52 protein-coding genes, 1 tRNA gene, 1 rRNA gene and 2 riboswitches (1 of these 56 running past the window's edge) are annotated in these 57,671 nt (G+C 44.7%); of the genes, 50 read left to right on the plus strand and 4 right to left on the minus strand.

The genetic code is table 11. The annotated features are described in order from the left end of the window. The 6 genes from rrf to tsaD all read left to right on the plus strand — a co-directional run. Positions 1 to 97: ribosomal RNA gene (gene rrf / locus QOZ98_RS17815) — 5S ribosomal RNA — on the plus strand; the annotation flags it as partial. 15 nt (positions 98 to 112) lie between these two features. Then, positions 113 to 185 (plus strand) — tRNA-Asp (locus tag QOZ98_RS17820). A gap of 154 nt (positions 186 to 339) precedes the next feature. Then, positions 340 to 792: a tRNA (adenosine(37)-N6)-threonylcarbamoyltransferase complex ATPase subunit type 1 TsaE gene (gene tsaE, locus QOZ98_RS17825; RefSeq protein ID WP_308788625.1), complete on the plus strand. Its 453-nt coding sequence runs from the start codon at positions 340 to 342 to the stop codon at positions 790 to 792. After that, the gene (gene tsaB / locus QOZ98_RS17830; protein WP_308788626.1) at positions 789 to 1,484 is read left to right on the plus strand and encodes a tRNA (adenosine(37)-N6)-threonylcarbamoyltransferase complex dimerization subunit type 1 TsaB; all 696 of its coding nucleotides are present in this window, start codon (positions 789 to 791) and stop codon (positions 1,482 to 1,484) included. Before tsaE ends, tsaB begins: the two co-directional genes overlap by 4 nt. After that, positions 1,481 to 1,936 (plus strand): ribosomal protein S18-alanine N-acetyltransferase, encoded by a 456-nt coding sequence (gene rimI, locus QOZ98_RS17835; RefSeq protein WP_308788627.1) that lies wholly within the window; start codon positions 1,481 to 1,483, stop codon positions 1,934 to 1,936. The genes tsaB and rimI overlap by 4 nt, the downstream gene beginning before the upstream one ends. Continuing rightward, complete coding sequence (tsaD, locus tag QOZ98_RS17840) at positions 1,929 to 2,948, plus strand: tRNA (adenosine(37)-N6)-threonylcarbamoyltransferase complex transferase subunit TsaD (RefSeq protein ID WP_308788628.1); 1,020 nt, start codon at positions 1,929 to 1,931, stop codon at positions 2,946 to 2,948. Before rimI ends, tsaD begins: the two co-directional genes overlap by 8 nt. Positions 2,949 to 3,325: 377 nt before the next feature. Here the strand turns inward: tsaD and QOZ98_RS17845 are convergent, their stop codons facing one another. Further along, complete coding sequence (locus QOZ98_RS17845; RefSeq protein ID WP_308788629.1) at positions 3,326 to 5,260, minus strand: ABC-F family ATP-binding cassette domain-containing protein; 1,935 nt, start codon at positions 5,258 to 5,260, stop codon at positions 3,326 to 3,328. A 132-nt stretch (positions 5,261 to 5,392) separates the two neighbouring features. On the opposite strand from QOZ98_RS17845, the gene QOZ98_RS17850 reads away from it, so the two are divergent. From QOZ98_RS17850 to tatC, 3 genes are all read left to right on the plus strand, one after another. Then, on the plus strand, positions 5,393 to 6,025 hold the full coding sequence (locus QOZ98_RS17850) for a redox-sensing transcriptional repressor Rex (protein WP_308788630.1): 633 nt from the start codon (positions 5,393 to 5,395) through the stop codon (positions 6,023 to 6,025). Positions 6,026 to 6,115: 90 nt separating this feature from the next. After that, positions 6,116 to 6,316, plus strand: coding sequence for a twin-arginine translocase TatA/TatE family subunit (locus QOZ98_RS17855; protein WP_142829004.1), 201 nt, complete (start codon positions 6,116 to 6,118; stop codon positions 6,314 to 6,316). 12 nt (positions 6,317 to 6,328) lie between these two features. Beyond that, on the plus strand, positions 6,329 to 7,093 hold the full coding sequence (gene tatC / locus QOZ98_RS17860; protein WP_308788631.1) for a twin-arginine translocase subunit TatC: 765 nt from the start codon (positions 6,329 to 6,331) through the stop codon (positions 7,091 to 7,093). 166 nt (positions 7,094 to 7,259) lie between these two features. Here tatC and QOZ98_RS17865 read toward each other — a convergent pair whose 3' ends face one another. Next, positions 7,260 to 8,075 (minus strand): CPBP family intramembrane glutamic endopeptidase, encoded by an 816-nt coding sequence (locus tag QOZ98_RS17865; RefSeq protein WP_308788632.1) that lies wholly within the window; start codon positions 8,073 to 8,075, stop codon positions 7,260 to 7,262. A gap of 336 nt (positions 8,076 to 8,411) precedes the next feature. Here QOZ98_RS17865 and groES point away from each other — a divergent pair, with 336 nt between their 5' ends. The 21 genes from groES (at position 8,412) to QOZ98_RS17970 (ending at position 31,929) form a co-directional block, all read left to right on the plus strand. Further along, the gene (gene groES, locus QOZ98_RS17870) at positions 8,412 to 8,696 is read left to right on the plus strand and encodes a co-chaperone GroES (protein ID WP_006831533.1); all 285 of its coding nucleotides are present in this window, start codon (positions 8,412 to 8,414) and stop codon (positions 8,694 to 8,696) included. A 31-nt stretch (positions 8,697 to 8,727) separates the two neighbouring features. Beyond that, complete coding sequence (gene groL, locus QOZ98_RS17875) at positions 8,728 to 10,359, plus strand: chaperonin GroEL (RefSeq protein ID WP_308788633.1); 1,632 nt, start codon at positions 8,728 to 8,730, stop codon at positions 10,357 to 10,359. Between the two features lie 531 nt (positions 10,360 to 10,890). Then, positions 10,891 to 11,874: a LacI family DNA-binding transcriptional regulator gene (locus QOZ98_RS17880; RefSeq protein ID WP_308788634.1), complete on the plus strand. Its 984-nt coding sequence runs from the start codon at positions 10,891 to 10,893 to the stop codon at positions 11,872 to 11,874. A 232-nt stretch (positions 11,875 to 12,106) separates the two neighbouring features. Then, positions 12,107 to 13,054, plus strand: a complete 948-nt coding sequence (locus tag QOZ98_RS17885) for an ABC transporter permease (RefSeq protein ID WP_308788635.1) — start codon at positions 12,107 to 12,109, stop codon at positions 13,052 to 13,054. Positions 13,055 to 13,069: 15 nt separating this feature from the next. Then, positions 13,070 to 13,966 (plus strand): carbohydrate ABC transporter permease, encoded by an 897-nt coding sequence (locus QOZ98_RS17890; RefSeq protein WP_142829069.1) that lies wholly within the window; start codon positions 13,070 to 13,072, stop codon positions 13,964 to 13,966. An 18-nt stretch (positions 13,967 to 13,984) separates the two neighbouring features. Then, positions 13,985 to 15,586 (plus strand): extracellular solute-binding protein, encoded by a 1,602-nt coding sequence (locus tag QOZ98_RS17895; protein ID WP_308788636.1) that lies wholly within the window; start codon positions 13,985 to 13,987, stop codon positions 15,584 to 15,586. Between the two features lie 14 nt (positions 15,587 to 15,600). Continuing rightward, a complete protein-coding gene (locus QOZ98_RS17900) occupies positions 15,601 to 17,064 on the plus strand; it encodes a glycoside hydrolase family 32 protein (protein ID WP_308788637.1) in 1,464 nt (487 codons plus the stop codon). 101 nt (positions 17,065 to 17,165) lie between these two features. Then, the gene (locus tag QOZ98_RS17905; protein ID WP_308788638.1) at positions 17,166 to 18,122 is read left to right on the plus strand and encodes a carbohydrate kinase family protein; all 957 of its coding nucleotides are present in this window, start codon (positions 17,166 to 17,168) and stop codon (positions 18,120 to 18,122) included. Positions 18,123 to 18,196: 74 nt separating this feature from the next. Continuing rightward, a complete protein-coding gene (locus QOZ98_RS17910) occupies positions 18,197 to 18,802 on the plus strand; it encodes a YesL family protein (RefSeq protein WP_308788639.1) in 606 nt (201 codons plus the stop codon). A gap of 521 nt (positions 18,803 to 19,323) precedes the next feature. Continuing rightward, a complete protein-coding gene (locus QOZ98_RS17915) occupies positions 19,324 to 20,169 on the plus strand; it encodes a DegV family protein (RefSeq protein WP_308788640.1) in 846 nt (281 codons plus the stop codon). 226 nt (positions 20,170 to 20,395) lie between these two features. Beyond that, positions 20,396 to 21,337, plus strand: coding sequence for a sensor domain-containing diguanylate cyclase (locus QOZ98_RS17920; protein ID WP_308788641.1), 942 nt, complete (start codon positions 20,396 to 20,398; stop codon positions 21,335 to 21,337). 91 nt (positions 21,338 to 21,428) lie between these two features. Continuing rightward, entirely contained in the window at positions 21,429 to 22,529 is a 1,101-nt protein-coding gene (locus tag QOZ98_RS17925) for a threonine aldolase family protein (RefSeq protein WP_308788642.1), read from the plus strand. Positions 22,530 to 22,855: 326 nt separating this feature from the next. Next, entirely contained in the window at positions 22,856 to 23,857 is a 1,002-nt protein-coding gene (locus tag QOZ98_RS17930; protein ID WP_308788643.1) for a tRNA dihydrouridine synthase, read from the plus strand. 304 nt (positions 23,858 to 24,161) lie between these two features. Beyond that, positions 24,162 to 25,304, plus strand: coding sequence for a sensor histidine kinase (locus QOZ98_RS17935; protein ID WP_308788644.1), 1,143 nt, complete (start codon positions 24,162 to 24,164; stop codon positions 25,302 to 25,304). After that, a complete protein-coding gene (locus QOZ98_RS17940; RefSeq protein ID WP_308788645.1) occupies positions 25,301 to 25,933 on the plus strand; it encodes a response regulator transcription factor in 633 nt (210 codons plus the stop codon). The genes QOZ98_RS17935 and QOZ98_RS17940 overlap by 4 nt, the downstream gene beginning before the upstream one ends. A gap of 118 nt (positions 25,934 to 26,051) precedes the next feature. Next, positions 26,052 to 26,984: an ABC transporter ATP-binding protein gene (locus tag QOZ98_RS17945; protein WP_308788646.1), complete on the plus strand. Its 933-nt coding sequence runs from the start codon at positions 26,052 to 26,054 to the stop codon at positions 26,982 to 26,984. Between the two features lie 12 nt (positions 26,985 to 26,996). Next, positions 26,997 to 28,268, plus strand: a complete 1,272-nt coding sequence (locus tag QOZ98_RS17950; protein WP_308788647.1) for an ABC transporter permease — start codon at positions 26,997 to 26,999, stop codon at positions 28,266 to 28,268. Between the two features lie 2 nt (positions 28,269 to 28,270). Further along, positions 28,271 to 29,374 (plus strand): ABC transporter permease, encoded by a 1,104-nt coding sequence (locus QOZ98_RS17955; RefSeq protein ID WP_308788648.1) that lies wholly within the window; start codon positions 28,271 to 28,273, stop codon positions 29,372 to 29,374. 386 nt (positions 29,375 to 29,760) lie between these two features. Next, positions 29,761 to 30,210, plus strand: coding sequence for a PTS sugar transporter subunit IIA (locus tag QOZ98_RS17960; RefSeq protein ID WP_308788649.1), 450 nt, complete (start codon positions 29,761 to 29,763; stop codon positions 30,208 to 30,210). Between the two features lie 70 nt (positions 30,211 to 30,280). Continuing rightward, positions 30,281 to 31,645: a PTS galactitol transporter subunit IIC gene (locus QOZ98_RS17965; protein WP_308788650.1), complete on the plus strand. Its 1,365-nt coding sequence runs from the start codon at positions 30,281 to 30,283 to the stop codon at positions 31,643 to 31,645. After that, positions 31,642 to 31,929: a PTS sugar transporter subunit IIB gene (locus QOZ98_RS17970; protein WP_308788651.1), complete on the plus strand. Its 288-nt coding sequence runs from the start codon at positions 31,642 to 31,644 to the stop codon at positions 31,927 to 31,929. The genes QOZ98_RS17965 and QOZ98_RS17970 overlap by 4 nt, the downstream gene beginning before the upstream one ends. Before the next feature lie 76 nt (positions 31,930 to 32,005). On the opposite strand, the gene QOZ98_RS17975 is transcribed toward QOZ98_RS17970, so the two are convergent. Next, positions 32,006 to 33,436, minus strand: a complete 1,431-nt coding sequence (locus QOZ98_RS17975; protein ID WP_308788652.1) for a GH1 family beta-glucosidase — start codon at positions 33,434 to 33,436, stop codon at positions 32,006 to 32,008. Positions 33,437 to 33,694: 258 nt separating this feature from the next. Here QOZ98_RS17975 and QOZ98_RS17980 point away from each other — a divergent pair, with 258 nt between their 5' ends. From QOZ98_RS17980 to xylF, 9 genes are all read left to right on the plus strand, one after another. Further along, on the plus strand, positions 33,695 to 33,907 hold the full coding sequence (locus tag QOZ98_RS17980; protein ID WP_308788653.1) for a hypothetical protein: 213 nt from the start codon (positions 33,695 to 33,697) through the stop codon (positions 33,905 to 33,907). A 117-nt stretch (positions 33,908 to 34,024) separates the two neighbouring features. Next, positions 34,025 to 34,543, plus strand: coding sequence for a YehS family protein (locus tag QOZ98_RS17985; RefSeq protein WP_308788654.1), 519 nt, complete (start codon positions 34,025 to 34,027; stop codon positions 34,541 to 34,543). A 183-nt stretch (positions 34,544 to 34,726) separates the two neighbouring features. After that, positions 34,727 to 35,848: a sugar ABC transporter substrate-binding protein gene (locus tag QOZ98_RS17990; RefSeq protein WP_308788655.1), complete on the plus strand. Its 1,122-nt coding sequence runs from the start codon at positions 34,727 to 34,729 to the stop codon at positions 35,846 to 35,848. 85 nt (positions 35,849 to 35,933) lie between these two features. Further along, positions 35,934 to 37,454, plus strand: a complete 1,521-nt coding sequence (locus tag QOZ98_RS17995) for an ATP-binding cassette domain-containing protein (protein ID WP_308788656.1) — start codon at positions 35,934 to 35,936, stop codon at positions 37,452 to 37,454. Positions 37,455 to 37,466: 12 nt separating this feature from the next. Beyond that, on the plus strand, positions 37,467 to 38,642 hold the full coding sequence (locus QOZ98_RS18000; protein ID WP_308788657.1) for a sugar ABC transporter permease: 1,176 nt from the start codon (positions 37,467 to 37,469) through the stop codon (positions 38,640 to 38,642). 137 nt (positions 38,643 to 38,779) lie between these two features. Then, entirely contained in the window at positions 38,780 to 39,760 is a 981-nt protein-coding gene (locus QOZ98_RS18005; RefSeq protein WP_308788658.1) for a sugar ABC transporter substrate-binding protein, read from the plus strand. Further along, the gene (locus QOZ98_RS18010) at positions 39,757 to 41,223 is read left to right on the plus strand and encodes a sensor histidine kinase (protein WP_308788659.1); all 1,467 of its coding nucleotides are present in this window, start codon (positions 39,757 to 39,759) and stop codon (positions 41,221 to 41,223) included. The genes QOZ98_RS18005 and QOZ98_RS18010 overlap by 4 nt, the downstream gene beginning before the upstream one ends. Further along, the gene (locus QOZ98_RS18015) at positions 41,198 to 42,751 is read left to right on the plus strand and encodes a response regulator (RefSeq protein ID WP_308788660.1); all 1,554 of its coding nucleotides are present in this window, start codon (positions 41,198 to 41,200) and stop codon (positions 42,749 to 42,751) included. Before QOZ98_RS18010 ends, QOZ98_RS18015 begins: the two co-directional genes overlap by 26 nt. Beyond that, positions 42,744 to 43,802, plus strand: a complete 1,059-nt coding sequence (xylF, locus tag QOZ98_RS18020) for a D-xylose ABC transporter substrate-binding protein (protein ID WP_308788661.1) — start codon at positions 42,744 to 42,746, stop codon at positions 43,800 to 43,802. Before QOZ98_RS18015 ends, xylF begins: the two co-directional genes overlap by 8 nt. A 73-nt stretch (positions 43,803 to 43,875) precedes the next feature. On the opposite strand, the gene QOZ98_RS18025 is transcribed toward xylF, so the two are convergent. Beyond that, positions 43,876 to 44,520, minus strand: a complete 645-nt coding sequence (locus QOZ98_RS18025; RefSeq protein WP_308788662.1) for an NAD(P)-binding protein — start codon at positions 44,518 to 44,520, stop codon at positions 43,876 to 43,878. Between the two features lie 230 nt (positions 44,521 to 44,750). Continuing rightward, a riboswitch (SAM riboswitch) is annotated at positions 44,751 to 44,857 on the plus strand. Between the two features lie 136 nt (positions 44,858 to 44,993). Here QOZ98_RS18025 and sat point away from each other — a divergent pair. The 11 genes from sat to QOZ98_RS18080 all read left to right on the plus strand — a co-directional run. Continuing rightward, the gene (sat, locus tag QOZ98_RS18030; protein ID WP_308788663.1) at positions 44,994 to 46,157 is read left to right on the plus strand and encodes a sulfate adenylyltransferase; all 1,164 of its coding nucleotides are present in this window, start codon (positions 44,994 to 44,996) and stop codon (positions 46,155 to 46,157) included. 17 nt (positions 46,158 to 46,174) lie between these two features. Continuing rightward, the gene (locus QOZ98_RS18035) at positions 46,175 to 47,953 is read left to right on the plus strand and encodes an SLC13 family permease (protein WP_308788664.1); all 1,779 of its coding nucleotides are present in this window, start codon (positions 46,175 to 46,177) and stop codon (positions 47,951 to 47,953) included. Positions 47,954 to 47,964: 11 nt separating this feature from the next. Further along, positions 47,965 to 48,567, plus strand: a complete 603-nt coding sequence (cysC, locus tag QOZ98_RS18040; protein WP_308788665.1) for an adenylyl-sulfate kinase — start codon at positions 47,965 to 47,967, stop codon at positions 48,565 to 48,567. Further along, positions 48,567 to 49,379 (plus strand): 3'(2'),5'-bisphosphate nucleotidase CysQ, encoded by an 813-nt coding sequence (gene cysQ, locus QOZ98_RS18045; protein ID WP_308788666.1) that lies wholly within the window; start codon positions 48,567 to 48,569, stop codon positions 49,377 to 49,379. Before cysC ends, cysQ begins: the two co-directional genes overlap by 1 nt. A gap of 137 nt (positions 49,380 to 49,516) precedes the next feature. After that, positions 49,517 to 49,633, plus strand: a riboswitch (SAM riboswitch). A 167-nt stretch (positions 49,634 to 49,800) separates the two neighbouring features. After that, positions 49,801 to 50,514 carry a phosphoadenylyl-sulfate reductase gene (locus QOZ98_RS18050; protein ID WP_308788667.1) on the plus strand — a complete coding sequence of 238 codons (714 nt, stop codon included), beginning with the start codon at positions 49,801 to 49,803 and terminating at the stop codon, positions 50,512 to 50,514. 84 nt (positions 50,515 to 50,598) lie between these two features. Continuing rightward, positions 50,599 to 51,375: a uroporphyrinogen-III C-methyltransferase gene (cobA, locus tag QOZ98_RS18055; protein WP_308788668.1), complete on the plus strand. Its 777-nt coding sequence runs from the start codon at positions 50,599 to 50,601 to the stop codon at positions 51,373 to 51,375. Between the two features lie 12 nt (positions 51,376 to 51,387). Then, positions 51,388 to 52,140, plus strand: a complete 753-nt coding sequence (locus QOZ98_RS18060; protein WP_308788669.1) for a sirohydrochlorin chelatase — start codon at positions 51,388 to 51,390, stop codon at positions 52,138 to 52,140. A 22-nt stretch (positions 52,141 to 52,162) separates the two neighbouring features. Continuing rightward, entirely contained in the window at positions 52,163 to 52,972 is an 810-nt protein-coding gene (locus tag QOZ98_RS18065; RefSeq protein ID WP_308788670.1) for a uroporphyrinogen-III synthase, read from the plus strand. A gap of 149 nt (positions 52,973 to 53,121) precedes the next feature. Then, positions 53,122 to 54,960 (plus strand): assimilatory sulfite reductase (NADPH) flavoprotein subunit, encoded by a 1,839-nt coding sequence (locus QOZ98_RS18070; protein ID WP_308788671.1) that lies wholly within the window; start codon positions 53,122 to 53,124, stop codon positions 54,958 to 54,960. 205 nt (positions 54,961 to 55,165) lie between these two features. Further along, entirely contained in the window at positions 55,166 to 56,881 is a 1,716-nt protein-coding gene (cysI, locus tag QOZ98_RS18075; RefSeq protein ID WP_308788672.1) for an assimilatory sulfite reductase (NADPH) hemoprotein subunit, read from the plus strand. An 82-nt stretch (positions 56,882 to 56,963) separates the two neighbouring features. Beyond that, positions 56,964 to 57,671: the 5' portion of a threonine synthase gene (locus QOZ98_RS18080; RefSeq protein ID WP_308788673.1), read on the plus strand. 522 nt of this gene lie beyond the right edge of the window; only the first 708 of its 1,230 coding nucleotides appear in the window; it begins with the start codon at positions 56,964 to 56,966; its stop codon lies off the right edge, out of view.

A 57,671-nucleotide genomic window follows, 5' to 3' on the forward strand; every position in this document is an offset into this window, starting at 1 on the left:
AGGCCACACCCGTTCCCATCCCGAACACGGCAGTTAAGCTCTTTTGCGCTGATGGTAGTTGGGGGTCTCCCCCTGTGAGAGTAAGACGTCGCTGGTCTATTTTTTTTTTTTTGGTCCCGTGGTGTAGCGGTTAACATGCCTGCCTGTCACGCAGGAGATCGCCGGTTCGATCCCGGTCGGGACCGTAATTTTGATGATGAACACAGCGACCTTGCTGTGTTTATTTTTTTTGTTCTTCATTAAAAATAAAACCAACTGGACGAACGAAAACGATATATTTTGATTTACCACAGCAATTTCGCTAAACTATGTAAAGACTCAATCGAGGTGACGTGAAAAATGACTTATACAATTACGCTGAACTCGCCAGAGGAAACCGAATCTTTTGCGGCCGAACTGGCAGAATTATTGGAACCGCGGGATCTGATAACATTGGAAGGCGACTTGGGTGCCGGCAAAACAACCTTTACCAAAGGCATAGCAAAAGGACTGGGAATTCAACGGATGGTCAACAGTCCGACTTTCACCATCTTAAAGCAATATTCCGGCCGCCTGGAATTGAATCATTTCGATGTCTATCGTCTAGAGAACAGTGATGAAGATATCGGGTTTGACGAGTTTTTCAGCAGTGAAGCGGTATCTGTGATTGAATGGGCAACATTTATAGAAGAGTACCTGCCAAAAGAGCGCTTAAATATCACAATTAATCGGCAGTCTGAAGAAGCGCGCAAAATCACACTGCATCCAATTGGCAGACGCTATGAAAAACTTTGCAGGGAGCTAAACTTATGATCTATCTTGGAATCGATACCTCAAATTCTCCATTGGCAATTGCGCTAATAGAGGATGGTGTGGTCTTAATAGAAGAAACATCCAATCTAAAAATCAATCACTCACTGACGGCTATGCCGGCAATAGAGGAAATGATGAAAAAAGCCAAAGTACTGCCTGCCGATTTGACGCATATTGCAGTAGCGGAAGGCCCGGGTTCTTATACGGGCGTACGCATTGGCCTGACGATCGCCAAAACTTTGGCGTGGTCGCTGAAAATTCCGCTGCATCCTGTTTCCAGCTTAAAAGTTCTGGCTGCAAATGGACAGGGATTTGATGGGCTTGTTTGCCCCATTATGGACGCTCGCCGTGGTACAGCCTTTATTGGTTTGTACGAGGGAGTCAGTCTGGAGCCAGTGACTGCCGATCAGCATAGTGATGTGAAGAGCTTCCTATTGAAAGCCAAAGAACTCGGGCTGCCTATATTATTTACCGGAGTTGATGTGGCGCTGCATGAAGCTTTAATTATTGAAATACTGGGTGAGGCTGCTCATTTCAGTGGAGTCCAAAACCGGCTGCCACGCGCATCAAATCTGATTTTGCTGGCACAAGATACTCTGGAAAGTGATGTTCACCATGCTGTTCCTGAGTATCGACGCATTACAGAAGCAGAAGCTAATTACAATAAAGCGCAAGAAGGCCAAACCTTATGAATGAAACAGTCAGGTATAGAAAGATGACGATCGCGGACATCGAAGTGGTCTACGAAATAGAGAGTTTGTCGTTTAGCCTGCCTTGGACGAAAGACGCTTTTTACTATGAAATGATCAGCAATGAGCATGCCTATTACGTGATAGCCGAAACAGATGAGGGCATCGTGGGATACTGTGGCATGTGGCTGGTGATAGACGAAGCGCATGTCACGAACATCGCCATCCATCCGGAACAGCGAGGCAAAAAACTCGGTGAAGGCTTGATGCAGGCGGCAATTGATGCAGCAAAAGCGCACGGCGCTGTATTGATGACCCTGGAAGCTCGTGTCAGCAATGTCGTAGCGCAAAATCTTTATCGGAAGTTAGGTTTTAAAAATGGTGGCATCCGTAAGCGGTATTATACGGATAATTACGAAGATGCCATAGTGATGTGGGTGAATTTTGATGAATAAGGACATTTATATATTGGGAATTGAAACAAGCTGTGATGAAACGGCCGCTTCCATTGTGAAAAATGGCAAGGAAATCGTTTCAAATGTGGTGGCTTCACAAATCGAAAGCCATAAACGTTTTGGCGGCGTGGTCCCAGAGATTGCTTCTAGGCACCATGTGGAACAAATCACTTTGGTCATTGAAGAAGCGCTGCAGCTGGCGGAAATGGAACCGCACCAATTGGATGCAGTAGCAGTAACGGAAGGACCAGGTCTAGTTGGCGCTTTGCTGATTGGCGTCAACGCAGCAAAAGCTTTTGCCTTTGCGCACCAACTGCCTTTGGTTGGCGTCCACCATATCGCTGGGCATATTTACGCAAACCGGTTGGAACAGGAAATGGAATTTCCGCTTCTTGCCCTGGTGATTTCCGGTGGTCACACTGAGTTGATCCATATGAAAGAACACGGAGATTTTACCGTAATCGGTGAAACACGTGATGACGCGGCGGGAGAAGCTTATGATAAAGTTGCCCGTACGCTGAATTTGCCTTATCCCGGCGGTCCGCATATCGATCGGTTGGCACATGCCAGTAACGATGCTGTAGTGTTTCCGCGGATTTGGCTGGAGGAAGGATCTTATGATTTCAGCTTCAGTGGATTGAAATCCTCGGTTTTGAACTATATGCACAATGCCGCACAGCGCGGGGAACACGTAGCTCCTGAAAGTGTGGCAGCCGGGTTCCAGAACAGTGTAGTGGAAGTGGTCACTGGGAAAACGATGCGTGCAGCCGAAGAATATGGAGTTCGTCAAGTGATTGCCGCAGGGGGAGTCGCAGCGAACAAAGGATTGCGGCACTCGTTGGAAATAGCATTCAAAGAAAAAGAGATTCCATTTTATATTCCTCCGTTGCCTTTATGTACAGACAATGCGGCAATGATTGCTGCAGCAGGAACTGTCATGTACCAAAAAGGACTCTACGGCAATATGGCCATGAATGGACGACCAGGTATGCCTTTAACATCATGGATTTAATAGAAGCAAGTATTTTCACTATTTCAGGACCTCTGAAGTGTGTGAAATTACTTGCTTTTTTTTACATAAAATTCAGACTTTAAAAGGATAACCATAATTGTTCTGTCAATAGAGAACATTTGTACTTATGCACAATTTGTGAATAAACTGTTTACAACTAGGGGGTAAATGAGGAGAATTCTATATATTGTGTACTTATAAGTGGAAAACTATGTGGATAACATTTAAGTTATCTGTGGATAGTGTGCATAAGCCTGTTGACAGTTGATTAGACAAGCGAAGTATTGTGGAGAAATCTGTGGAAATAATTATTTTACAAATTCCTATTGACCTATATATAGAAATAGAAAAACCGGCTGTCAAACAGCCGGTTCCAATTAAATATTTTCAATTTTTTCCTGCAGTTCAAGCCATTGGGTCATTGTTAGTTCGTGATCGGATTTCAAACTTTCCAGTTGATTTTGAAGCGGCAGGACACGTTCGTGGTCCTGGAAAATTTCCGGTTCACATAATTGGTCTTCGATTTCGGCAATCTGCAGATCCAGTTTCTCCATCGCCTGTTCAACTTCTTCGGATTGGCGGACCAGCTGGCGTTCCAGCTTTTTTGCTTCTTTATCAATCTGAGAAGTAGAGGGGGAAGCAGCAGCTTTCACTTCAGCAATCGAACCGGCTTCATCAAGAGCTTTCAGTTCAGCGATTTCCAACTTTTTCTCTACGTAATAATCATAGTCCCCCAAATATTCGGTCGTCCCATCTTGTGTGAGTTCAATGACTTTTGTTGCGATCCGGTTCATAAAATAGCGGTCATGGGAAACAAAAAGCAAAGTGCCCGGGTAGTCCAATAATGCATTCTCCAGCACTTCTTTGCTGTCGAGATCCAAATGGTTGGTCGGCTCATCGAGCAGCAGGACGTTGGCTTTTTGCATCATCAGTTTTGCCAGGGCAACACGGGCCTTCTCGCCGCCTGATAATGTGGAGACAGGCTTTAGCACATCATCTCCGGTAAACAGGAAACGTCCCAGGATGCCGCGTATGTCTTTTTCGTTGATAAGGGGGTAATCATCCCATAGTTCGTTCAACACCAGCTTATTGCCTTTTAAATTAGCTTGTTCCTGGTCGTAATAGCCAAACTGGATGCCGGTGCCGTAATGGATATCACCTGCGAGCGGTTCCAACTCTTTCATAATGGTTTTCAGCAAAGTCGATTTGCCGACGCCGTTGGGACCGACCAGCGCCAGGCTTTCCTGCCGGTACAATTTGAGTGCAATATTTTCGGAAACCGGTTTGCTGGTATAACCGATTTCCAGCGACTGGACGTTCAAGACATCGTTGCCGCTTTGTTTGCCGATAGTGAAGCCGAAGCGGGCAGATTTTTCATTGCCGTCGGGGGCATCCATCCAATCGGTTTTCTGCAGGGTTTTTCTGCGGCTTTGTGCCATTTTGGTCGTTGAAGCCCGCGCTAAGTTTCGCTGGACATAATCTTCGAGCTTGGCTTTCTCGCCTTGCTGTTTTTCGAATTGCTTTTGGTCGAGTTCGTATTGCTTCGCTTTTTCATCCAAGTAGCGGCTGTAGTTGCCGGTATACTTTTTGACGCGGTGGCGGGACACTTCGTAAACCAGCGTCACGACCTGGTCGAGAAAATAGCGGTCATGGGAAACAATCAGCAAAGCACCCGGGTAATTTTTCAAGTAGTTTTCCAGCCAGCTCAGCGTCTCAATGTCCAAATGGTTGGTCGGCTCATCGAGAATCAGCAGCTGGGGCTTGCTGAGCAGATGCTTCGCCAGCATCAAGCGCGTTTTCTGCCCGCCTGATAACGACACCACTTTTTTGTCGAAGTCGTCCGGATAAAATTTCATGCCGTGCAGGATAGCCCGTGTATCCGATTCATACTGATAGCCGCCTGCATCTTTGAACTCATGCTGCAACAGGTCGTATTCTTTCATGACCTTGTCATTTTCTGCAGGATTATTGTATATGTCAGGTTCAGCCATCTGCGCTTCCAGGCGCCGAAGAGTCGCTTCCTGTTCGCGGAACTGATGGAAAATTGTCATCATTTCATCCCAGACGGTAGCATCCGATTCGAGATTTGTTTGCTGTTCCAAATAGCCGATCGTCAAATCTTTCGGCATGCTGATGTCGCCGCTGTCGTAGGACATTTCACCGGCAATGATTTTCAGTAAGGTCGATTTTCCAGCGCCGTTGCGGCCTACCAATGCGACTCGGTCACGGTGCTGGACTTCCAATTTGACGCCCGAAAGAATTTCTTCCGCGCCAAATGATTTATGGACTTGGTTTACTTGCAGTACAATCATGTAGGTCACCTCTATTCTCTTTAAGTGTAGCTGATGGGACGGTTGTTCGCAATTGCACAAGCCTTTACATATCAAGGCTCCTAATGTAAGATGAAAGCGATTTGACAACACCTCAGGAGGATGCGAAAGCGTATGTTACACGAGACATCTAAAATTCCGCAAGCCACGACCAAAAGGCTGCCGCTGTATTACCGTTTTCTTCAAAACTTCGCGAATGCCGGACAGAAACGGATTTCTTCGCAGGAATTGAGTGAAGCGATGAAAATTGATTCTGCTACCATCCGCCGTGATTTTTCACATTTGGGCGCACTCGGAAAAAAAGGCTATGGCTATGACGTTCAGGAGCTGCTGCTGTTTTTTCGGAAGACCTTGGATCAGGATGAAGCTACCAACGTCGCCCTGATCGGTGTCGGGGGACTCGGCAGTGCATTTCTAAAGTATAATTTCCACCGCAACCACAACACGAAGATTATTGTGGCGTTCGACTCCAACAGTCCGCTGGATGGCGAAAAGATCAGTGATATCGATACGTACCACCCGGATAAGATTGAAGAGAAAATTAAAGAGTATGGTGTGGAGCTGGTCATTTTAACCGTGCCGTCGCGATCGGCCCAGGAAGTGACAGACCGCTTGGCGAAGACCGATATCAAAGGGATTTTAAATTTTACACCGGTGCGCATTTCGGTGCCCGACCATATCCGTGTCCAGACCATCGATCTGTCGGTTGAACTGCAGAGTTTGATTTATCAGATTAAGCAGCATTGACTTAAAACCTTCACATTTGCAAGCCCGTTCCAAATAGCCAAACCGGCTCGAATGATGTAAAATAGAGCCATAATACAGGAGGTGCCACATATGCCAGGTCCAATGAGTATCATCGTTATTGGTGTTGTTGCCTTACTCGTTTTCGGTCCCAAAAAGTTGCCGGAACTTGGAAAAGCATTCGGCTCGTCTCTGCGTGAGTTCAAAAACGCCACAAAAGGACTTGTAGACGACGATGACGACGATAAAAAAGTAGAACTGAAGAAGAAAGACGAGCAAAAGGAAATACGTTAGGATGTTTGTCCGATGACAGAAAAAGATATGACTTTAGTTGAACATATAGTTGAATTGAGAAAACGGCTGACCATTGTAGTCGTTTTCTTTATATTGGCGCTTATTGTCAGCTTTTTTATTGCCCAGCCTTTGATTCAATACTTGCAATACACGGAAGAAGCAAGAGATCTTACCTTGAACGCATTTAAAATTACAGATCCGCTGAAAATTTTCATGCAGGTCACCATGATTTTAGCGCTGATTATCACATCCCCGCTCATCATGTATCAGTTCTGGGCGTTTATCAGTCCTGGCCTTCTCGACAAGGAGCGGAGAGCGACACTCAGCTATATTCCGTTTTCCCTGCTATTGTTTTTGGGAGGCATCGCGTTTTCATATTTGATCCTGTTTCCTTATGTCATCGGATTTATGCTGAGTATCTCCGACAACATGGATATTCAGGAAACGATCGGCATCAACGAATATTTCCAGTTTCTGTTCCAAATCACCTTGCCGTTCGGATTGATTTTCCAGCTGCCGGTAGTGATGTTGTTTCTAACCAGGCTCGGCATTATTACACCGATGCTGATGACGAAATACCGCAAGTATTCGTATCTTGGATTGGTGATTATCGCGGCGTTCATTACACCGCCGGACATCGTCTCACACATGATTGTGACGCTTCCGTTGATAATCCTTTACGAATTCAGTGTCATCATCGCCAAGATCGGCTACCGCAAGTTCCTGAAAGCGGAGCAGCAGCAAATCATTGAAGAGCAGCAACAGCCAATAGAATAATGAAAAAGCCTTCTGCCGATTGGATTCGGTGGAAGGCTTTTTCTTATTGTCTAGACTCCAACGGCCAAATTCTCGGAACGTAAGCCAAACCAGCTATGTGGCAAAGAACGCCACTTCGCTGATTCGCCTTAAACCTGTCGAATCTGAGCGGCCGTTTTCGCTTTTCCTATTGCAGATTTTCCATTTGCTTTTGGAATTCCAAAATCGTATCCATATTGAGCTGGATGAGCATTACATAGCCATTCAAACAGATATGGGCAATGATCGGCGTGATGATGCGCTTAGTTTTCTGGTAGAGAAATGCCAAAATCAACCCGGTAGTGAAATACAGCAGCAAGTGCGTAAAGTCGAAATGGATCAACGCGAACACCAAGGCACTGATGGCTGTCGCGAAAAAGAAATTGGTCGTTTGGTTGAGCGAGCCGAACAGTACGCGGCGGAAAACCAACTCTTCGAGAATCGGGCCGAATAAGACAATAGCCACGATGGCGAGCGGCACTGCTTCAGCAATTGTGACCAGCGACGCTGTGTTTTCAGACCCAGGATCGATGCCAATCGCCATTTCAATCATGGCGGCAAGTGATTGCCCAATTAACAGCAGCAAGAAGCCAAGCAAGCCCCAGACGACAGACATGAAGACTGACGATTTCGTACCTTTCCAAATATCAAAAAAGCGTTTGTCCCGGAAGATGACGAAGAGGGTAATGAGGAGGCCGATGCCCATCGTCAGGAAAATCAGCCAGCCTGAAGTTGCAGAACCGGCTGTCGCACGGTCCATGCCCTGCCCCTGAAAGTAACTCAAAAAGGGAGCAATAAACAAGATCGGTGAAAGCTGTGCGGCAATGAAAATCAATAATACATACAACGGCGTTTTTTTGCCTTTGGATTTCGGGCGGTAGCCGCTGTCTGTTTTAGCTTTTGGTTTGGACGAGCTGCCATTTTTTAAAAAGTTGTCTATAAATTTCTTTTGGTTGGTAGGCATGATGTAATTCCTTTCATTACTATAGCTGAATTAGCTATTTAAGATTTGCTAAATACTTTGCGCAGTCGCGTCTATGGACTAGACGAAGCTATGAGACGGATGGTTTTACTGGTGCAGCGCATGAGCCACACCAACAGCGTTGAGGAAGAATCAAACTGGTAAATCTGCACTCCTTCTATTGTAGAGCTTTCAAAGGACAACCGCAAAGAAATCAAAATCATGATGGTTCATGCTTGCAAAAGACAGAAGATTTTATTAAACTTGATATTGGGTTAGCACTCAGAGGTTGAGAGTGCTAAGCGAGAACATTTAGATAATTTGAGGAGGGTGTTTCAATTGTTAAGACCACTAGGAGATCGTGTAATTATTGAGCTCATCGAAGCGGAAGAAAAAACGTCAAGCGGTATCGTCTTGCCGGGATCAGCACAGGAAAAACCGCAGGAGGGCCATGTGATCGCTGTAGGAAATGGACTTATCCGTGAAAACGGGCAGCGCACAGAATTGGACGTGCAAGCTGGCGACCGCGTCATCTTCTCGAAATACGCAGGATCTGAATTAAAATACGAAGGCAAAGAATATTTGATTTTACGTGAAAACGATATATTAGCAGTTTTAGGCTAAAATAAACCAACGACACAGGAGGAAGCTAAACATGGCAAAAGATATTCGATTCAGTGAAGATGCACGCAGTTTAATGCTGAAAGGCGTAGATAAATTAGCAGATGCAGTAAAAGTGACGCTTGGGCCAAAAGGGCGCAACGTCGTACTTGAGAAAAAATTCGGTTCGCCGTTGATCACCAATGATGGTGTGACAATCGCGAAAGAAATCGAACTGGAAAATGCTTTTGAAAACATGGGAGCGAAACTTGTTGCGGAAGTGGCTTCTAAAACAAACGACATCGCCGGTGACGGTACAACGACAGCTACGGTTCTTGCACAGGCAATGATCCGTGAAGGTTTGAAAAACGTTACAGCTGGCGCGAATCCGGTCGGCATCCGCCGCGGAATCGAATTGGCCGTTGAAAATGCGCTTGCGGAACTGAAAGCTATTTCCAAGCCGATCGAAGGCAAAGAATCGATTGCACAAGTCGCAGCGATTTCATCCGGCGACGAAGAAGTCGGCAAACTGATTGCTGAAGCAATGGAGCGCGTTGGCAACGACGGCGTCATCACATTGGAAGAGTCACGCGGCTTCACAACAGAACTTGACGTTGTAGAAGGTATGCAGTTTGATCGTGGATACCAGTCTCCGTACATGGTGACGGATTCAGATAAAATGGAAGCAGTTCTTGAGAACCCGTTTATCTTGGTTACAGACAAGAAAATCGGCAACATCCAGGAAATCCTGCCAATCCTTGAGCAAGTTGTTCAGCAAAGCAAGCCATTGTTGATCGTCGCTGAAGACGTTGAAGGCGAAGCATTGGCAACACTGGTTGTCAACAAATTGCGCGGAACGTTCAATGCTGTAGCTGTTAAGGCTCCAGGATTCGGTGACCGCCGCAAAGCAATGCTTGAAGATATCGCTGCACTTACGGGCGCAGAAGTGATTACAGAAGACCTTGGTCTTGAATTGAAAACAACAAACATTGCTCAGCTTGGGCGCGCGTCAAAAGTGGTTGTTTCGAAAGAAAACACAACCATCGTGGAAGGTGCCGGCGACCAGAAAAACATCGTCGCTCGCGTAACACAGATCCGTACGCAGCTTGAAGAAACAACTTCTGAATTCGACAAAGAGAAATTGCAGGAGCGCTTAGCGAAATTGGCTGGCGGCGTTGCAGTCATCAAAGTCGGAGCAGCTACGGAAACTGAGTTGAAAGAACGCAAACTTCGCATTGAAGATGCATTAAACTCAACTCGTGCAGCAGTAGAAGAAGGAATTGTTGCCGGCGGTGGTACAGCTCTAGTCAACGTCTACAACAAAGTAGCTGAACTTCTTGAAACGCAAGAAGGCGACGTAGCAACAGGCGTCAACATCGTGCTTCGTGCACTTGAAGAGCCAGTTCGCCAAATCGCAACAAACGCAGGCCTTGAAGGGTCGATCATCGTTCACCGTCTTAAGTCCGAAGAAGTTGGCATCGGCTACAACGCTGCTAACGGACAATGGGTCAACATGGTGGAAGAAGGAATCGTCGATCCAACCAAAGTTACGCGTTCAGCACTTCAAAACGCAGCATCTGTTGCAGCCATGTTCTTGACGACTGAAGCAGTTGTCGCAGACATTCCAGAACCAGCAGCACCAATGGGCGGAATGCCTGATATGGGCGGCATGGGCGGCATGATGTAAGCTCAATTAAATAATATTAATAATATGGGGTTTGCCTAATGGCAGACCTCGTTTTTAAATGAAAAAGTAACGGAAAGGCAACATTTATATATCAGAAGATAGTTTTGTGAATATATCTTCATTCATTTAAATGAAATTATCCTTCGATTTAAGTGTAAGCCGAAAGTTAGTTGTATTTAAGGAATAATTCTATTTATAAAAAGTTGCACCGTTACATTTCTTTGGATATTATGTTTAAAGAAATATTTTTATGGCTATTATTACATGTTATCATGTAAGTATTTCAACCTGTCATTGTTTTGTGAGCTTTGAATAAGAAGGTAAGGTCTATTTAAGGAGTGCTTATCAAAGGATATAAAAATGATGAAATGAATACGTTCACATGAATAATGAGCGAAACTTATTCTTGCAATGCCACTTGAATCGCAAAATATTTTTCCAAGTATTATAGCACCGGGATTGGCTTATCTAATTTATTTCAAATAGGTTAATAAAGTTGAATTAGCAAAGAGATAGTAAAGGTGATGAATAGTGAAAAATACAAACGAAAATGTAAATCAAAAAGTAAAATTAGATGATGTTGCTAACGAAGCTGGTGTTTCGAAGACAACTGTCTCAAGAGTGTTGAATAATCGGGGGTACATAAGCGAAAAGACAAGAAAAAAAGTAAATGAAGCTATGGAATTGTTAAATTATCATCCAAATGAAATAGCTAGGTCACTCTTTATTAATAAGACCTTTATCATTGGCCTTATTTTTCCAACTACAAATAATCCCTTTTATGGACAACTGATTTTCCATTTAGAGAATATCAGTGAAGCCTTAGGCTACAAAGTATTATTATGCAACAGTGAAGGTCGTGAAGATAAGGAGAAGAGTTACCTGGAAATGCTGCAAAGACACCAGGTGGATGGAATTATAGCAGGATCTCATAACAGAGGGATTCTAGAATATGACAACCCGCAACTCCCATTGGTTGGTATTGATCGATATTTATCTGAAAATACTCCGGTTGTCTCCAGTGATAATTATGATGGCGGGAAAAAGGCTACTCAATTATTAATTGATAAAGGTTGTAAAAAAATTATTCATATTAACGGTTCTCCTTCTTTGGAAACTCCTGCAAATTTAAGAAGAGAAGCTTATGAAGACGTAATGAAAGAAAATGAATATTATCCCCAGAGTTATGTAATAGGTGAAAATGTTATAGAAACTATTTTTAATGAGAACCCAAATATTGATGGTATTTTTGCAAGTGATGACCTTATAGCATCAAGTGTGATGAAAGAAGCAAAAAGAAGGAACATAAATATACCTGCTGATTTGAAAGTGATCGGCTATGATGGCTCAGAAATAACCAGAATGCTGTTGCCGGAACTAAGTACGATTCAGCAGCCAGTAAAGGAAATTGCAGATTTAGCAGTTCAACTGTTACTGAAACAAATTAATGGTGAGACGGAATCAAAAATTGAATGGAAGCTACCAGTAAAGTTAATCGAAAGTGAAACAACATAAAAAGCATGATTAGTCAATATTTTAAATTTTTTGTTTTTTCATGTCAACCGGTTGACATGAAAAGGGAATTTAACTATAATCAGATTTATAAGACAACATGTCAACCGGTTGACATGTTTATAAAAATAGACGTTTTGTATCTTTACACTCCTATGAAAGCGTTAACTTAATAGTGGTTAATGGAATCATAGAATGCGTTTTATTAATGGAGCCTAAGGAGGGGGAGGATATCATGGCTAGAATAGTATCAGAGAAAACCATTCAAGCAACAAAAAATAAAGAGAGCCGAAAAAACTACATTAAAAAAAATTTCGTCTTATATTTGTTTTTAGTACCAGCTGTTGTCTTAGTATTTATATTTAATTACATACCAATGTATGGGGTTACAATTGCATTTAAAGATTTCAGTCCTATTAAAGGGATTATGGGAAGTGAATGGATTGGTTTCGATCATTTCATTAATTTTTTGCAATCTCCCAACTTTCAGCAAATATTCATGAATACGATAAAATTAAGTGCCTTCGAACTTCTTATCGGGTTTCCAATTCCTATTATTTTGGCGCTGATGTTAAATCAGCTGAGAAGGGCTAAAGTTAAAAAAAATGTTCAATTAATTATTTATGCGCCGTATTTTCTTTCAACAGTAGTCATATCGGGGATGCTCTTTATCTTTTTATCACCAGCAGGACCGATTAATGAATTTTTGACTTTATTTATGGATGAGCCCGTTGCCTTTATGACAGATCCGGCTTATTTCAGAAGTGTATTCATTGCATCCAGTGTCTGGCAGGTTGCAGGTTTTTCATCAATTATCTATGTTGCTGCACTTTCGAATGTTGATCCGCAGCTTCATGATGCAGCAACGATTGATGGTGCTTCACTTTTACAAAGAATCATTCATATTGATCTTCAAGTTCTTAAACCGACTATAGCCGTCCTATTTATTTTGGCAATTGGCGGAATTATGGGAGTTGGTTTTGAAAAAGCGTATTTACTTCAAACTGACATGAACTTGCCTGCTTCAGAGATTATTGATACCTATGTATACAAAAGAGGACTTCAGGCAGGAGATTGGTCATTTGGAGCTGCTGTAGGATTGTTTAATTCTGTTATTAGTTTGCTTCTACTGGTAATTGCTAATACTGTTGTCAAAAAGTTAAATGGTGAAACACTTTACTAGAAAGGAGCACAATCAATGAAATCTAAAATTGACCTTGTAAATAATTCGAAAACAGATAGAATGCTCCTCTTAATTAACAAAATCATTTTAATTTTAATTGTGCTCATTATTACTGCTCCACTTTTGTATGTTTTGTTTGGCTCCTTTCTGAGTCCGAATGTCTTGCTGACAAAAGGTATATCACTTAATCCTGATGACTGGACGCTTGATGGTTATATAAGAATATTCGAGGATGGTTCTATCGTTAGAGGCTTTCTTAACTCTATTATGTACGCAGGAGGATTCTCTATAGTCTCTGTTTTGTTTTCCATCCTTGCTGGGTACGCTTTATCCGTTGACAATTTAGCTGGAAAAAAGTTATTTATGCTTTTCTTTATTGTAACCATGTTTTTCAATGGCGGGATGATCCCTACATATTTACTGATTAAAGAGTTGGGTATGATCAATACACCGTGGGCAATCATACTACCAGGGGCCGTCAGTGTGTGGAATATAATACTTTCCAGAACATATTTTAAAGGATTGCCAAATGAACTGAAGGAAGCAGCAAGAATTGATGGTGCTTCAGATCTCAAAATATTTTTGAAGATTATCTTGCCACTGTCCAAACCGATTATTTTTGTACTGGCTTTATATGCTTTTATAGGCCAGTGGAATTCTTATTTCAACGCAATGATTTATCTCGAAGATCAATCACTCTATCCATTACAGCTGGTATTGCGTGAAATTCTTATCCAGAATGAAGTGCAGCCTGGCATGATTGCAGATCAGCTTGCAAGAGCTGAGATTCAAAAAATTGCAGAAATGATAAAGTATTCTTCTATTGTAGTTTCAAGTTTACCATTATTGATTATGTATCCTTTTTTCCAAAAGTATTTCGAAAAAGGTGTAATGGTAGGCTCATTAAAATAAAGAAAGTGGGGAATTATTATGAAAAAGGTTTTGAAAGCAGCTTCATTGCTGCTGATTATCGGAACAGTAATTTCGGGATGTAGCGGCAATGATAAGAATACTTGGTCAGAGGATTATGGACTTTCTGACATTGCATTTCCTTTAGAAGAAAAAGTGACACTGAAGGTTATGACACAAAGTTCGCCTCTAGCACCTGAAGATCCAAATGAAAAGTTGATTAATCAGCGATCGGAAGAGAATACAAATGTTCAAATTGAATGGAGAAACTTTACAGGTGAAACATTTGCTGAGAAAAGGAATCTGGCAATGACTAGTGGGGATATGCCAGATGCAATTAGCAATGCTGGTTATAGTGATTATGAATTATTAAATTTGGCAGACGATGGTGCTATTATTCCACTGAACGAATTAATAGAAAATCACATGCCTAATCTGCAAGCAGTTCTGGAAAAAGCTCCAGAGTATAAGGAAATGATGACTGCACCGGACGGAAATATCTATGCATTCCCTTGGATAGAGGAACTAGGACAAGGAAAAGAAAGTATTCACTCAGTAGATAATTTCCCATGGATAAACGTAACATGGCTGGAAGAATTGGGACTGGAAATGCCTAAAACAACTCAGGAATTAAAAGAAGTGCTAATCGCCTTTAAAGAGAATGATCTTGCTGGTGGCGGACAAACAATTCCTATGTCATTTATTATAAATGACGGTGGACAGGACCCGGGATTCTTATTTGGCTCGTTTGGTCTGGGTGATAATTGGGATCACACAGTTGTAACTAATGATGGAGAAGTTAAATTGACATCCAGCGATGAAGGATACAAAGAAGCTATCAACTTCATGAATGAACTGCATAAGGAAGAATTAATTGATATCGAAGCCTTTGAACAGGACTGGTCTACTTATGTAGCTAAAGGCCAAGAAGGCCGCTACGGTATGTATTTTACCTGGGATAAAGCAAATATTTCAGGATCGAATGACGATTATGCGCTTATGCCGCCTTTAGAAGGTCCGGATGGGCAAAAAAATGTTGCCAGAACAAATGGGATGGGTTTTGATCGTTCGAAAATGGTTGTTACAGGTGCCAACCAAAATCTTGAATTAACGGCAAAATGGGTTGATGAATTCTATGATCCTCATCAATCTGTACAAAACAACTGGGGTACTTATGGAGATGAAGACATGCAAAATATCTTTGAATTTGATGAAGAGCAAAATATGTTAAAACATCTTAGTCTAGAAGGAACTGCACCTGTTGAATTAAGAGAGAGAACTTCCGTTGGAGGACCATTGGCAATACTGGACAGTTATTATGGGGAAATCACGACAAAGCCAGATGATGCTGCCGAGAGATTGGATTTAATGAAAGAAGTCATGGTTCCGCATATGAAAGCGGAAAATATATATCCGAAAGTATTTTTCAGCTTAGAAGAATTAGAGCGTCTTTCTACAATAGAAGCAGACTTATTGCCATATATTCAGCGGAAAAAAGCCGAATGGATTGGAAAGGGAACTGTAGAGGAAGAATGGGACCAATACCTGGAGGAGCTGGATCGTCTTGGTTTACAGGAATGGCTGGAAATTAAACAAAAAGGTTATGACCGTACTGCTAAGTAATGGAGGAGAACTAATTGACAAAACAGGAAATACTACAATACAGACCTAGTTTGCACTTTACAACGAAAAAAAATTGGTTAAACGATCCAAATGGATTAGTATATTTTAAAGGTGAATATCATTTGTTTTACCAACACAATCCCAATGAAAATATTTGGGGCCCAATGCACTGGGGACATGCTGTCAGCAAGGACTTGATTGCCTGGGAAGAGCTTGAAATAGCATTATATCCGGATGAGCACGGAACTATTTTTTCTGGAAGTACCGTGGTGGATTGGAATAATACGACAGGATTCTTTCCGGATGAGCCAGGTTTAGTAGCTATTTTTACGCACCATCAGGAAGCTAGTGCTGAAATCGTACAAAAACAAACGCAAAGTCTGGCGTATAGTAAAGACAATGGACGAACTTGGGTTAAATATGAGGGTAATCCTGTACTTTCTCATGCGTCAAAAAGTGATTTCCGAGATCCCAAGGTCTTTTATGATGAGAAAACAGAGAAATGGATTATGTCATTAGCTACTAGCCAAACTATTTCTTTTTATTCTTCATTAAATTTAATAGATTGGGAGTTTGAAAGTGAGTTTGGTGATAATGTAGGTTCCCATGATGGGGTTTGGGAATGTCCTGATCTATTTAAATTAAAAGCAGAAGATACAGAAGAAGAAAAGTGGATTTTGATCGTCAGTATCGGTGATAATGGAATATCAAACATGGGCTCGCGCACACAGTATTTTGTTGGTGCTTTTAATGGGTCTGTCTTCACATCAGAACATGATGACATCAGGTGGCTAGACTATGGGAGAGACAATTATGCTGGTGTAAGCTTTTCAGATATCCCGGAGGAGGATGGGCGTCGGATTTATCTGGGATGGATGAGCAACTGGAGATATGCCAATGTGGTGCCTACGGATGGATGGAGAAATCAGATGACGATTCCAAGAGAGCTCCGTCTTCGGAACATAGAAGGGAAATATAAAGTCATTCAATACCCTGTGGAAGAACTAACTTCTTATTTTGAAAGAACTGTAGATATTCAAAACTATGAAGTAGAACCTTCTAACCCTAAGAGAATTGAAGTGAATGAGCGATATGTAGACTTATTCCTGGATATAAAGAATGATGCGGATCAATTTGGTGTTACATTGAATCATACGACAGCACACACCACCACTATCGAGTATGATGCACTAAATCACGTTATATTATTGAATAGAAGAAATTCTGGAAATGTGGAATTTTCCGATATGTTTTCAACGGATCAAGAACTTAAAATGAGCGAGAGAAATCATGTTCAACTACGGGTGATTATTGATAAATGTTCGATAGAAATCTTTATCGATGATGGCGCTTATGCTATAACGAGTTTAGTATATCCTGACGAAACCTGTGAAAGCATAACACTTTATAGTAAGGGTGGAAATATGACCGTTAAGAATGGTTATGTTGCAATTCCTGCAAAAAATGCAACATTATAAAATGTGAAGTTTAATATTGTTTAGTTACTTAGAAAAGAGGAAGCATTTGATTGTTTCCTCTTTTTTATAATATTTCACATGTTAACGAGGGGAGTAAAAGTATGAGTGAACATACGTCTGTAGTTTGTATTGGAGAGTTGTTAATCGATTTTTATTGTAAAGATGCGGGAGATAATTTAGTGGAAGGAAATATCTTTGAAAAACAGGCTGGCGGAGCACCTGCTAATGTATGTGCCACTATAGTGAAATTGGGTGGAACTGCATTGTTCTGTGGAAAAGTTGGAAACGATCCATTCGGAAAATTCCTGAAAAATACTTTGGAAGAAATAAATGTTAATACTTCCATGCTTGTAGTCGATAATGTTAATCCGACTACACTAGCCTTTGTTTCTTTAATGGAGAATGGAGAAAGGGATTTTGTTTTTAACAGAGGTGCCGATGCATTTTTGAAGGAAGAAGAGTTGGATAAAGAGAAATTAAAAGAAGCTGCCATTCTCCATTTTGGATCTGCAACCGCTTTACTGGAAGGACCGTTCCAATCTACATACCTAAATACAATGAAGTTGGCAAAAGAAAATGGGCAATTTGTTTCTTTTGATCCTAATTACAGATCAGATCTCTGGAAAGGGAAGAAAACTCATTTTATAGAGTTAACGAAACAAGGAGTTGCACTAGCTGACTTTGTAAAAGTCAGTCAAGAAGAATTAGAGATTATTACTGGCACAGAGGATCTTAGGAGCGGAATTCAGCTTCTCCACCAAATGGGAACGAGTTTAATTGCACTTACACTAGGTAAAGAGGGAACTTTGATTTCTAATTACCATAAGCAAGAAATAGTTCCAAGTATTAAGATAGATTCCGTAGATTCGACTGGTGCGGGGGATGCATTTGTTGGCGCAATGCTGTACCAGCTTGCCAGAGAGAAGGATGCAAAAAAAGTTCTGGAGGACTTTGAGAAGATAAAAAAAATAACTTATTTAAGCAATAAAGTGGGTGCGATTGTTTGTACAAGAGTAGGTGCAATTTCTGCTATTCCAACTTTAGATGAAGTCATATAATATATAGGATAAAGAAGTTAATGCCATCAGCTGAAGAATCGATTTTGCCAGCTTAAATGGGGGTCCATGAAATTATGTATGGCACACAATGGTATATGCGAATAGGAAATCTTGGATTTAATTTAGTATTGTTAAACTTGTTGTGGTTATTGTTTTCCTTTTTCGGTTTATTTATATTAGGGATTTTTCCTGCGACTGCGGCGTTATTTGCGGTAATGAGGCTTATTATCATGGAATCAGACAATGGTTCCATTATAAAGCTGTTTTGGGATAAATTTAAATCGGAGTTCATAGCATCCAATGTTGTTGGTTATATTATGCTGTTTATTGGATTAGTATTATATACAGATTTTAAAGTACTACACTATATAAATCAGGATACGCTTTATATAATCTTGATGAGTGTGACTGTGGTTGTTGTATTCGTATACCTTCTCAGTTTATTATATATCTTCTCTGTATTTGTTCACTATGATTTAAAGCTTTGGCAGTACCCAAAGCACGCATTCATCCTTGTCATTGCCCGACCCTTGCATACTTTGGTAATGGCGATTAGTATAGTCACCATCTTATTTTTATATTTACAATTACCAGTATTAATATTGCTATTTGGAATAAGCTTAATTAGTTTTGTGTTGATGAAAATCGCCTATTTATCTTTTTCAAAGAAAGAAGTTTAGTTGAATAATCTTAATCGAAAAGGATTTAATTTTATAAAAATCAATTTTTAATTGATCGTTTTCATAGAATCGCTCCTTAGATTGTAATTTGCTAACTTATTTTTGAGTTTTGGTGAATCTCTATAAGTTAGTTAGTTCCGAAACCTTTGAGAGCGCTAAGTTTTTACATCCTATGAAAAGGCAAAATATGCACCCTAAATATGGGCGGCATGATGTAACAAATTCTTATAGTTTTCGATTTTTCAAAGACTAAAGAATGCTTCACCAAACCATATTCAATCTAAATCCTGAAAGCCTCTCACCAATTTATTGAATTGGTAAGAGGCTTTTTTCTTAGAACTCCTTTCTTCATCTCCCTACAAATGAAAGGAAAAACCCTAGATATGTTCAAAACAAGTCGACTGAATTAAAACTTTTCCCGTATGTGACGACTGTCACTAGCGCACCATTCAGCTGTCCTGTAAGTTAGCTGTAGACCGCATACTTTGATAGTAAATTTGCATTTAGAGGAGAAGTTTTGAATGAAGAAAATCGCTTGGATTACAGATACTGCTGCGCAACTAGATGAGGCTTTTATCCAAAAACACAATGTACACATTCTGCCCCTTAGTGTTGTTTTTGCTGATGGGTCTTTTCGGGAATCAATCGATCTTACACAAGAAGAGTTTTACGATAAATTACGTTTAGCGAAAGCCTCACCGAAAACTTCGCAGCCTGCAATTGGCGAAATGATTTCTTTATATGAAAAGCTTCAAGAAGAAGGATATGATTTTGCCATTGCGCTGCACTTATCAAGTGGGCTTTCAGGAACGTTTGAAAGCGCGCAGGCAGCAGCAAAAATGTCCGATTTCAAAGTCTATCCAATCGATTCCAAGATTGGTTCCTTCCCCATGGTGAAAATGATTGAAACTGGTGAGGAGCTGTTGGCAAATGGCAAAAGTATAGATGAAGTAGTTGCAGCTATTACTGAAATGACGCTTAAATCGAAGTTGTCTTTTATTCCTTCGAGTTTAAAGCAATTGCATAAAAGCGGACGTGTTTCGGGAACACAGGCATTTGTCAGCAACTTGCTGAACATTAAAGTGGTCATCAGTTTTGAGGACGGCAAACCGGTCATGAAAGAAAAAGTCCGTTTAAATAAGCGAGCTAAAGAAAAGGTAGTGCTGTCGCTTCGCGCGGATATGGACCGGGGCACTGTACCGGAAGTTGCTGTGATTCACTGCAATAACGCACCGGATGCAGAAATCTGGAAGAGTGAGCTGTTGCAGGAGTTTCCAGATTTAAAAGTGCCGGTTGTTTCATTGAGTGTTTGTGTGGCAGTTCACGCCGGTGAAGGAACTACGGGGTTAAGCTGGGTTGCTTATTGATTTGACGCAGCGAAATTTAAAAAGTGTAGGAAGTAAGAGGCGAAGCCATAGTGGCTTTGTCTCTTATTTCTTTTTGCTATATTCTTCTTTTTATATGTTAAACTTTAAGAAATACAGTAAGATATGGAACTTTCTAAAAATGGCGAAACAGATTTAAGTCTGTTGCCTTTTACCTGACATCTGATCGACTGATAAAAGTGAAATATGACAACAAGTGGGGTGCTTTATGGTAACAACATTTCAGGAATTGCAAATGTATAAGAATTTTGATGAGTTGAGTAGCGATGTACTTGATTTGGCAAAAGAAATATTGCCGGACCAATTACTTTATTTAAGTTCCTTCAGCGATACGCAGCAAATGATTCTAAAGCTATCAAATAATGATACTAATATTCTTATTACCGAAGGACTGGTTGTAAATCTGAACGAAACGATTTGCAATCGAGTCGATTTTGATAACAAACAACCATTGATTTATGAGGATACTAGGAAAGAAAGCAGTTTGGATGATTTAAGAAATGCACTTGAAGAAGCTAACGTTCGATCTTATTTGGGAATTCCTATTTCTCTGATGAATGGCGAAAGGTTTGGAACATTATGTGCGGTACATGACCAGGAAAGTCAGTTTGACAAAAAGAGTGTCGAATTGTTGCAAAGAATCGTTAGGATGTTCTCGTATTATTTGTATTTAGAACGCTTTGCCTATAGAGATTCGTTGACTGAACTATACAACAGACATTATCTTACAAAGTTTTTTGAAGATGGCTCTAAGTCAGCAGGAGTGCTATTCTTTTTGGATTTGGATGGCTTTAAAAAAGTAAATGATATCCATGGCCACGATACGGGGGATTTGGTGTTGAAGGAAGTCGCTTCGAGGCTTCAACAGTATGTGGCTGAACATCCTAAAGCTTTTGCAGTCAGATTAGGGGGAGATGAATTCCTCATTCATTTATCCGGCCTATCCAGCCAAGAAGAAATGGGCAAGCAGGCAGAATATGTGCTTAAAAGCTTAAGTACATGGGATGCCGACTATCAACTTTCTGCAAGCATCGGAATTGTCACGTACCCGGTCAATGGCAGGGATGATTTACAGACGCTTTTGAAAAATGCTGACCAGGCATTGTATCGTGCAAAAACTTCAGGGAAAAACACATATAACTTTTTCTAAGCAGTTCTTCCAACACGTACACGGGTTCAAAAAAACTAAAATTTATAAGTTATGCTTGGTAAGGCAGCAGAACTCGAGGGGAGCTTACAAGATGGGAGAACTAAGTCAACTGCAAAGCGTATACAACCAATCCACTTACAAGTTGACGGGCCACGGTGCGCGGAATGTTCAAGTGTTGAAAGAAGCTTTTCACCGTGTAGATGACGAGTTGCTGAGTGATTTGTATGGAAAAGGCAAAGTGATTGAAGATTTTCAAGAGAAAATGGCTGCCTTATTAGGGAAAGAGAGCGCTGTCTTTTTCCCGAGCGGCACAATGGCCCAGCAAATTGCCTTGCGCATCTGGTGTGATGAAAAAGGGCTACAGAAAGTAGCTTACCATCCGCTTAGCCATCTAGAAATTCATGAAGAAGATGGGTTAAAAAAATTGCATAACATTGAATCGGTTTTTCTAACTGATCGTGACCGCGTAATCGATTTGGATGATGTACTGAAAATGGAAGACGGGGTAGGGGCTGTGCTGCTGGAATTGCCGCAACGCGAAATCGGCGGGCAATTGCCGAGCTTCGAAACACTCGAAAAAATTTCACAGTATTGCCGCGACAAGCGAATCAGGCTGCATCTAGATGGAGCCCGGTTGCTTGAAGTTCTGCCTTATTACCAAAAGACTGCGGCTGAAGTTTGTGCGCTGTTTGATAGTGTCTATTTATCTTTATACAAAGGGATAGGCGGAATTGCTGGTGCCATATTAGCGGGGAATCGAGATTTTACGGAGCAGTCAAAAGTTTGGAAAAGACGGCATGGCGGTGATTTAATCAGTTTGTACCCTTACATTATCGCAGCCGATTTTTATTTTGATCAGCGTGTAGACAAAATGGAGCAGTATTTCGAAGAATCGAAGGAACTTGCTGGATGGTTTAATTCTTGTTATGGCATTTCCACATTGCCCGCTGTCCCTGTTTCAAATATGTTCCATGTCCACTTCCAGCAAGCTAAAGAGCAAATAGAACCAATGTTGTTAGAGTTGGAACAAGAAATGGGTGTAGGGATAACCACTCATTTAAAAGCGAACGGAGAACAGTCGTGTTCGTTTGAAGTGAGCATGGGAGATCAGTATTCACAGGTACCTAAAGAACTTGTAAAAAAGGTATTTGAGCAGCTTGATAAAAGCATGAAACATCATTTCAAAGACTAGAAGCTGATGTCGAACAACTGCCAATAGTATAAAACCTCTCCACAATTCTGGGAATTGCGGAGAGGTTTTTTATTGCCGTTTTGGTATTCTTATTTACTAAATTGTCCCCGGGAAATAAACAAGTACCAATTATACATATGAACCGATGTTTAAAGCCCGCCGCTTTCCACAAACGCACGATTCGTGTAAACTGTATAAGGTTAAGAAAAAATGAGATGGCATTATAGATATAGATAATGATTATTGATTTTCACGATAAAACTAAGAAGAATTTTCGGATGAAAGCCTGGCCTTCCATCCCGTAACGAAAGGATTGAAAATGGAATATGAAAGAGAATTTTTGGCGTGATTTGCCGAAGCCGTTTTTTGTGTTGGCGCCAATGGAAGATGTCACGAATGTCGTGTTTCGCCATGTAGTGGCTGAAGCAGCAAGACCGGATGTATTTTTTACCGAGTTTACGAATACAGAAAGCTATTGCCACCCGGAAGCAGTTTTTAGCGTGCGTGGACGTTTGACGTTTACTGAAGACGAACAGCCGATGGTGGCTCACATATGGGGCAACAAACCAGAGCATTTCCGTGAAATGAGCATCGGAATGGCCAAACAGGGCTTTAAAGGTGTCGACATTAACATGGGGTGCCCTGTGCCGAATGTCGCAGCCAAAGGAAAAGGCAGCGGGCTGATCAATTACCCGGATAACGCCGCTGAGATCATCCAAGCGGCAAAAGCGGGCGGATTGCCTGTCAGTGTCAAGACACGCCTCGGCTATACCGACGTGGACGAGTGGAAAGGCTGGCTGACTCATGTATTGGAGCAGGACATTGCCAATCTATCGATCCATTTGCGCACAAAAAAAGAAATGAGTGCTGTCCCTGCACACTGGGAACTCATTCCGGAAATCAAGAAACTCCGGGACGAAATAGCGCCGGATACACTGCTAACGATCAATGGAGATATTCCGGATCGCCAGGCGGGGCAAGAACTTGCCGATAAATACGGCATCGATGGCGTCATGATCGGACGCGGGATTTTCCACAATCCGTTCGCTTTTGAGACAGAACCAAAAGAGCATAGCAGCAAAGAGTTGTTTGATCTGTTAAGGCTGCACCTGGATCTTCACGACAAATATTCTACAGACATCGAACCGATTTCATTCAAACCGCTTCGCCGTTTCTTTAAAATTTATGTCCGCGGAGTCCGCGGGGTTGGAGAATTGAGAAATCAATTGATGTATACAGAAACGACAGATGAAGTGCGTGCCTTGCTCAATGACTTCGAGGCTTCGCTGGAAGAAGAGAATTTGGTGCAAGCTGCAGAACACAGCTGAGCTTTGAATAGCAGCATCGAAACTACTGACAAAGCCATCTATACAATAAAAGCCCGCCTGTGTATTCCGAAAAATGGAATATCCAGGCGGGCTTTTTGTATAGGCCGCCAGCTTGGTTTTGACCGTATTATAATAGAGGCAATAAAAAGTTCAGTCATCCTGGAAAGAGGAGAAGTTCTGTTCAAAGCCGAAATGGTTACATAGCATCTTTTGTATGCCTCCATAAATAACTTGATGATGCCCGGTTTTAAATCAAGTAGGATTGAGACAATATAAAGAAATTAAAGTAGTGGGGGAATGGAGCATGCGATCGTATTGGTTTTGGCTAGTGATATTGGGAGCCTCCTGGACGATGGGGCTGATCCAATTATCTATTGGCATCAATGAATTGTCGCTGCATATTCTCGGCAGTGCGTTATTTTTCGGTTTGTTTTTCCTGATGCCTTTAGTAAGAAGAAATCCGTTTATTGCATTTTTGAATTTATTGGTGATGGCGATCTTAACAATTTTAATATTTTGGCCCCAATCAGAATCGGCATTGAATCCTTTTCCACTCATGGTCTTTACGATTATCGCTGGGAAAGCGGTATACCGCCTTTCAGGAAAAGCTGCTGCCGTAATAGGTGTTGTTGTATTAGCCGGCGCTTTACTGCATAGCATAGCTGGAAATGCAGGGTGGCCACCGCTGTTTCTTTTGCTTTACGGTTTGGTGGTGAGCGGGGCATTGATATTTTTCAAGAAGAGCTATGTGCTGGAAGAAGAACTGCAGGAGCGCAATGAAGCCCTGTTAAGCGAATACCGCAAGATGAAACGGCGTTTGCTGACAGATGAACAAGCAGCACGACAGGAAGAGCGGACGCAAATTGCCAGAGACATCCATGATTCTGTGGGCCATAAACTGACGGCACTGTTGATGCAATTGGAAGTTTTTCGGCTGCAAGCAGATGGGGATGCTGCAGAGCATCTGCAGGATTTGAAATCATTGGCAAAAGAAAGCCTGGAGGAAACGCGCAGCGCCGTAAAGACCTTGAAGCATGATGAGGCTGGAGGGGTCACTGCCATAATTGGATTGATTCGGAAACTGGAGGCTGAAAGTTTTCTTCGCATCCAATTTTCTGTGAAGCATGGGGCTTTGTCCGCCCCGCTTGGAAACGACCAAATGGTGATTGTTTACCGGGCAGTGCAGGAAGCGTTGACGAATGTTATGCGGCACAGCCAGGCGCGTGAAGCGGATATTGTCTTTGAAGCGCCTGGGTCCAGCATTTTTCGCTTTACCGTAAGCAATAAAACAGTGCAGGCAGCTGCGTTTCGTGAAGGATTTGGATTAGCTTCAATGCGTGAGCGGATTGAGCAGGCTGGCGGGGAATGTGAAGCGGGACCGGAAAACGGTTTATTCATCGTCAAAGGGTCATTGCCGTTAATCGTTAAGGAGAGTGGTTTGGAATGATTCGTGTGTTGTTGGCCGAAGACCAGGTAATGGTGAGGCAAGGCTTAAAAATGATGATTGAAACAGATGGAGCTATTCAAGTGACGGGAGAAGCAGTAAACGGCAAAGAAGCAGTGGAGTTATGCCAAACGCATTCGTTCGACTTGATCATTATGGATATCCGGATGCCGGTGATGGACGGGCTTGAGGCGACTCGCATCATCCTATCGCGCTGGCCGAAACAGAAAGTGCTGATGCTGACTACATTTAATGATGATGAGTATGCACTTGAATCATTGAAAAGCGGTGCGAGAGGTTACTTATTGAAAGATGCAGATACGTCAGAGCTGATCCGTTCAATTCGAAGCTGCCTGGATGGCGGACTTGTGCTCGAAGATCATGTGGCTGCCAATATTCTTCCTAAACTGATGAAACAGCCTGCGAAGCAAAAAGTGGATGAATCTTTGACGCCGAGAGAACTGGACATCATATGCCGCATCGGGGAGGGACGCAGCAATCGTGAAATTTCGGATGAACTGGCGCTGTCGGTCGGGACCGTGAAAAACCATACCAGCATTATTTTGGATAAACTAGAGCTGCGGGACCGGACTCAAATCGCCATTTACGCCATTCGGCATGGACTGGTGTAAGTGAAGGTGACGGAGGTCATGATTTTAGATGAAAGAGATGACGCAAGACAGTGGAGACACTGTCTTTTTTTACATACACTGAGCTTAATGGATCGGAGATTGAAAGGAGAGGGAAACTTTGCTGGAGACTGAAGAGCTGAAGAAAGTTTTTAAAGGCAAGACGGCAGTGGAAGGGGCCAGCCTGTATTTGGATAAGGGAGAATCGGTCGGTTTGCTTGGACCGAATGGAGCGGGGAAATCTACGACAATTTCCATGATTTCGACCCTGTTGAAACCGACGTCTGGAGATGTTCGGCTGAATGGCAAAAGCGTCATTAAAAATCCGAGTGAAATGAGGCGGGTTCTTGGCGTGGTGCCGCAGGAAATTGCCCTTTACGGAGAATTGACAGCGTATGAAAATCTGAAATTCTTTGGACGGATTTATGGACTTTCAGGAAAAGCTCTAGAAACGGCTATCCAGCGCTCGTTGGAATTGGTCGGATTGATGGAGCGCCAGAAAGAAATTGTCAAAACTTATTCCGGCGGAATGAAGCGCCGCGTCAATATTGCTGCGGCTATGATGCACGAACCTGAAGTGATTATCATGGATGAACCGACTGTCGGAATCGATCCGCAATCACGCAGCCACATTCTGGAGATGGTGCGCCAGCTCAATCAGGAAAAAGGATTGACGGTTTTATACACGAGCCATTACATGGAGGAAGTGGAGCGCCTTTGCGACCGCGTTTATATTATGGACCACGGGAAAATCATTGCCAGCGGTACAAAAGAAGAGTTGAAAAGCATTCTTTCGAGTGAAGAAACTGTATGGATTGAACTGGACCGCCCGTATCCTGAGTTTTTCAAGGAACTTCAATCTTTTGAAATGATTAAACAGGCAACTGAGACCGAAAAAGGCATCAAACTGATTCTTCCAAAAGGCAGCCGGGTGCTGGGAAAAGTGTTTCAGGCTTCCGAACGTCATCAGGTTCAAATTATCAATGTCAATGTCCAGACGCCTAGCTTGGAAGACGTGTTCCTGCATCTGACAGGCAGAAAACTGAGAGATTGAGGAGGCAGTCCCATGTATGCGTTTTTTAAAAAAGACATCCTGGTTTTATTTCGCGATCGAACTGAATTGGTTGTGCTCTTGGCGATGCCATTCATCTTAATAGCCATTCTGGGGTTTGCATTGAGCGGCCTGCTTAGCGGAAACTCGGAAGTCTTATCGATGGAAGTGGCCATTGTCCAGGAAGACGATGAAGAACAGGGAATCCAGCGATTTGCGGAAGAGCTTGGAAAATCAGGCCTGCCTGCAGACGCGCAAAATGGAATAATGGCGGCTGCCGAAGAAACCAGTCCCTCTTCCATGCTGCAGGAGATTTTAAGCGATGAAAGCTTAAGCAGTTTGGTGACTGCAAAGGAAATGGATGGTGCAGCGGCAACGCACGCTTTGGAAGAAGAAGAAGTGGTGGCAATCCTCACCATTCCAGAAGATTTTACATTTAATGCGCTGCAAAAAATGATGTTAGGGGCAGGCGGCGGAAGCGAACTGGAATTGCTGATTTCGGATTATGCAGCAACCCAGTCAGAAGTTTTTCACGATATTTTGGAGGAATTCGTTTGGTCGCTGAATTTTGAAAGTGCTATTGCCAGAGCGGCGGATGGGGAGGGAGCAGTGCCAGAAGAAGCGCAGCCTCTGCTTGGAGGTGTGGAAAGTGTTTCAGCTGTGGAGCCGATCAGTTCGTTCCAATATTATACGATTGGCATGGCAGTAATGTTTGCCTTGTTTGTCGGTGCAACCATCTCAGCGATGGCCTATGTTGAAAAGCAGCAATTTGTTTTTCACCGTATTCTTTTGTCGGACCATCACCCCTATGTCTATCTGGGAGCTAAAGCGATAGCAGCGGCGCTTGTCACGTTTCTGCAATTCTGCATATTGTTTTTCTTTTCTTCCTTGATATTTGGTGCATTCGATTTGACGGACCTGTCGTTTTGGCCGGGCATGTTGTTGATTGCCTTCAGCTTGGCAATCTGTGTCGGTTCACTGGCTGCCTTTTTAATCGCTTTGACGATGCGCTATAACAACGACACCATTACGACGGTTTTTGCCGGCGGTGTCGTGACGGTCTTTGCTTTTCTTGGCGGCAGTTTTACACCGACGGAAGGCATGCCGGCTTTTGTCCAGCAGCTTGGGGGCTGGACGCCGAATGGCGCGTCTTTGAATGCTTTTCTTATTTGGATTCAAAACTTGGACATCAGCATGCTGTGGGAACCGCTTAGCCGGGTTTTCCTGATTACATTTCTTCTATTAATTTTAAGCTTGCTGATATTTCCGAGAAAAGGGGAGGCTTAAGCATGAAATCTGTCTTTTTATTACAGTGGCAAAGATTTCGCCGGGCTCCCGTAATGATGCTGTCATTTTTAGTGATGACTATTATATTTGTCGCTTTACTGGCCGGAAATAATCCTGCAGAAAGGTCGGCAATCCTAACTTATGCAGACGCTTCGCTATCGGCACCCGAGGCTGAAGACTGGGTCGCTTCACTTAATGAAGCGGGAGAATTCAAGTTTCAATTAATGGATGAAAATGAGGTGCGCGAAGCAGTGGCAGCCGGAGACGCGCCCTTAGCGCTGCGCCTTATGGAAGGGAATTACCGGATTGTGCTGGCGGCGGATGATATGAGCCGCTTTGTCTTGGAAGCTTTTTTAAACCGGAAATATCGTGAGGAACTGCGTTTCCAGCAAGTAGAACAGCAAACAGCCGGAAGCGATATACGGACCGAAGTTGCGGCTTTGATGGAAGAGCCGCCGCTTCAAATAGTCACTGCTACTCTGGACGGCAAAGAGGAATTCCGATATGACAATCAATTGCAGCTCTTATTCGGGATGACGCTGTTTTTCTCGGTTTACACTATCATGTTCAGTTTGATGAAAATTGTGGAAGAAAAGAAATACGGCACCTGGGATCGCTTAATCCTGTCTCCGGTGGGAAAATGGGAAATTTATCTGGGGCATCTAGCGTATAGCTTTACCATCGGCTATTTCCAGATTGTGTTGATTTTCGTATTATTCAAATACGTGTTTAATTTTGACGTCGGTGATCGTTTTGGAGCTATTTTATTGATCATCGCATGCTACACGTTTGCGATTGTTGCGCTCAGCATGCTCGTAATGAGCCTGGTTAGCCGGCCGCAGCAGCTTCAGGCAGTCGTTCCGATTATTGCAACTGGGATGGCGATGATCGGCGGCGCTTTCTGGCCGATTGAACTGGTCAACAGCAATATGCTGCTGGCAATATCCAAAATCCTGCCGATCACTTATGGTCTTGATGCGTTAAAAGGCGTCGCAATATACGACCGCAGCTGGCAGGAACTCAGTGAACCTATTTCAATTTTATTGCTATACGGAGTGGTTTGTATGGGAATTGGGATCAATTTGATGGAACGGCGTAATTATTGAATTGAACAAGATTGTGTTAATGGAGAGTGAGCAATATTGTTTTCAATTCTAGGCTAAGCTGAATTATCAATACCCCAAGTTGTTAAAACCTCAAGAATTTCAGCATCTGCATAACAAAAGGCAATCCGTTAGGTCAAAATCATGGCTAAGCAGATTGTCTTTTTTAAATCATTGTCATTAAGTTAACGGACTATTCTGTATTCTCTATTGCTTTCCATTGAAAGCGCTTTTATAATGAAGTTAATATCAAATGTGCTGAATAAGAACATATGTAAAAGCTGAGACTCTCCAACTCCCAGACATTGAATGCCACCATTGCCATACATATGCCGAGCTGCTGCTTTTGCCGAAACAGCACAAAAGAGACCAGGAAAGGAGAGTGGCTAATGAGAATAGAAGAAGAGCTGGCGATTATAGAACTGGAAGCAGATTCAAAAGAACAGGTTTTGCAGCTGTTGGGAAGCCGGCTAATCGACCAAGGCTACGTCAAGGAAGGCTTTATCGAGAGCATACTCAAAAGAGAAGTGGCCTATCCGACGGGGTTGCCGACCGAGCCTTTTGGTGTGGCGATTCCGCATACCGATGGCGACATGGTGCATCGATCAACTGTTGCTTTTGCCAGTTTGAAGAAACCCGTGCAGTTTCTGATGATGGGAACAGACGACAAGCTGGTGGATGTGCAGCTGATTTTTATGCTTGCGTTAAAGAGTCCGGATGACCAACTTGAAATGCTGCAGAAGTTAATGGGACTGATCCAGGACCCGGAAATGGTCTCGAAGCTGGTCCGGATCGAAAGTGTCGGAGCACTGAATGAGTTAGTAGCAGGCAAAGTATAAAATCACTGAAAAACCGCTTGAATAGCCCTTTTCTTTCGATAAATACAACAAAAATCGAGGAGTGAAGTTGATGGGATTCCTGCAATGGTTTGTAGATCTTGGTGCTTCTGTTTTGCTTCCAATTTTAATCTTTATCTTTGCACTGGTGCTGGGTACTAAACCGGGCAAAGCGCTCCGTGCCGGCATCATTGTCGGGATTGGGTTTGTCGGGATAAACCTGGTCATCGGACTACTAGTTTCCAGTTTGGGGCCAGCTGCCCAATCAATGGTCGACAACTTTGGATTTGAGTTGAATACCATTGATGTGGGTTGGCCAGCGGCTTCGGCAATTTCTTACGGCACGTCGTTGGGAAGCTTGGCCATTCCCCTTGGCGTTGGTGTCAATTTGCTGTTGCTGACTTTTGGGCTGACCAAAACCTTGAACGTCGACATATGGAATTTTTGGCACGTGGCATTCACGGGCTCCTTGGTCTACGCGTTGACTTCGGATTTTTGGCTGGGGGTCTTGACCATCATTGTTCACTTGCTGCTGCTTTATTTGATGGCAGACGTCTTGGCCAAGCATATCGAGAAATTTTACGGGTTCCAGAACATCACCTTTCCGCATGGAACCTCGGCGCCGTCCGCTTTTGTGGCGATGCCGATGAACTGGGTGTTTGACCGGATTCCAGGATTCAACAAGCTCGAAGCCGATCCGGAATCGATCCAAAAAAGACTCGGGATTCTGGGCGACTCTACCATCATTGGCGTGTTGATCGGGATCCTGATCGGGGTGTTGGCAGGATACGACATCCCAGGCATCCTCCAGCTGTCTATTCAGACCGGTGCCGTCATGGTGCTGCTTCCACGAATGGTTGCCTTGTTGATGGAAGGGTTGATACCGGTTTCGGAGGCGGCTGGCGAGTTTGTCAAAAAACGTTTCCCGGGAAGAGACCTCTACATCGGCATGGACAGCGCTTTGGCGATTGGCCATCCGGCTGTGCTGTCTTCCGCGTTGCTGATAGTGCCGATCACCATTTTTATGGCCGTCCTGCTGCCGGGAAATTCCGTATTGCCGTTTGCCGATCTTGCCTCGATACCATTCCTGATCTGCTTGATGGTACCGATATTCAGAGGGAATATCATCCGGACAGTAATTGGCGGATCGATTTATATCGGCGTTGGTTTCTATATCGCTACATGGATTGCGCCGCTCTTTACGGATGCTGCCATTGCATCAAACTTCGAGATGGGCGAGAACACCAGTATTTCGTCGTTGATCGATGGAGCGGTTTGGACAACTTTTATCTTTGTTTGGATTCCTAAAATCCTCAGCTGGTACGGCATGATAGGGTTGGGGTTATTGATCTTGTTCGGACTGATTTACCAGAATAAAATCAAGCCGAAACGCCAGAAACAGACAGCAGCAACAGGAGAGGGAGAGGACATTAAATGAAAAAACTATTGATTATGTGCGGCACAGGCATTGCCACTTCGACTGTGGTCAAAGGAAAAGTCGAGCAATGGCTGAAGGATAATAACTTGAGCCAGGAAGTGAAAATTTACCAGTCGAAAGTCAGTGATGAAATCGGCCGGATTGACGAATACGATGTTGTGCTGTCGACCACTTTGGTGCCAAATAACATAAAAGACAAAGTGATTGATGGAGTGCCGTTGTTGACTGGCATCGGCGTCGATGCCATGTACGAAAAAGTGCGGGCGGAAATCAAACGCGAATAACAACTAGGGACCCAAAGAAAAACCAGCAGCTTGCGAAATCAGTTGATTTCGCAAGCTGCTGGTTTTATTATTGGAATTATAGTTCTTCTCCACGCGTCTCGATCACTTTTTTGTACCAGTGGAACGACAGCTTTTTCTTGCGGTTCAGTCCATCCTTATGGTCGACATAAATAAAGCCATATTGCTTTTTATAGCCGTTTAGCCAGCTCAGCAAATCGATAGCCGACCAGGCATAATAGCCTTTCAGGTTGATGCCTTGGCTTATGGCCAGTTTGATGACTTTTAAATGTTCTTCGATGTATTTAATGCGCGGCACATCGACGATTTCTCCGTCGATGATCGGGTCTTCATCGCCGAGCCCATTTTCAGTGACATACATTTTGACGTCGCCGTAACGCGCTTTTAACATATGCAGTCCATCCAAAAATCCTTGAGGTGAGATCTCCCAGCCCCATTTGGTATAAGTTTTATCATCCATTTTGACGGTCCGGTAGAAGCCGTCAAAAGAAGGGCTGCCGGGTACCAGTGTGGAGCTTTCTCTTGAATGCTCTATGGACGAAACCGCTTCGAAGTTTTTTTCCACACGGACCGGCTGGTAATAGTTGAGGCCGATAAAATCATTATTGTCGGCATTTCTTCTCAAGGTGTCCAGCTCTTCGTCGGTCCAGTCGGGTGTCCAGCCTTTTTCCTCCAGCTGCTTGACGACGTACGGCGGGTATTCTCCTTTTAAAATCGGATCATAATACCAGAACGTTTCATATTCATTGGCGTGCTGGGCAGCTTCTAAATTGCTTTCGTTGCCGTCGACGCTGTAAGCCGGAAGGAATACATGGGTAATGCCGATTTCACCGTATTGCTTAAGCTTCTTATAAGCTTCGACAGCCTTGGCATGCGCGTAGAAAACATTATGCGTGGCTTGGAAGTATTTCTTTTCATTGTTCTGGATGCCCGGTGGATGCGCGCCTTTTAAATAGCCCAATCCACAGAACATGACAGTTTCATTGAACGTAATCCAATGCTTGACACGGTCGCCGAACGATTGGAAACAGATTTCCGCATATTTGACGAATGCTTCGGCTGTCCGCTTGCTGGTCCAGCCGCCATCTTCTTCCAGTGCCAGCGGCAAATCCCAGTGATATAATGTAACAAAAGGAACGATGCCGTATTTCAGGCATTCGTCGATCAGGTTGTTGTAAAATTCCAGGCCTTTTTCATTCACTTCGCCATCACCGTCAGGCAAAATGCGCGCCCATGAAACGGAAAAACGGTACGATTCAAGGCCCATCTCAGCCATTAATCGGACATCTTCCTTGTAGCGGTGGTAATGATCGACGGCGATGTCGCCATTTGTTCCTTCAAAAGTTTTACCGGGAATCTTGGAAAAGACGTCCCAGTTAGTAGGGCCTTTGCCGTCCTCATTGGCGGCACCTTCTACTTGGTAGGAAGCAGAAGCTGCACCGAACAAAAAGTCATGCGGAAATTTAGTTTGAATCTCGTTATTTTTCATGTTGCACAACCTCCATCTGCATTTGCTACTTTACAGTATAGCAGGCGAGTGCCGGGAGAGATATCCCATAACATGAACGAATAGTGAGCAGGATGATTCAGAGTGGTTATTGGGTGATAAGGTTCAAGATAAGAGACTAAACGATTTTTATTTGCTTCTTTAGACACAGAAAAGACAAAAAGAATTGATTAGAAGGTTTGAAAAGGGGAATACTGAAGAAAATGAAGCTTTTGTCATTTAAGGCGGAGGTAAAAAGAAATGAAGAATGTAGAAGAAGCAAAGCGACTGCTTATTGCCGAGAAACTCAAGCATTACAACGAACGCTTGGCAGACATGGAGCGCGATTTGCAGTTTTTTTATGAAGAGTCAAAAGATGATGATGAGTCTCTGGAAATTATTGTGGACCTGCAGGATAAGGTCAAGCAATTAAAAGCTATAAAGAATAGGGAAAACCACGAGACAGTCATATAAGCTGTCTTTTTTGCTGTTTATTTGTAAGCCTGATGGACTCGAAAATATGTGCTATTATTAGAATTGGATTTAATGTGGATAGACATCAATACGGGAAATCAACAGGAGGCAAATAGAATGGATAACAATGATTTATTAATCCGGCTGCGCTATGCGCTGGACATAAAAAATAAAGATATGGTCGAGATTTTCAAGCTGGGCGGCGTGGAACTGAGCAAAGAAGAAGTGCTGAAAGTGCTGACAAAAACTCCGGAAAGCGATGAGGAAGACGATGACAGCATCTGGGCTGAGCCGGTTAACGAAGACTACATTAAAGCGGACGACCATTTGTTTGAGTCGTTTTTGAATGGCCTGATCATTTTTAAAAGAGGCCGTCAGGAGCCTAAACCTGGGCAGCCTGAGATTCCAGCCTTGACGAACGAACGCTCGAACAACCTGCTGCTGAAAAAAGTGAAAATCGCTTTGCAGCTGAACAGTGAAGATGTCCTGGAAATTTGGGATTTGGCCGGCGTGACTGTAACAAGAGGAGAACTTGGCGCATTGCTGCGAAAAGTTGGCCATAAAAATTACAAAGAATGCGGCGATCGCTACGCGCGCAACTTCCTTAAAGGACTGGCGATCAAATATAGAAAATAAAAGAGCGGTTCCACCTGTCGAGTTAATCGGCAAGTGGACCTGCTTTTTTTTGTGCAAAAAAGTTAGAGAAAGTTGAAAAAATACAGATAATGTTAAAAGAGTGCTAGTGATAGCGCTTTCATTAAAGAAAACTGAATTTATACTAAAGTAGTACTTAATTTATTCAAAGGGAGAGGGAAAAAAATGAGAAAGAGTTTAAAGAGTGTTCTGTTTCTGATGATGCTTGTGGTATTTGCCCTAGTAGCTGCCGGATGTAATAGCGACGCCAGTGGAGGAGGATCTTCATCAGCTGTCGACGTAGGGATTGTATTGCCGACCAAGGACGAGCCGAGATGGGTTCAGGATGAACAGCGCTTTAAAGATGCGTTGGCAGATTCAGATTATTCGACCGAAATTCTATTCAGCCAAGGATCTTCAGCAAAAGAAAAAGAAAATGTTGATGCTTTATTGAACAAAGGCATCAAGGTCCTGATCATTACTCCCCACGATGGACCAGCAGCTGCAGCTGCAGTGGAAGCGGCAAAAGCAGAAGATGTGACCATCATTGCCTACGACCGTTTAATCACAGACACGGATGCAGTCGATTATTACGTAACATTTGACAGCTTGGCAGTGGGAGCGGCTCAGGCACAGTACCTGGTCGACAATGCTGAAGGCACGGATATTCCGCTTTACTTGTATGCAGGAGCTTCTTCAGATAACAATGCCTTCCTGTTCTTCCAGGGAGCATGGGAAGTGCTTCAGCCAAAAATCGCGGATGGCACGTTCAAAGTAGCCAACTCCAGTGAAGCAGAAGCATTAAAAGATACAAAAGACCTGTCACGCGAACAATTGAGCCAAATTATCGGCCAGGTTACGACCAACTGGGATCCGAATGAATCCAAAAACAAAGCACAAACGCATTTGACTTCTGTAGGGGATGACATGAAAGGCGATGTCGCCGTTCTTGCGCCGAATGATGGGACAGCCCGTTCGATCGCAGATGTATTCGCTTCAGATGGTGCGGTATCCAGCTATTTGATTACCGGGCAAGATGCTGAGAAAGCATCGATCCAGTACATTATTGACGAAAAGCAATCCATGACGGTCTTTAAAGATGTTCGTTCATTGGTTACAGATGCAATGGGCATGGCGGTTGAAGTATTGGACGGCAATACACCTGAAACGACTGGAACTTATGACAACGGATCGGTAGAAGTAGAAGCGAAACAGACGCCGGTCATTGTTGTCGACCAGGAAAACGTTAAAGCTGAATTGATTGATTCCGAGTATTACGAAGCAAGTGAGTTTACAGGGCTAGAGTAAAAGTACGGCGAAGCGGAAAAATAGTGATAGAACTTCTATCGCTGTTCTTCCGTTTCACTCGTATTTAGAGCAGGGAGGCAATTGCATGAACGATTATATTTTGGAAATGAACAATATCACCAAAGAGTTTCCAGGCGTCAAGGCCCTCTCCGATGTCAGCTTTAAAGTCGAAAAGGGAGAAATCCACTGCCTGATTGGTGAAAATGGAGCTGGAAAATCCACCTTGATGAAAGTGCTGAGTGGTGTTTACCCTTACGGAACATATAAAGGAGACATCGTTTTCGAAGGAGAGGTCCAGCAGTTCAACGAAATCAATGACAGTGTCCGGGCAGGAATCGGCATCATCTATCAAGAGCTTGCCCTGTTCCCGGATTTGACTGTATACGAAAACATCTTTGCAGGCAACGAAATCAAAAAAGGGCCTTTTGTCGACTGGAATGAAACCGTCGTTCAAGCGACCCGAATGCTGAAAAAAGTAAAACTGAATGTCACGCCGGAAACCTTGATTAAGGATCTTGGCGTCGGAAAACAGCAGCTGGTTGAAATCGCCAAAGCCCTCAGCAAAGACGTGAAGCTGCTGATTCTCGATGAACCGACGGCTGCCTTGAACGAAAATGACAGCGAAAACTTATTGGATTTATTGAAGGAACTAAAAAGCCAGGGCATCAGCTGCATCATGATTTCACATAAGTTGAAGGAAGTGATTTCGATAGCTGACAAAGCCACGGTGCTGCGGGATGGCAAGACGATCTGCACGCTGGATGCGCAAAAAGGTGAAATCACTGAGAGCATCATCATCAAAAATATGGTCGGCCGTGAAATTGAAGACATCTATCCGAAACGGCCGGACAAGAAAATCGGCGAAACGGTGTTAAAGCTGACAGATTGGTCTGCCTACGACACGCAACTCGGCCGAAAAGTGGCAAAGAACATCAACCTGGAAGTGAAAAAAGGAGAAATCGTCGGCATTGCAGGCCTCATGGGATCGGGCCGGACAGAACTGGCACTCAGCATCTTCGGCAATCCTAAAAACTACAAGCTCGCAGGAGAGCTGGAAGTACACGGGGAAAAGAAAAACTTCAAGCACACCAGCGATGCCATCAAAGCGGGCATTGCCTATGTGACGGAAGACCGCAAAGGCGATGGGCTGTTTCTGATACAGGACATCAAAATCAATGTCTCGGCTGCCCACATGAAAGGCATTTCCAAAAAAGGCATCCTGAACTTGAACGAAGAAGTGAAAGTCGGAACAGAATATAAAAAATCGCTCAATATCAAAGCCAGCTCTCTTGAACAAGTTGTCGGCAAATTGAGCGGCGGCAACCAGCAGAAAGTCTCGCTCGGCAAATGGCTGTTCACGGGCCCGAGAATTCTCATCCTCGATGAGCCTACCCGCGGGATTGATGTGGGGGCAAAATTCGAAATTTACACTATTATGAACGAACTGATCAAAGAAGGGCTCAGCATCATCATGATTTCCTCGGAACTTGGCGAGATTATGGGAATGAGCGACCGCATCTACGTCATGGCTGAAGGTGCGGTAAAAGGCGAATTGGCAATTGAAGAAACGACTCAAGAGACCATTATGGAGCTCGCGACGCAATAGGAGGCAGTCACAATGAATCTATTTACGGAAGCCAAATCCATCGTAAAACTAAATATCCGTGATTACGGCATGTACATCGCGTTGATCGTCATCATGCTGACATTTACGATCATGACAGACGGCCTGTTCATTTCTTCCAGGAACATCAGCAACTTGCTTGACTCGGCAGGCTATATTGCTGTCCTCGCTGTCGGCATGACGTTGGTCATCGTCATCCGCCACATCGATTTATCCGTAGGTTTTGTTGCCGGCTTTTTAGGGGCCGTCGCGGCCATCTTCATGACGCAGCTTGGTTTTTCCATTTGGATCACCATTCCCGTCATTTTGCTGTTTGGGATTTTGATCGGCTGTTTCAATGGGTTCTTGATTGCCCAGCTTGGGATCCCGGCTTTTGTAGCAACACTGGCGGGCATGCTCATTTTCCGTGGAGCTTTGCTGAACGTCACGGAAGATACCGGAACAATCATCATCAACAATGACCAATTTAATGCCATCGGCAACGGTTTTATTCCGTCACTGATGCTGGTCAACGGCCTTCATCTGCTTTCTTTGCTGGTCGGCGTTGCAGCCATTATCTTATACATCTACAGTGAAATTTCCACTCGGAAAAACAAAATGACTTATGGGTTTGACGTCATGTCGAGCGGCATTTTCCTCATCAAGCTTTTGCTGGTTTCTTTGGTTATTGCCTACATTACCTGGATTTTAGCGGGCTATAACGGATTTTCATGGACCATGGTAATTATGCTGCTGGTCGTGGTCATCTATCATTTCCTGACGACAAAGACTGTGTTAGGGCGCAATATTTACGCAGTCGGCAGTAATCCGGAAGCAGCGCATTTAAGCGGCATTAATGTGAAGAAAATCACTTATATCGTGTTCGGCTCTATGGGCATGCTGGCAGCCTTGTCCGGATTGCTGTTTACTTCACGTCTTCAGTCGGCGACAACTACGGCCGGTACTTTGTTCGAGTTGGACGCCATTGCAGCTGCTTATGTGGGCGGCGTTTCTTCGGCAGGTGGTGTGGGACGTGTCACAGGAGCCGTCATTGGGGCTGTGGTTATGGCTTGTCTATCCAGCGGGATGAACCTTTTGGGTACCGGAATTTCCTATCAATACATGATTCGCGGCGGCGTTTTGGCGGCGGCTGTGATATTTGATGTAATGACGCGCCGTCAGCGTGCTTAGGCGGTTTGGAAGACGAAGAGAATAAGGTGGCATCTCCTTTTTGGGAGATGCTTTTTGCTCATCAAAAACTGTATTGTGAATTTTCAGCCAAGTGGTAAGATGGGAAGAGTTTACTACTGAAAAAGGAGCCAAATCCCGTGAGAAAAAAAGTCATAATCGTCCTTTGCTCCCTCTGTGCAGTTCTTGGATTTTTCACTTTATGGTCGGCAGAAGGCGCGTTTCGATCCGACTGGCAATTGCCTGCCGCAGTTCCGGCGGATGAGGAAAGCTACCGGCTTGTACTAATCACGCAAGAGCTGGAAACGCCTTTCTGGGAAAAAGTTGGAGCAGGAGCAGCGGCGCAAGCCGAACAGCAAGGAGTGATTTTGGATGTTTGGGGAAGCTATGGCAATAACCGTGAGGATTTTTTAAAGCAGATCGAAATCGCTCTGCACTCCAAAGTGGATGGCGTGATCGTGCAAGGGCTGGATACAGAAGAGTTTAAGGTGTTAACGAAAGAGAAAGCCGCGTTTTATGGCATTCCTGTTATTACGGTTGCCAATGACGTGCCGGTAGAAGAGAGCCTGCGCAAAACTTTTGTAGGATCTGATCATTATGCTGCCGGAAAAATGCTGGCACATCAATTGGTTAAAGAGATGGGCGGGAGCGGACAGGTCGTGGTGCTTGGCGATGTCGAGCAGCAATACAGCCAACAGCAGCGGCTGCAGGGAGTGGCGGAAAGTCTGGCGCAGCATGCCGAAATTTCAACGGTTTATGCAGAAAGCGGAAAGTCGGATGAAGAAATCGTTGCTGCCACTCAAAATATCCTCAACCAGCATCCGACTGTCGAGGCATTCATTGCCTTGAATGCCAATCACGTCGGACCGATGATGAAAGAAATCAGCAGACGTGCCCAATTAGAGCCTTATTACCTTTATTCATTTGATGATGGATCCGAAACGGCGTCCCTGCTTGACCAAGGCAAGCTCGATGCAATGATTCAGCAGTCGCCCGAGCAGATGGGCGAGCAAAGCGTCGAGCTGATGATGCAATGGCTAAGAAATGAAGTCGTTCCTCTGGAATCCAATGGATATACGACAGATATCCGTATCGTGAAAGGGGCGGTAGCTCAGCCATGAATACAATTCAGAAAAAGATCTGGATGCTGGCAATCGTGGTGCTCGTGATGATGATTGCTATCTGGCTGACGCTGACCTTCTACAATCAAAAAGTACAGACTCAATACAATGACATTTTGCAGCGCTACTTGGAGATGAATGAAATCACCAGTGAAAGCCAGCAGATGGTGACGGATTTGAATAATTACTTATTGATGCCCTCAGATGATACGCAATCTAGTCTACAAGCCAGCAGAGAACGCCTTTTAGACGTTCAATCGACGGTCTATGGATTGCGGAATGTGGAAAATGAATTTGCATTGACGAATTACAGCCACCTCATCAGCAGTTTTATAGAAACAGTGGATCGATCCGTAAGTTTTCAAGAAGAGGGAGACACCGAAGCTTCCTTGACGGAATTTACGGAAGCTAATCGCATATCCATGTATATTTCAGAAATGACGCTAACCATTATTGATACCGAGCTGAAAACGTACGAAGGCTTTTACCGGGGAATCATCGAGCAATCGGCGGAACTAAAAAAACTGGGAGTCTGGCTGCTGCTGTTGATCACAGCGGCGCTATTGCTGTTTACGTATTTGTTCTCACTCAGCATCACCAAGCCGATCCATCAATTGACGAAAGCGGCGAACGAATTGGCGAAGGGCCGTTTTGATCAGACAATTTATGTGGATTCCAACGACGAAATTTCTTTTTTAGCTAAAACCTTTAATCATATGCGCCGGAATATCAACGATATGATTTTGGAAATCCAGCAGAAAGCCCAATTGGAACGGGAGCTGCAGGACAGCAAGCTGCTGCTTCAGCAAAGCCAATTGCACAACCTGCAAAGCCAGATCAATCCTCATTTCCTCTTCAATACCTTGAATACTTTATCAAAAAAAGCATACTTGGATGGCGCTGAAGAAACCAGCGACTTGCTGGTCAGTGTTGCCAGTTTGCTGCGCTATAACTTAAAGCGCATGGACCGTGCTGTGACGCTGGCCGAAGAAGAATTTGTCCTCCGCCAATACATGGAAATCCAGAAAGCGCGGTTCAGCGATCGGCTGCAGTTTTTTACGGAGCTGGATTCCGGCTGCTTAAATTTGCAGATTCCGGGCCTCACGCTGCAGCCGCTTATTGAAAATGCAGTGATTCATGCGATTGAACCGGAAGAAGATGGAGGCCATATATGGTTCCGTATCAAAGATCAACAAGATGAAGTGTGGATTGAAATCGAGGACAACGGCAAAGGCATGAGTTCGGATAAGCGGCAGCAGCTGCTCGAAGGTGCAATTGTGCCCGCAGAAGGCCATTCAACCGGCATTGGTTTTGCCAATGTTGTTAAAAGGCTGCAGCTGTTTTATGGCAAGGAAGATTTGGTGGCTGTGGAAAGTGAAATAGGGCGAGGAACCAAAATTATTTTGAAATTGCCGAAAGTCAGGGGGACAACTAACCATGATCAAGCTGTTGATAGTAGATGATGAGCCGATTGAACGGGACGGCATGCAGGCTATTTTGCAGGGTTCTTATACCAATTTTGATATCAAACAGGCGAGAAACGGCAAAATAGCGATTGACTTGGCGGAGTCCTGGAAACCGGACTGGATATTTATGGATATTATGATGCCGGGAATGACCGGGCTCGAAGCAATAGAAAAAATTCAGCAGGAAAATCGGGATATTCAATTCGTCATGGTCACGGCTTTCGACACGTTTGATTATGCCCGTCAGGCAATTAAGTTGGGTGTCAAAGATTATTTGCTGAAACCGAGCAAAGCCGGAGAAATCGTGGCGACGGTTGGCAAACTGCTGGAGCAGCGAGCCCAAAAAGAACAGGCTTCCGCTGTTCAGCACCAGCAGCAGGAAGACTTTCAAAAAGCTTTGGCTATTGTAGAAACCGATATCGTTACTCAATTGCTGTTCGACCATGTCCACGATGTCCATATCGAACTGCTCGTGGATTTATTGGAAATACCGGCGACTGCAGAAAAGTTCGTCATGACGGTGCTGGTGCCGGAAGGCTTGGAGAAATTGTACGCGCAAGTAAAAGAGAAAATTCGCGAAACTGAAAATGCATGGATAGGGGCGTTGTATGGCCGCCAATTGCCTATCATCGTCTTTCGGAATACAGAAAAGTCGTTTCGTTCACAGGCAGTTTCGTTGGTGAAAGCGATCCTGTCGATTTCGGAAAACCGGCAGGATGGCTGGTTTGTCGGAGTGGGTCCGGTCTGTGAATCGTTGGAGGATATCCGGAATTCCTACCAGAAATCTCTGATCGCCACGATGGATCTGTCGCTGCCAGCAAGATACCGTTTCTCCTCTGATGTTCCATCTCTTGAAAAAGCGGGCGATGCCGCTTTCGTCAAGCAGCAGGAGAAAAGGCTGTTCGATTTTATTCGGTTAGGAGAATGGGAGTCGATCGACCGCTTGGTGATGGACTTGATCCGGCGCTTCGAGCAGGAAGGAGCCAATATCCTGTGGACCCAGCAGCGAACACTTGAATTTTTATGGGTCACCGCGAGGGTTATGGGAGAAATGGGCATTGACGCCACGATCCCCTATTACACGATCCAAGCCAAAGATCATCGGCAGCTGCTTGGCGAAACACTTCAAGTGATCGAGGGATTAAAAAAGGTTTACCTGGAACATTACGACCGCCTTGAAGTGGATAAAATCCATCAGATCAAGCAGTATATTATGGATCATTCCCATAAAGACATTTCATTGGACGCCCTGGCGCGCAAAGTAGAGCTGAGTCCGATTTATCTGAGCAAGATGTTCAAAGAAAAACTGGGCATCAATTACATCGATTTCCTGACTTCCTGCCGTATGGACAAAGCAAAAAAACTATTGGGAGACCCGCAAAAAAGCTTAAAGGAAATCTCCTTTGAAATTGGTTACCATGAGCCGAATTATTTCAGCAAAGTGTTCAAAAAGATGAATGAGGTTTCTCCAAAGGAATACCGCCGGACACTTCTGACGGAAAGGAAAGATCACAGCGATGAATAAAAAAATTCATATGGTTTTGTTTTTATTCATCGGCCTGATGCTTACTGCCTGTACGGCCGGCGAGACTGTCAGCAAAGCCGTTCCCGAAAAAACACCGGTTGTGGATGAAGAGACCATCAAAATCGGATTTTCCATGGATACGCTAAAGGAGGAGCGCTGGCTGAAAGACCAGGCTTTGTTCAAGGAAGCAATAGAGGATTTGGGTGCCGAAGTGGAGATTGTAGCAGCCAACGGCGATGATGCGTTGCAGCTTACGCAGGCTGAAACGCTGATACAACAAGGCATCGACCTTTTGGTTATAGTGCCGCATAACGCAGAGGCGACAGCGGCAATCGTCCATACTGCGCACCGTGCCGGAATTCAGGTTATTGCTTATGACCGTCTGGTGAAAAATGCCGATATCGATCTATACGTATCATTCGATAACGAGCGAGTAGGCGAAATGCAGGCAACGGCGATTTTGGACCTGGTGCCAAAAGGGAATTACGTCTATATTGGAGGGGCAACGACCGACAATAATGTTCACCTGATAAAAAAAGGCGTATTTAATGTACTGCAGCCAGCCATCGATCGGGGAGACATTAAAATTGTCTACGACCAATGGACCGAAGACTGGTCGCCGGAAAAAGCATTTCTCAATATGACTGAAGCGCTCGCTGCGAACAACAATCAAATCGATGCGGTCATCGCTGCAAATGACGCGACTGCGGGCGGAGTTATTCAGGCATTGGAAGCACAAGGCTTAGCAGGGGAAATTCCGGTAGCGGGACAGGATGCAGAACTTGCAGCCGCACAGCGGATTGTCGGTGGAACACAGACAATGACCGTCTACAAACCCATCCAGACTTTAACCAAACAAGCAGCTGCTTTGGCTGTCAGGATGGCAAAAGGGGAAACCGTCACTACCGTTAGATCTGTTAACAACGGCAAGATCGATGTGCCATCCATTCTTCTGGCGCCGATTCCGGTAACGGCCGAGAATATGCGGGATACAGTTATTGCAGATGGCTTCCACACCGGAACGGATGTTTACGGAGCAGCAAATGAATAATGGGGAAATCGGCAATTCAGAAATTCTAAAGTACATATTTTCGAGCTGAACCGGCTTGTCGTGCAGCAGATTTTCAGTTCGAACCTTGTCCGGAATCGCCCGCTTTGTTTGCGAGCAGCTGCAATTCGCCGAGTGCTTGCTGCTGGATCTCAGGGTGTAAAAAAGATTGATCCAGGAAGTTGCGCAAGTATTCTTCTTTGGCGCTCCTTGGCAGACCCGTTTGCTTGAGCAGCTGTCTGGCACTATAAAGAAACTCCAAGTATTGTTCATAGCTTTCGTCAAATTGCATTTGCAGCTCCTGTTTGATCATTTTGGCGAGCATGGGGCTTGCGCCGGCTGTGGCAACAGCAATGCTCAATTTGCCTCTCTTAAAATGAGCGGGAAAATGGACATTGCCGGACTCAGCTTCACCCGAAGCATTAACCAGGCAATTGGGCGGTGCCGCTTTTCGTACAGCTGCATTGACGGTTGGGTTGTCTGTCGCGATAACCAGCAAAAAAGCTTCTTCTGCATCTTGAGGCTCGAATTCTTTTTGCTTCCAAATAATTTTCTCTTCTTCAGCCCATAAGTTTATTTCCTTTGTCACACTAGGGCTGATGACGATTAATTCAGCTTCACTATCCAGCAACACATCCAACTTTCGCTTGGCGATTTTTCCGCCGCCAACAACAACCACTTTTTTGTCTTCCAAATCGATCATGATGGGAATGACAGTCATCTTCTTCGCCTCCTCAACTCTCCTAATACTATCAAATAAATCTGTTTCTGCGTTGAACCCGCCGATTTTCGCATATCAAATAACTTTATTCTTTCAATCCTAGGCATGCGGGATTTTCCATTTGAAAAAATGAAAAAACTTTAAAACATAGTTTGACACTCGGAATAGTCTATTATATACTTTGTAAAATCAAATATTTCAAACAACTAACATCAAAAATTGAATATACGTTCTTATCAAGAGAGACGGAGGGATTGGCCCTTTGATGTCTCAGCAACCCTCCTTTAAGGAAACGGTGCTAACTCCAATAGGCTTTTACCAGCCTAGAAGATAAGAAGATTGTTTTGTTTTTTCGGACCTTCTTCTTAATTGAAGAAGGTCCTTTTCTTTTTGTTCGAACGCGTTGGAAGTTTGGTTTCAGAACGGCTGCGAAGAAAACCGCAAAACATAAAACTAACCTTGGAGGTAATAACATGACAAGCAAAGCACACGGTGGAGATTTGGTAAACAGACAGGTGACTGGCACGAAAAGAGAAAAGGCTTTAAAGAATGCAGAAACACTTTCCTCTCTATTCATTTCAGATTGGGCGATCTCGGATTTGGAACTGATTGGCATTGGCGGATTCAGCCCGTTGACTGGTTTCCTTGGACAAAAGGATTATGAAAGTGTGGTGCATACATCACGACTCAGCAATGGCACCGTTTGGAGCGTGCCGATCACGCTGTCGGTAACGGCGGAAGAAGCAGACAGCTACGAAGTCGGCGATGAAATAGCTTTGAAAGGCGAGGACGGCGTCATTTACGGAACCCTCCAGCTGGCGGAAAAATATCCGTACGACAAACGACTGGAAGCGGAAAAAATTTACGGAACGACTGAGGAAGCGCACGCTGGCGTGAAAAAACTATATGAACGAGGCGATGTGTATCTAGCAGGGCCAATCACTTTATTAAATCGTCCCGATCACAGCGAGTTCGAGGAATTCCATCTGGATCCGGTTGAAACGCGCCAGCTGTTCCAGGAACTTGGCTGGAAAACGATTGTCGGCTTCCAAACACGCAACCCGGTGCATCGCGCACATGAATATATTCAGAAAGCAGCATTGGAAGTGGTCGACGGCCTCTTGCTGAACCCGCTCGTGGGTGAAACGAAATCCGATGACATTTCAGCGGCAGTGCGGATGGAAAGTTATCAAGTCATTTTAAAACATTATTATCCTGCAGACCGGGCGCGTCTGGCCATCTACCCTGCCGCAATGCGCTATGCGGGTCCAAAAGAAGCGGTTCTTCACGCCATTGTCCGCAAAAATTATGGCTGTACACATTTTATTGTCGGCCGCGATCATGCCGGTGTCGGCGATTATTACGGCACATACGAAGCGCAGGAATTCATCAGCCAGTTTAAAGATGAATTGGGCATTCAAATTTTCAAATTCGAACATTCCTTCTACTGCAATGCATGTGAAAACATGGCGACAGCTAAGACGTGCCCACATACCGCAGAAAATCATGTTCATTTAAGCGGCACGAAAGTCCGTGAATTGCTTCGCAACGGGGAAAAGCCGCCGAAGCAGTTTTCCCGTCCGGAAGTGGCCGATGTGCTCATCAAAGGCTTGCGGGAGACCGTGATCAGTAACTAATTAGAGGATGGTTGCCCATGTTAGTCCAAATGATTTTTGTGCTCATTGTCATTGTCGCTATGGTCAGTGCATTGCTTTTTGAAATTGCCCGTCCGGATATGATCGTATTTTCGGCATTGGTCGTGTTGCTGCTGTCCGGGATTTTAACGACCGAAGAAGCATTGCGTGGATTTTCCAATCCCGGAATGCTGACGATTGCCTTATTGTTCATCGTTGTCGGAACCGTACAAAAGCATGGCCTGATCGACCAGATGATGATTGGCTGGCTGAATAAAGGCAAAAGCCTGAAAGGATCCCTGTTTCGTATTTTTCTTCCGCTGCCGTTAATTTCGGCTTTTCTGAATAACACACCCATTGTGGTGACATTGACGCCGCTATTAAAAAAATGGTGTGAAGAACGGAATATCGCGCCGTCCAAGGTGTTGATTCCTTTATCGTATGTCACGATTTTAGGAGGCACCATCACATTGATGGGAACTTCCACCAACCTGGTGGTGCACGGCATGCTGATCGATTATGGGCTTCCAGGGTTTTCCCTGTTTCAATTGGCGATTGTCGGCATTCCAATCACCATTGTCGGCTTGATTTATTTATTTACGATTGGCAACATGCTGTTGCCCGAAAACAAGGGTTTCAGCAAGCAGGTTACTGAAGATTCTCGGAAATACATTGCTGAAATGGTAGTGGAAGAAACGTTTCCGCACACCAACCAAACGGTCGAACAAGCAAAGCTGCGGGATTTAAAAGGACTGTACTTGATTGAAATCATTCGCGATCAGACGCGGATTTCATCGGTTAGCTCTAAAACCATTATTCAGTCAGGAGACCGCCTGATTTTTACAGGACTTATTGCGACCATTGCAGATTTGCAAAAAAGAAAAGGGCTGACCTTGAAGACCGGAACTGATTTGCAGCTAGAGGATTTGAAAAACGGCAACACGCAGCTGGCGGAAGCGGTTGTTTCCCATGAATCTTCGCTGCTGTCGAAAACTATCAAACAATCTCAATTCCGTTCACGCTATGATGCAGGCGTCATGGCAGTCCATCGAAACAACGAACGCATCAAAAGCAAAGTTGGCGATATCATCCTGCGTCCGGGCGATACCCTGCTGCTGCTCGCTGGAACCGGATTTGTGGAAAAGTACCAGCAATCCAATGACTTTTATGTAGTATCTTCTATGAAGACTCCCAAATCCTTAGAGGAAAGCCGCTTTGTCGGCTGGTTTTCCTTGCTGGTGTTATTGGGAGCCATCGCTCTCGTCATTGTCGGCTGGCTGACGATGTTCAAAGCCATGGCATTAGCGGTACTGATTTTGCTGGTGACCAAGTCGGTTTCTATGGACGATGCAAAAAATGATGTGCAGTTTAATGTCCTGCTGCTGATTGCCAGCGCGTTTGGTGTAGGTGCTGCAATGACTAAAACCGGTCTGGCGCAATGGGCGGCGGACGGGCTGTTGGCAGTTGGACAGCCGTTCGGACTGCTGGCGATCCTCATTTTAATTTATTTATTGACCAGCATTTTTACAGAATTGATCACCAATAGTGCTGCGGCAGTCCTGATGATCCCGATCGGCATTGAAATGGCCAGCAACCTGCAGCTTGATCCAATGGGTTTTGCCGTCATTATCACCATTGCAGCATCAGCCAGCTTTATTACACCCATCGGCTATCAGACCAACTTGATCGTCTACGGACCTGGCGGCTATAAATTCATGGATTATGTCAAAGTAGGCACACCGCTCAGCATTCTGGTTATGTCGGTAACCATCGGAATCGTTTACTATTACTGGTTTTAGGAGGAGAAAAAATGAGCAAATCAACCAACATCGTCTGGCATGAATCGAGTGTCACGAAACAGGATAGACAGAAATTGAATAATCACAAAAGCGGAGTCTTGTGGTTCACCGGATTATCAGGATCAGGGAAATCGACGGTTTCCGTAGCCTTGGAAAAAGAAATCCACTCACTTGGAATCCGTACGTATCTATTGGATGGCGACAATGTCCGCCACGGTTTGAATAAAAACCTGGGATTCAGCCCGGAAGACCGTACGGAAAATATCCGCCGAATCGGTGAAGTCGGCAAGCTGATGAGTGATGCAGGTGTGTTGACCTTATCCGCGTTCATTTCCCCATATCAGGAAGATCGCGATCAAGTTCGCGCTTTGCTTGAAGAAGGCGAATTTATCGAAGTTTATGTGAAGTGCAGTGTCGATACCTGCGAAACACGAGATCCGAAAGGGCTTTACAAAAAAGCCAGATTTGGTGAAATCAAAGGCTTTACAGGAATTGACGCACCGTACGAAGAACCGGTAAATCCCGAAATTATTATTGAAACCGACAAGCAGAGTTTGGAAGAGTCGGTACAAGTGATTATTGAGTATTTAAAGAAAACTGGCTACCTGGGCTAATGGAAAAAAGTATTGATCCCCTAATCTTGCTTGAAATCAGCCTGTCTGCAGGCAAAGAAATTATGGCAGTTTACGGAAAAGAACTGGCAATCGAGACAAAAGCGGACGAGTCGCCGCTGACAATTGCCGATCAACGGTCGCATCAAGCGATCGAATTCGGGCTACAGAGGGCCTTTCCCGATATTCCGGTCCTGAGTGAAGAAGGCAGTGAAATCCCTTATAAAGAACGAAAAACGTGGAAGCGGTTTTGGCTGGTGGATCCGCTTGATGGCACGAAGGAATTTATTAAACAGAACGGCGAGTTTACCGTCAATATTGCTTTAATAGAAGATAACTATCCGGTACTTGGTGCCATTTACGTACCGGCCACCGATGTTTTTTATTATAGTGAAGAAAACGGCGGTGCTTACAAAATAGCAGAAGCTTCAAAAGCGAAGTTCAAAAATGCTGAGGCATTACGTGAAAAAAGTACATCGCTGTCTGTCAGGAAGGCTTCAGAAAAAATCACTGTTGTGACGAGCCGCTCCCATATGTCAGCTGAAACCGAAGACTTTATTGAAGCTTTGCAAGGCGGCAATCCGGTCGAAAGCGTATCGGCCGGCAGTTCGCTGAAGTTCTGTCTGGTAGCGGAAGGAAAGGCCGATTATTATCCCCGCTTTGCGCCGACAATGGAGTGGGACACGGCCGCTGGGCAGGCAATTGTCGAAGCAGCAGGCGGTACGGTGCGATCCGCCAAAGATCAAAGCCGATTTTCCTATAACCAGGAAAGCCTAACGAATGAATGGTTTTTGGCAGCCGGATGGAATGAATAGTTTAGTGAATAAAGAAAGCGTAAATTAATGGAAACGAGTATTGTAAGTAAATGATATTTTCAGAATTTTATTGACAGGTATCTTCTATTGCTATAGTATTTATACAAATATTAAAACCTAGTAATCTTATAAGGTATTTCTTATCGTGAGAGGTGGAGGGACTGGCCCTTTGAAGCCTCGGCAACAGCTTTGGTCATTGACCGGGGATCATGTGCCAATTCCAGCAGGTCCCAATCGGATCTGGAAGATAAGAAGACAGGCAGACGCAAATGCGCATTAGATCCCTCTCTTCTTGTTTTATATGGAAGAGAGGGATTTTTATTTAGATTTAGTTGCAGAGATTCCGCAGGTTAGCTTCGATCTCGACTCTTCTTTGGCAGGAGAGAAGAAAAAATTCATATTTTAAAAGGAGGAAGATAGGATGAGCCAAGCAGTTTCGTACGAGCAATTTACTGGGGATCCATTCAAGGATCTTGCACCAACCGATCTCTTGAAAGGTGCTGCTGATATTCTGCAATGGGCCTACGATTCCTACGGGGAAGATGTTGTGTATGCCTGCAGCTTCGGAGCCGAAGGCATGGTATTGATTGATCTGATATCCAAAGTGAAGAGCGATGCGGAAGTGGTGTTCTTGGATACGGACGTCCACTTCGACCAAACCTATGAACTGATCGAACGCGTCAAAAAACGCTATCCAAACATGAATATCCGGATGAAAAAACCGGAATTGACTTTGCAGGAGCAAGCCAGCCAATTCGGCGATGAACTATGGAACAGCCAGCCGGATAAATGCTGCGACATCCGCAAAGTCAAACCGCTCGAACAAACACTTTCCGGTGCGCAGGCCTGGATTTCCGGTTTGAGAAGAGAGCAGTCGGCCAGCCGCAGCAAAACGGATTTCATCAACAAGGACAACCGGTTCAAATCGGTGAAGATTTGCCCGCTGATCCACTGGACGTGGGACGATGTTTGGCAGTATATCCAATTGAACGGACTTGAATACAATATTTTGCACGACGAAGGCTATCCGAGCATCGGCTGCAAGCATTGCTCGTTCGCAGTGACGACTGATGGAGACAGCCGCGACGGAAGATGGAAAGGCTTTGCGAAAACGGAATGTGGCCTGCATACATAACTGGGCCGGCAAAGATGTATATTAACGATCAGAAAATGGGGCAATCATCAGTTCTCTGGTTGAAAAAAGGAGTCTAGGAAGCTTATGAAAAAAGTTTATTTAGTTGGTGCAGGTCCAGGCGACCTTGATTTGATTACAGTGAAAGGGCTGAAAGCCATTCAAAAGGCTGATGTCATCCTTTATGATCGCTTAATAAACCAGGACTTGCTGGACGAAGCGAAAGAAAATGCGCAACTGATTTATTGCGGCAAGAGACCTGACAACCATTCGTTGAAACAGCAAGAGATCAATGAACTGCTGTGCCGGTTTGCGTTGCAGGGCAAGACGGTGACACGCCTGAAAGGCGGCGACCCTTTTGTTTTTGGAAGAGGAGGAGAAGAAGCGGAAGCATTGGTCGACCACAACATTCCATTTGAAATTGTGCCGGGCATTACAGCCGGCATTGCAGCGCCTGCCTATGCCGGAATTCCAGTGACCCACCGCGATTACAGTGCATCCGTGGCATTTATTTCCGGAGTCAGCAAAGTGGGCGTTGATCAGGATGAATATTGGGAGCATGTCGTTAAAAGCATGGATACGCTGTGCATCTATATGGGTGTCAGCAAACTTCCGGAAATCTGTAGCCGATTGCTGCGCCATGGTCTGAAGCCGTCGACGCCGATTGCCTTGATTGAATGGGGCACAACGGAACGGCAGCGGACAGTGACGGGAACCCTTGAGGATATTATTCAAAATGCAAAAGGTTTCGAAAATCCTTCGATGATTGTGGTGGGAGAAGTAGTCCGTCTGAGAGACAAATTGCAATGGTATGAGCAGCTGCAGGACGAAAAGCAATTTCAGCTTGCCGCCCATGTAGGATGAGGAGATGGTGATATGCAGGCTGTATTATATGTAAGCCACGGGAGCCGAGTCAAAGAAACACGCCAGGAAGCGATGGCATTTATGGAGCAGGTACACCAAAAAGTGGATGTGGCTCTTCATGAAACTTGCTTTTTGGAGTTGGTCAGTCCGGATATTGGCGAAGGGATCGACAGCCTTGCCGAGCAGGGCGCTACCGCAATTGCGGTTGTACCGGTATTGCTGCTGAGCGCTGGACATTATTACGAAGACATTCCGGATGAAGTTAAAAAATCGGTGTTGCGTTATCCGGATATCCGATTTACTTACGGAAAGCCACTTGGTGTCCAGGATCGCCTCGTAGAAATTCTAGCCGAGCGCCTGCAGGAAACTGGAGTTGAACGATTGCCTGAAGCGGAAATTCTGCTGGTCGGACGTGGTGGGAAAAGTTCGGAAATCACCCGCTCGGTCGAAGGAATTGCTGCGAAACTGGCAGTGAAAGTCAAGGTGCCAAAAATCGATGTTTGTTATTTGGCTGCCAGCGCTCCGTCATTTGATGAAGGATTGCAAGCTTCGATCAATAGCGGCAGCAAGCAGATTTTCGTTGTTCCTTATCTATGGTTCACAGGACTCTTGGTCAAATCAATGCAGAAGAAAATTAACAGTTTGTCTACCAAAGAACAGCAAATTATATTATGCGGATATTTAGGCGATCATCCATCGATGGTGGATGCCCTCGCTGAACGTGTCCATGAAGCGCTGCAAAACAAACAGCAGCCGGTATGGTGAAAGATAGAAGGAGAGATTGGATATGAATGGATTGGCCGGAAAGAAAATAGGTGTGGCAGCAGTCCGTGCCGCAAAAGAAATCAGTGTGCTGATTGAAAAGCAGTCAGGCACGCCTGTCATTCTTCCAATTCAGGGAAGGCAGCGGTTAAACGAAGACATCAGTGCACAGAACATCACGGACTTTTTAGCTGAAGATTTCGACTGGGCCATCTTCACGACCGGCATCGGAGCGAGAACATTAACAGATTCCGCGGAAGGCATCGGCCTTCAATCGCGTTACATCGACAAGTTGAAAGAAACTCAGTTAGCTGTCCGCGGCAGCAAAACGATGAAATGGATTAAAGAACATGGCTTAAACCCGGTTCACGTTTCAGAAGACGGAACAATGGACAATCTATTAACAGCTTTAGATGAAGAATATAAAGGCAAAAGCCCGCAGCGAATCTTTTTACAGGCTTACGATTTGGATGACCATAAGTTGAAGGAAATACTGGAGGAATATGGACATTCGGTTTACCTGTCCCGGCCGTATTCCTATGAAAAACCGGATGCCCTCGTAGTGGAGCAGTTGAAACAATCCATCATCGAACAGTCTTTGGACGCCATTGTGTTTACCAGCAAAACTCAGGTCAAGAACATTTTTGCGGAACCGAATCAAGGAAAACAGCTGGTCGCAGCTTTCAACGACCGGGTTCTGGCAGTAGCGGTTGGCAAAGTCACGGCCAAAGAGCTGGAAAGCAATGGCATCCATCATGTGCTGCAGCCAGAACACCAAAAAATGGGTGCCATGATCGTGGCAATCGATCATCACTACCGCCGACAGAATGTATAGATGCTGTTTTAGAGGATGAAGATAAATAAGTGAGTTGTGGTGATATTTCGCAAAACAGCTGCGCTTTCGGATCCGCAGTAACTTCTTCTATCCTACTGAAAAATTTATTTAATAAAAACTATAAAAAACTAATTTTGAGGTGAACCAATTTGCAATTGCAGACAATGAACAGTCCGTTTGACCAGGAGCAGGTAGAGCTTATTAATCGCTTATTGCCATTGCTGACAGACAACCAGAAAATTTGGCTGAACGGCTATTTGGCCGGATCGCAGTCAGCATCCACAGTCGCTGTACAGGAACAACCTGGATTGGAGTGGTATGCGGAGCAAGGTACTGCGCCAGTTGCTACGCGCGAAATCACCATTTTGGTCGGTTCCCACACAGGCAACTGCGAATCGGTTGCCAAAGGAGTTTCGAAAAAACTGCAGGACAAAGACTACCAGGTCAAGCTCCTGCCAATGGACGAGTTTAAACCGAAGGACTTGAAAAAAGTCGAAGATTTGCTGGTCATCACGAGTACGCATGGGGACGGCCATCCGCCGGATAATGCCCTTGCCCTCTATGATTTCCTGCACAGCAAACGGGCGCCGCAGCTTGATGATGTCCGGTTTTCTGTTTTGTCTCTTGGCGACAGCTCGTATGAATTTTTCTGCCAGACCGGCAAAGACTTCGACAAGCGCCTTGAAGAATTGGGTGCCAAACGCATCCATCCGCGTGTGGATGCCGATTTGGATTTTGAAGAACTGGCAGGAGAATGGTTTGACGGGGTTTTCAGTGTCTTGAATAAAGAAAGAGAAACAGATCGTCCAGGAGCTGCTGCAGCGCCTGGTAGTCAGCAAGCTGCATCTGACAGCCAGCCGGCATATTCCCGCAGCAATCCGTTCAACGCGGAAGTTCTGGGAAATATCAATTTGAATGGACGCGGATCGAATAAAGAAACCCGCCACCTCGAACTTGATCTCGAAGGATCCGGCCTCCAATATGAGCCGGGAGACAGCTTGGGGATTGTTCCAGAAAACGAAGTTCAGCTTGTTGATCAATTGATTGCTGCGGCAGGATGGAATCCGGATGAACCGGTCTCCATCAATAAGCAAGGCGACACCCGTTCACTGCGCGACGCATTGATTTCGACGTTTGAAATCACCACCTTATCGAAACCGCTGCTTGAAAAAGCGGCAGCTTTTGCGAACGGTGATGCACTAGCCAATTTATTGGAACCAGAAAACAAAGAACAGCTGCAGGCTTATATCTATGGAAGAGACTTGATCGACTTGACGGAAGATTTTGGTCCGTGGCAAGTGCCTGTAGCTGAATTCATTAAAATACTGCGCAAAATACCGGTTCGCCTGTATTCGATTGCCAGCAGCTCGAAAGCAAACCCGGATGAAGTTCATTTGACGGTTGGAGCTTTGCGTTATGAAGCAAACGGGCGCAAGCGGACGGGCGTCTGCTCGACACAATGTGCAGAGCGCTCTGACATCGGTGCGACTTTGCCGGTGTTCATCCAAAGCAACAATAATTTCCGATTGCCTGACAATCCGGAAACACCGATTATCATGATCGGCGCCGGAACAGGCGTAGCGCCTTATCGGGCGTTCATGGAAGAGCGGGAAGAAACGGATGCTCAGGGAGACTCATGGCTGTTTTTCGGTGAACAGCATTTCGTCACCGATTTCCTTTACCAGACCGAGTGGCAGCGCTGGCTCAAGGATGGAGTTTTGACGAAAATGGACGTTGCTTTTTCCCGAGATACTAAAGAAAAAGTTTATGTCCAGCATCGTCTGCTTGAGAAGAGCCAGGAATTGTATCAATGGCTGGAAGCTGGAGCGAATGTCTACGTTTGCGGCGATGAAAAATACATGGCCAAAGATGTCCATGCCACGCTTGCCATTATTCTGGAACAAGAAGGCAATATGAGCCCGGAACAAGCGGAAGAGTATTTAACATCAATGCGCAGCGACAAGCGTTATTTGCGGGATGTGTATTAAGAAGGTATACATGAGTAACCAGCAATTAGTTTTTCGATGTTCTTAACTGCACGATTTATGAAAGAAGGAGTGTAGGGAGGCGACTCCTGCGGGGGCAGCACGAACTGGAGCCACTGGACTGAGCGCAGCGAGGGAAGCGGCGGAAGTCGTGCCCGCGGAAAGCGTCCTCCCGAAGCGAGTTCTTTAACAACGAAAGGAGCTTACCATGAAAATCAAAGATTTGACTGATATCGATGGACCCCCAAGTGAAATGGAGGTCATCAAAGACAGAACCAATTATTTGCGGGGCAATCTTGTGGAAAGCTTCGCCGAACGTTTGACAGCTTCCATCCCGGATGATGACGGCAAGCTGCTGAAATTCCACGGCAGCTATATGCAGGATGACCGGGATATTCGCAACGAACGGGCGCAGCAGAAACTTGAACCTGCGTACCAATTCATGATCCGCGTCCGCCTGCCGGCAGGAGTCGCAACGCCGCATCAATGGCTGACGATGGACAACTTAGCCAATACCCATGGCAATGGCACATTGAAGCTGACGACGCGCCAAACATTTCAGATGCACGGCATTTTAAAATGGAATATGAAGAGCACCATCCAGGAAATGAACCATGCTTTAATGGATACCATTGCGGCCTGCGGCGACGTTAACCGCAATGTCATGTCGACGTCCAATCCGTACCAATCGGATGTACACGGGGAAGTATACGAAATCTCCCGTGCGTTAAGTGAACACTTGCTGCCGAAAACAAGAGCCTATCACGAAATTTGGCTGGACGAAGAAAAAGTCGTCGACAGCAACGAAGGCGAAGTTGTCGAACCGATGTACGGGCATCTTTATTTGCCGCGAAAATTTAAAATCGGCTTTGCGATTCCACCTGCAAATGACGTCGATATCTATTCACAGGATCTAGGGTTTATTGCCATCCTGGAAGACGGCAAGCTGCAGGGCTTTAATGTGACAGTCGGCGGCGGCATGGGCATGACGCATGGCGATACGGCCACCTATCCGCAATTGGCGAGCGTCATCGGATTTTGCCCGCCAGACAAAGTCAACGAAGTCGGTGAGAAAATCCTTACCATCCAGCGCGATTACGGCAACCGTTCAGACCGGAAAAATGCCCGTTTCAAATATACCGTCGACAGATTGGGGCTCGATTGGATCAGAACCGAGCTGAATACGCGCCTTGGCTGGGAAGTGGAACAAGAGCGCCCATTCCAATTCGACCGCAACGGCGACCGCTATGGCTGGATCCAAAGCGACGGCAAATGGCATCTAACCTTATTTGTTGAAAATGGCCGCGTTAAAGATTTCGACGGCTATCCATTGATGACTGGGCTGCGTGAAATTGCCCATTTCCATACAGGAGAATTCCGCCTGACGGCCAACCAGAACTTGATCATCAGCAACGTGACAGAAAACAACAAAGCGAAGATTGATGCTTTAGTTGAGCAATATGGGCTGACCGACGGCAAAGAAAATTCCGCTTTGCGCCAGAACTCGATGGCTTGTGTGGCACTGCCGACTTGCGGCTTGGCAATGGCTGAAGCCGAGCGTTATTTGCCGGTGCTTGTTGGCAAAATCGAAGAGACGCTGGACGAAGCAGGACTGCGCGATGAAGAAATCATCATCCGCATGTCGGGCTGCCCGAACAGCTGCTCCCGACCTGCACTAGGAGAAATCGGCTTTATCGGCAAAGCACCCGGCAAATACAATATGTATTTGGGCGCGGGCTTTGCGGGCGACCGTTTGAATAAAATGTATCGCGAGAATATTGGAGAAGAAGAGATTTTAGCAACGCTTAAACCGATCTTTTTCCAATATGCCAAAGAGCGTCAGGAAAACGAGCATTTCGGCGATTTCGTCATCCGCGCCGGGTATGTGGCCCCGGTCACATCCGGACTAAATTTCCATAGCTAGATCCAATAAGTTTCACTCAGCAGCCCGGGAGCGATTCCGGGCTCTTGACGTCAGGCCCATCAATAAAAGAGGAGTGTTGAATTTGACATACAGTTATGTTTCCCATCTTTATTGCCCCAAATGCGAGGCTGTCTACGATACCAAACAGCAGCACCAATTGTGTACATGCGGTTCGCCGCTGCTGGTGGACTACGATTGGGATAAATTGAAAGCTGCTTGGAAACCGGAAGATCTGCTGAAGCGGGAACCCAGCTTATGGAGGTACCATGAACTGCTTCCAGTGGAAAATGAAACGAACGTGGTTTCTCAAGGGGAAGGCATGACTCCGCTCATTAAAATGCCGACATTGGGACAGGATATGGATGTCGTCAATCTGTATATGAAAGATGAAGGCCTTGTTCCGACTGGCACATTTAAAGCAAGAGGAGCGGCAGTCGGAATTTCAAAAGCCAAGGAAGTCGGCGTAAAAGAGTTCGCAATGCCGACCAATGGCAATGCTGGTGCTGCCTGGGCGCTGTATGGTGCAAAAGCCGGCATCCGGTCGACCATCGTGATGCCGAAGGATGCACCTAAAATCACCCGCAACGAAGTGGCATTGTCCGGTGCCAATCTGTATTTGGTCAACGGGTTGATCAGCGATGCCGGAAAAATTGTCGGACAGGCCGTAAAGGATTTTGGTTTGTATGATGTATCGACCTTAAAAGAGCCGTACCGCATCGAAGGCAAAAAAACGATGGGGCTGGAAATTGCTGAGCAGATGAATTGGAAGATGCCGGACGTCATCCTCTAC

Source organism: Planomicrobium stackebrandtii, assembly GCF_030814955.1.
In the GTDB taxonomy this organism is placed as follows: domain Bacteria; phylum Bacillota; class Bacilli; order Bacillales_A; family Planococcaceae; genus Planococcus; species Planococcus stackebrandtii.

Bases quoted from the DNA above. Each gene is read 5' to 3' on its own strand.
- QOZ98_RS17930 (WP_308788643.1), top strand. From the start codon at position 22,856: ATGAAAGAGAATTTTTGGCGTGATTTGCCGAAGCCGTTTTTTGTGTTG.
- QOZ98_RS17980 (WP_308788653.1), top strand. From the start codon at position 33,695: ATGAAGAATGTAGAAGAAGCAAAGCGACTGCTTATTGCCGAGAAACTC.
- tsaB (WP_308788626.1), top strand. From the start codon at position 789: ATGATCTATCTTGGAATCGATACCTCAAATTCTCCATTGGCAATTGCG.
- QOZ98_RS17935 (WP_308788644.1), top strand. From the start codon at position 24,162: ATGCGATCGTATTGGTTTTGGCTAGTGATATTGGGAGCCTCCTGGACG.
- cysI (WP_308788672.1), top strand. From the start codon at position 55,166: ATGAAAATCAAAGATTTGACTGATATCGATGGACCCCCAAGTGAAATG.
- QOZ98_RS17990 (WP_308788655.1), top strand. From the start codon at position 34,727: ATGAGAAAGAGTTTAAAGAGTGTTCTGTTTCTGATGATGCTTGTGGTA.
- cysQ (WP_308788666.1), top strand. From the start codon at position 48,567: ATGGAAAAAAGTATTGATCCCCTAATCTTGCTTGAAATCAGCCTGTCT.
- QOZ98_RS17940 (WP_308788645.1), top strand. From the start codon at position 25,301: ATGATTCGTGTGTTGTTGGCCGAAGACCAGGTAATGGTGAGGCAAGGC.
- cobA (WP_308788668.1), top strand. From the start codon at position 50,599: ATGAAAAAAGTTTATTTAGTTGGTGCAGGTCCAGGCGACCTTGATTTG.
- QOZ98_RS17970 (WP_308788651.1), top strand. From the start codon at position 31,642: ATGAAAAAACTATTGATTATGTGCGGCACAGGCATTGCCACTTCGACT.
- QOZ98_RS17845 (WP_308788629.1), bottom strand. From the start codon at position 5,260: ATGATTGTACTGCAAGTAAACCAAGTCCATAAATCATTTGGCGCGGAA.
- QOZ98_RS17850 (WP_308788630.1), top strand. From the start codon at position 5,393: ATGTTACACGAGACATCTAAAATTCCGCAAGCCACGACCAAAAGGCTG.
- QOZ98_RS18060 (WP_308788669.1), top strand. From the start codon at position 51,388: ATGCAGGCTGTATTATATGTAAGCCACGGGAGCCGAGTCAAAGAAACA.
- QOZ98_RS17910 (WP_308788639.1), top strand. From the start codon at position 18,197: ATGTATGGCACACAATGGTATATGCGAATAGGAAATCTTGGATTTAAT.
- QOZ98_RS18000 (WP_308788657.1), top strand. From the start codon at position 37,467: ATGAATCTATTTACGGAAGCCAAATCCATCGTAAAACTAAATATCCGT.
- QOZ98_RS18065 (WP_308788670.1), top strand. From the start codon at position 52,163: ATGAATGGATTGGCCGGAAAGAAAATAGGTGTGGCAGCAGTCCGTGCC.
- QOZ98_RS18050 (WP_308788667.1), top strand. From the start codon at position 49,801: ATGAGCCAAGCAGTTTCGTACGAGCAATTTACTGGGGATCCATTCAAG.
- QOZ98_RS17915 (WP_308788640.1), top strand. From the start codon at position 19,324: ATGAAGAAAATCGCTTGGATTACAGATACTGCTGCGCAACTAGATGAG.
- QOZ98_RS18035 (WP_308788664.1), top strand. From the start codon at position 46,175: ATGTTAGTCCAAATGATTTTTGTGCTCATTGTCATTGTCGCTATGGTC.
- QOZ98_RS18025 (WP_308788662.1), bottom strand. From the start codon at position 44,520: ATGACTGTCATTCCCATCATGATCGATTTGGAAGACAAAAAAGTGGTT.
- groL (WP_308788633.1), top strand. From the start codon at position 8,728: ATGGCAAAAGATATTCGATTCAGTGAAGATGCACGCAGTTTAATGCTG.
- sat (WP_308788663.1), top strand. From the start codon at position 44,994: ATGACAAGCAAAGCACACGGTGGAGATTTGGTAAACAGACAGGTGACT.
- rimI (WP_308788627.1), top strand. From the start codon at position 1,481: ATGAATGAAACAGTCAGGTATAGAAAGATGACGATCGCGGACATCGAA.
- QOZ98_RS17920 (WP_308788641.1), top strand. From the start codon at position 20,396: ATGGTAACAACATTTCAGGAATTGCAAATGTATAAGAATTTTGATGAG.
- QOZ98_RS18010 (WP_308788659.1), top strand. From the start codon at position 39,757: ATGAATACAATTCAGAAAAAGATCTGGATGCTGGCAATCGTGGTGCTC.
- QOZ98_RS17905 (WP_308788638.1), top strand. From the start codon at position 17,166: ATGAGTGAACATACGTCTGTAGTTTGTATTGGAGAGTTGTTAATCGAT.
- QOZ98_RS17965 (WP_308788650.1), top strand. From the start codon at position 30,281: ATGGGATTCCTGCAATGGTTTGTAGATCTTGGTGCTTCTGTTTTGCTT.
- QOZ98_RS17895 (WP_308788636.1), top strand. From the start codon at position 13,985: ATGAAAAAGGTTTTGAAAGCAGCTTCATTGCTGCTGATTATCGGAACA.
- QOZ98_RS17995 (WP_308788656.1), top strand. From the start codon at position 35,934: ATGAACGATTATATTTTGGAAATGAACAATATCACCAAAGAGTTTCCA.
- QOZ98_RS17955 (WP_308788648.1), top strand. From the start codon at position 28,271: ATGAAATCTGTCTTTTTATTACAGTGGCAAAGATTTCGCCGGGCTCCC.
- QOZ98_RS17925 (WP_308788642.1), top strand. From the start codon at position 21,429: ATGGGAGAACTAAGTCAACTGCAAAGCGTATACAACCAATCCACTTAC.
- xylF (WP_308788661.1), top strand. From the start codon at position 42,744: ATGAATAAAAAAATTCATATGGTTTTGTTTTTATTCATCGGCCTGATG.
- QOZ98_RS17890 (WP_142829069.1), top strand. From the start codon at position 13,070: ATGAAATCTAAAATTGACCTTGTAAATAATTCGAAAACAGATAGAATG.
- QOZ98_RS17975 (WP_308788652.1), bottom strand. From the start codon at position 33,436: ATGAAAAATAACGAGATTCAAACTAAATTTCCGCATGACTTTTTGTTC.
- tsaE (WP_308788625.1), top strand. From the start codon at position 340: ATGACTTATACAATTACGCTGAACTCGCCAGAGGAAACCGAATCTTTT.
- QOZ98_RS17985 (WP_308788654.1), top strand. From the start codon at position 34,025: ATGGATAACAATGATTTATTAATCCGGCTGCGCTATGCGCTGGACATA.
- QOZ98_RS18015 (WP_308788660.1), top strand. From the start codon at position 41,198: ATGATCAAGCTGTTGATAGTAGATGATGAGCCGATTGAACGGGACGGC.
- tatC (WP_308788631.1), top strand. From the start codon at position 6,329: ATGACAGAAAAAGATATGACTTTAGTTGAACATATAGTTGAATTGAGA.
- cysC (WP_308788665.1), top strand. From the start codon at position 47,965: ATGAGCAAATCAACCAACATCGTCTGGCATGAATCGAGTGTCACGAAA.
- QOZ98_RS17960 (WP_308788649.1), top strand. From the start codon at position 29,761: ATGAGAATAGAAGAAGAGCTGGCGATTATAGAACTGGAAGCAGATTCA.
- QOZ98_RS17865 (WP_308788632.1), bottom strand. From the start codon at position 8,075: ATGCCTACCAACCAAAAGAAATTTATAGACAACTTTTTAAAAAATGGC.
- tsaD (WP_308788628.1), top strand. From the start codon at position 1,929: ATGAATAAGGACATTTATATATTGGGAATTGAAACAAGCTGTGATGAA.
- QOZ98_RS17950 (WP_308788647.1), top strand. From the start codon at position 26,997: ATGTATGCGTTTTTTAAAAAAGACATCCTGGTTTTATTTCGCGATCGA.
- QOZ98_RS17855 (WP_142829004.1), top strand. From the start codon at position 6,116: ATGCCAGGTCCAATGAGTATCATCGTTATTGGTGTTGTTGCCTTACTC.
- QOZ98_RS17885 (WP_308788635.1), top strand. From the start codon at position 12,107: ATGGCTAGAATAGTATCAGAGAAAACCATTCAAGCAACAAAAAATAAA.